Genomic DNA, 56,675 nt, shown 5'->3' on the forward strand with positions numbered 1-56,675 from the left:
GTTTCGGCATCCATCCTGATCTCGACGGCGATCAGCATCGTGACCGTGACGGCGGTGATCGCCTGGGTGACGGGCGGCTAGAGGAAGGACACGACATGCGGACCATCAGCGAAAATCGGTGCTTTGGCGGGGTGCAGGGGGTCTATGCCCATGGCTCCGAGGCGACGGGCTGCGAGATGACCTTTGGCCTGTTCCTGCCCGCCGAGGCAGAAGAAGGGCCGGTGCCGGTGCTGTGGTATCTGTCGGGCCTGACGTGCACGCATGAAAACGCCATGACCAAGGCGGGGGCGCAGAAATGGGCGGCCGAGGCAGGGATAGCGCTGGTGTTCCCAGATACCTCGCCGCGCGGCGAGGGGGTGGCGAATGACCCGGCCTATGATCTGGGGCAAGGCGCCGGGTTCTATGTGAACGCGACCGAGGCGCCCTGGGCCCCGCATTACCGCATGTGGGATTACGTCACCGAGGATTTGCCCCGTGTGCTGTTTTCCGCCTTTCCGCTGGCCGAGGACGCGCAGGCGATCACCGGCCATTCGATGGGCGGGCATGGCGCCTTGACCATTGCCATGAGCTTTCCGGGCCGCTTCCGGTCGGTTTCGGCCTTTGCGCCGATCGCCCATCCGACCGCGAGTGACTGGGGCCGCAAGCAGCTGGGCGCCTATCTGGGGCCAGACGAGGGGAAATGGGCGCCGCACGATTCGACGCTGCTGATGCGCAAGCGGGGCTTTGACGGGCCGGTTCTGGTGGATCAGGGCGCCTCGGACCAGTTTCTGGAGCTGCTCAAGCCCGAGGCGCTGGCCGAGGCCATGGCGGCACGGCGGCAGAATGCGACCTTCCGCATGCAAAAGGGCTATGACCACAGCTATTTCTTTGTCTCGACCTTCATGGAAAGCCATGTCGCGTTTCATGCCGATGCGCTGTTTGGCTGAGCCGCTGCGCGGGTGGATGGCGCCGGGGGCCTCCTGCCCCCGGACCCCCGGGGGTATTTGGCAAAAGGCAAAGGGGCAGCCGGGGGGCGCGGGATGACGATCTGGGTTGATGCCGATGCCTGCCCGGTCAAGGCCGAGGTGGAGCGGGTTGCCACGCGGCACCGGCGCCGCGTGGTGATGGTGTCGAACGGCGGGATCCGGCCAAGTGCCAATCCGCTGGTCGAGATGGTCTATGTCGCCGCGGGCCCTGACGAGGCGGACAAGCGGATCGCCGACAGTGTGGCCCCGGGCGATGTGGTGGTGACCAGCGACATGCCGCTGGCCGCGAAAGTGGTTGCCGCCGGGGCGCGGGCGATCCGGCCCGATGGCAGCCTGTTGACCGAGCGCAACATTGGCGAGGCGTTGGCGATGCGCGATCTGATGGCCGATCTGCGCGCGGCCGACCCGTTCCGGCAAGGCGGAGGCAAGGCATTTTCCGCCGCTGACCGATCGCGGTTTCTGGATGTGCTGGAACGTCTGGTGCGCGACTGAAAGCCGTGGCATCGTCGGCGCGCCGCAAAGGTGCGGCCGCAATGCGGGTGAAGGGCATGAGCGTCGTTCCTGTCGGGGCCGTGCCCCTTAGCGGCATCTTGCTGGCCTTGGGCGGCAGCGTGGTGTTTTCTGTCAACGATGTCGCGATCAAGTTCCTGTCGGGCGCCTATCCGCTGCATCAGGTGGTGCTGGTGCGCGCGGTGATCGGGTTGATTTTCCTGGTCCTGCTGATCGCGGCCACGGGTGGCAACTGGCGCCAGCTGCGCACCCGCCGGCCGCGCACGCATCTGCTGCGAGTGGTGATCGTGGTTACCTCGAATGCCAGCTATTTCCTGGGGCTGGCGGCGCTGCCGCTGGCCGATGCGGTGGCCATGGCCTTTGTCGCGCCGGTGTTCATTACCTTGCTGTCCATCGTCATGCTGAAGGAAAAGGTGGGGCCCCATCGCTGGGCGGCCGTGGCGGCCGGGCTGATCGGCACCTTCGTGATGATGCGGCCCGGGCAAGGCGCGATCCAGCCTGCGGCAATCCTGATCCTGATCTCTGCCGCCTGTTATGCGCTGAGCCAGCTTCTGGCGCGCGGCATGCGCGAGACGGAAAGCGCGATTGCCCTGAGCTTTTACATTCAGGTCGGGTTCCTGGTGACATCCAGCGCCATGGGGCTTTGGGCGGGGGACGGGCACATGGCCGGGTCGGGCGATGCCTCGCTGGCCTTTCTGCTGCGCGCCTGGGTCTGGCCGCCGATGCAGGACTGGCCCGCGTTCCTGGCAACCGGCCTTGCGGTTGCGGTCGGCAGCCTGATGATTGCCCAGGCCTATCGCACGCTGGAGGCAGCGGTCGTGGCGCCCTTTGAATATGCGGCGATTCCCATGGCGATCCTGTGGGGCGTCGTGGTCTTTGGCACCTTCCCCGATCCGCAAGGCCTGCTGGGCATGGTGCTGATCGTGGGGGCCGGTCTATACACCCTGTGGCGCGAGGCGGTCAGGGGACGGATGCGGTGAAACCCGATGTGATGGTGTTCGACATTGGCCGGGTGCTGATCGGCTGGGATCCCGAAGGGTTCTATGACCGCGTGATCGGCCCCAAGGCGCGGGCGCGCCTGTTCGCCGAGGTCGATCTGCACGGGATGAACCTGCGCATCGACGCGGGCGAGGGTTTTTTGGGGCCCGTGGCCGAGATGGCCGCCCGCTATCCGCACTGGGCCGATGCGATCATGCTTTGGCATGACCGCTGGCTGGATCTGGTGACAGGGCCGATCCCCCGGTCGGTCGCCATGATGCGGGCCTTGAAACGGGCCGGGGTGCCGGTGCTGGCGCTGACCAATTTCGGCAACGAGACGCTGAAGATCGCCAAGGCGCGGTTCGATTTCCTGAACGAATTCGACCGCATGTTCGTTTCGGCCGAATTGCGGCTGCTCAAACCCGATCCGGCGATCTATGCCGCGCTGGAGCTGGGCACCGGCTATGCGCCGCAAAGGCTGTTCTTTACCGACGATCGCCCCGAAAATTGCGATGCCGCTGCCGCGCGCGGCTGGCATACCCATGTCTTTGATGGCCCCGATGGGCTGGAAAAGGCGCTGTTGACGCATGGATTGCTGACCGAGGAGACCCTGCCATGACCCCGATTTTCGTGCCGCGCGAGGCCGAGGCCCATATGGACTGGATCGGTCTGACCGAGGCGTTCAAGGCCGCGCACCTGCTGCCAAAGGCCGAGATCGCCGACCTGTTCCTGTATCGCGGCAAGGATACGCTGCTGGACCGCGCGGCCTGGATCGACGGGATGGGATCAGCGGTCAAGGTCGCGACCGTGACGCCGGGCAATCCGGGGCGGGGTCTGCCGATGGTGAACGGGGTGGTGAACCTGTTCGACGACACCACGGGGCTTTTGGAGGCGCTGGTCGATTTCCACCTGGTGACCAAGTGGAAGACTGCCGGCGACAGCCTCCTGGCCGCCCGCCTGCTGGCCCGGCCCGATGCGCGCAACTTTCTGATCGTGGGGGCGGGCACGGTCGGCCGCTCGATGGTCGAGGCCTATTCCGCCGCCTTCCCGGATGCACGCTTCACGGTCTGGAACCGCTCGCCTGAAGGGGCCGCACGGATGGCGGCCGAAGTGCCCGGCCTTGCCGTGGCAGGCGATCTGGAAACGGCGGTCGGCGCGGCAGATGTGATCGTGACCTGCACCATGAGCAGCCAGCCGGTCATCAAGGGCGACTGGCTGCGCCCCGGCCAGCATCTGGACCTGATCGGCGCCTACCGCCCCGACATGCGCGAGGTGGACGATACCGCCATCGCGCGCGCCCGTGTCTATGTCGACAGCCGCGCGACCACGATCCACCACATCGGCGAGATCATGGCCCCGCTGGCCTCCGGGGCACTGACCGAAGCGGCGATCCAGGGCGATTACTACGACATCGGCTCGGGTGCCTGGGAACGCCGGTCCGAGGACGAGATCACCATTTCCAAGAACGGTGGCGGCGCGCATCTGGACCTGATGACCAGCCGCTTCGCACTGGATCGCTGGCGCGCGGCGCAGGGCTAGGGCGCCTCACGCGGAATTGCGCCGATGGTCGGGCGAACGCGCCCCGCACACGATTGTGTGGCTGCCATGCTGCGCTGCAGCCATGCTAGGCTGCTGGACGAACGGTTCGGGAGAGTGACATGACCACGCCCAAGGGGCTTGCCGCGCACAGGTTCGGATATGGCCCGAGGGCGGGCAGGCTGCCCGATCATGCCCCCGCCGCCCTGCTGGGCAAGCGCGACAGGATGCTCAAGGTCTGGCCCGGCCAAAGCACGGAACAGGTTCTGATGAAGATGGCCAAGGACCGGCAGGCCGACCGGGACGCGGCCAATCCCGAGATCAGGCGCAAGATCAAGCGGGTTTCCTTCATGGAAGGCAAGCGGCAGGCGCTGGTCAATGCGCGTCTGGAACTGGCGCGCGCCGTCGATTCGGATGACAGCTACCGTGAGCGGCTGGTCCGGTTCTGGGCGGACCATTTCACCGTGATCGCGCGGGGCGCCTCGCAGCTTCCGATGACGACCGCCTTTGCCGACGACGTCATCCGCCCGAATATCACCGGGCGCTTTGCAACGCTGCTGCGCGCGGCGATCACCCATCCGGCGATGCTGACCTATCTGAACCAGTCGTCGTCGGTCGGCCCTGACTCGGTCTTCGGGCAGCGCGTCGGCCGGGGGTTGAACGAAAATCTCGCCCGCGAACTGCTGGAATTGCACACGCTGGGGGTAGACGGCGGTTATACCCAGACCGACGTGCGGCAAGCGGCCCTGCTGCTGACCGGCCTGTCCGTGAATGTGGAAAAGGGCACGGTCTATCTGGACAAGCGCGCCGAGCCGGGCGCCGAGACCGTGCTGGGCAAGAGCTATGGCGGGGCCCGCAAGGCGCGGATCGAGGATATCTACCAGCTGCTCGACGATCTGGCCGTGCATCCGGCCACCGCCCGGCACATCAGCTGGAAACTTGCGGTCCATTTCGTCTCGGACACCCCCGACCGGGCGCTGATCGAGGATCTGGCGGCGATCTGGCTGAAGACCGGGGGCGATCTGCTGGCCGTCTCGACCGCGCTGAGCGAGCATCCCGCCGCCAATCGGCCGGCGCTGGAAAAGGCCCGCCAGCCCTTTGACTTCATCGTGGCCGCGCTGCGGGCGCTGGACGTGGGCGGCCAGCAGATCACCGGCTGGAACGATGCCACGCTGCGGCGCATCGCGCTTAACCCGATGGCGGCGATGGGGCAGACCTGGCAAGAGCCGAACGGCCCCGATGGCTGGGAAGAGGATTTCAGCCGCTGGATCACGCCGCAGGCGCTGGCGACCCGGATCGACTGGGGCATCCAGATGCCGCGCCGGCTGCGCAAGACCCTGCCCGATGCGCGCAACTTTGTGGATATGGCGCTGGCCGACATGGCCGATGACGATCTGCTGCGGCTGGTCGCCCGGTCGGAGACCGGAGCCGAGGGGGTCGGGCTGGTGCTGGCCTCGCCCCGGTTCAACCGCCGTTAAGGAGGCGACGATGACGCAACATCTGGATCGGCGCGGTTTTCTGCGGGGCGGGCTGGCGCTGGGGTGTTCGGCGGCGGCCTTTCCGCTGATGACCCATGCAACCTTTGCCTCGGCGCCTTTCGATCACCGGCTGGTGGTGGTGATCTTGCGCGGGGCGCTGGACGGGCTGGACGTGATCCGCCCGGCCGGCGATCGCGCCTTTCGCAGCCTGCGCCCGGACCTTGGCCAGGACGAAGGGCCGGCGCTGGACGATTACTGGCAACTGCATCCTGGCCTTGCCGGGCTGATGCCGCTGTGGAAGGCGGGCGAGCTTGGCTTCGTTCAGGCTGTCTCGACCCCATACCGCGACCAGCGCAGCCATTTCGACGGGCAGGACATGCTCGAGGCCGGGACGGCGATGGACAGCCCCCCTGAATTTCGCCGCGAAGGCTGGCTGAACCGCCTGCTTGCGGACATTCCGGGGGCGCGGGCGGAAACCGCCTTTGCCGTCGGACGCGAGGCGCTGCCGATCCTGAGCGGCAAGAGCCCCATGCAAAGCTGGGCGCCCGATACCGAAATGCGGGTCAGCCCGCAGGGGCGGCGGCTGCTGGCGCAACTTTACGAATCCGATCTGCCGTTCCATGCGGCCGCCGAAACGGCGCTGGAGCTGACCGACATGCTGACCGACGCGGACCCGCCGACCCCCGCCGAGGATGACGAGGCCATGATGGCGCCGCAGAAGGTGATGATGCCCGACGCCGGGCGCGCCAATGCCGAAGTGGCCGCCTTTGCCGAATTCGCGGCCGCGCGCCTGCGCGAGGATACCCGGATCGTCGCCTTGTCGCTGGCGGGCTGGGATACCCATGCCGGGCAGGAACAAGGCATCCGCCGGCCTCTGGCGCGGCTGGAACAGCTGATGCTGGGCTTGCAGGCAGGGCTGGGGCCGGTCTGGCAAAAGACTGCCTTCATCGCGATGACGGAATTTGGCCGCACGGTGCGGCAGAACGGCACCAAGGGCACCGACCATGGCACGGGCGGTGCGATGATCACCGCAGGCGGCGCGATCCGGGGCGGCAAGGTGCTGGGCCGCTGGCCCGGCCTTGCGGACAGCGACCTTTATGCCGGGCGCGACCTGATGCCCACCGGCGATGTGCGCGCGGTTGCCGCCTGGGTCATCCATGGGCTGATGGGAACGGACAAGGGCAGGCTGCAGACCAGCGTGTTTCCCGGGCTGGACATGGGCGCGAACCCCGGCATCGTCTGAGCCTGGTGTCACCGCCGGACCGGGGCCCTGCCCCGGACCCCGGGATATTTGGATCAAGGCGAAATGGGGGCGCGGCGCCATGAGGATCATGGCATGGGGCCTGGACCTGTGCTGTCCTGGGCTGATGCGGCCGCCGCCCCGCATGGCGTGAAAAAGGGGGCGCAGGCGCCCCCTTTGGTCTGTCAGAGGCTGGCGTCCAGCGCGGCGACGACAGCATCGCCCATCTGGCTGGTCGACACCGGGGTGCCGCCCGCTGGGCCCATCAGATCGGCCGTGCGCACGCCATCGGCCAGCACCTTTTCAACCGCCTTTTCAACGCGATCCGCCTCGGCGCCCATGTCGAAGCTGTAGCGCAGCGCCATGGCGAACGACAGGATGCAGGCGATCGGGTTCGCCTTGCCCTGCCCCGCGATATCGGGGGCCGAGCCGTGCACCGGCTCGTAGAGCGCCTTGGGACGGCCATTGGCCATCGGGGCGCCCAGCGAGGCCGAGGGCAGCATCCCCAGCGAGCCGGTCAGCATGGCCGCCAGATCCGACAGCAGATCGCCGAACAGGTTGTCGGTGACGATCACATCGAACTGCTTGGGCCAGCGGGTCAGCTGCATGGCGCCGGCATCGGCATACATGTGCGAGAGTTCAACGTCCGGGTATTCCTTGTCGTGGATTTCCTGCACGACCTGGCGCCACAGGATGCCCGATTCCATGACGTTGGCCTTCTCCATCGAGCAGACCTTGTTGCCGCGCTTGCGGGCCAGTTCAAAGGCCGAACGGGCAACGCGGGCGATTTCCGATTCCGTATAGCGCTGGGTGTTGATGCCCACACGCTCGTTGCCTTCGGTGAAGATGCCGCGCGGCTCGCCGAAATAGACGCCCGAGGTCAGTTCGCGCACGATCATGATGTCGAGACCCGCGACCACGTCCTTTTTCAGCGACGAGAAATCGGCCAGCGCGTCAAAGCACTGGGCCGGGCGCAGGTTGGAATACAGATCCATTTCCTTGCGCAGACGCAGAAGGCCGCGCTCGGGCTTCACGCTGAAATCGAGGTTGTCGTATTTCGGGCCGCCCACGGCGCCCAGCAGCACCGCATCGACCGCCTGCGCCTTGGCCATCGTGTCGTCATGCAGGGGCGTCCCATGCTTGTCATAGGCGCAGCCGCCGACCAGATCCTCGGACACGTCAAAGCGGATGCCCCGCTTGTCGCCCATCCAGGCGATGATCTTCTTCACCTCGGCCATCACTTCGGGGCCGATGCCGTCACCGGCGAGGATGAGGAGCGAAGGGTTTGCCACGGCATTTCTCCTGAAAGGGGGTCGCAGTGGGCGTAGCGAATGGGCGGGGAAGGGTCAAGGTGGCGCTGGGTCAAGCGCCAGGTCGAGCCACACCATCCGATGCGCGGCGGTGTCGGGATAAAGGCCGCTGGCCCGGACCTGAAGCCCTGCCGATGGCTGGATCAGGCTGAGCGCGGCAGGCCCGGTCTTGAGCACGGCCGAGGCGCCATGCACGGGCGGTTGCAGCGCAGGATGCGCGGCCAGCGCCCGCAGCGCCGCCGGATCACCCTGAGACGGGCCGATATTGGGCAGACCGATCAGCACGAAGGGCGGCGAGGGCGGCGGCATCGGCAACTGGCCGTTCAGAAGATGCAGCCAGAACGCCGCCTCATCGTGGTTGCGATCGGGGTTGCGCGCGCCGAACAGCGGTGGGGTGGCGGCCCAGGCCAGCAAGGTCAGGCCTGCGACCCGAACCTGCCAATGCGCCGAAGAGGACAGGCGATGCACAGCAAGCGCCGCCTTGGGCACATGCGCCAGCCGCGCATCCGGCAGATCGGCCCACAGAAACCCCGAGAAGTCCCGTTCCATCGTCAGCGGCAGGCGCGACAGGATCGCCATGGCACCATCGCCCGAAAAGCGGCCATAGCCCTGCGCATCATCAGGATTGCCCAGCCGGCCGTTGCCATCCAGATCGAGGCCCGAGGGCAGGCCGCGGTTCTGCGCGGGCGCAAGGCGATGGGGATAGTCGAGGCCCCCTGCGGCCAGACGATCAGCGAGGGCGCCCAGGGCAACACCGTCCAGATCGTGATCGAACCGGGTCAGCAGCACGATATCGGGGCGGATCTTCAGCAGGCCCTGAACGACGGCCTCAACCTCGGGATCCTTGGCCGAGAGGATGTCGCGCAGCAACAGCCCCGGCCCGTCACGCGACAGATCTGCATTCCAGGTTGCCAGGCGCAGATCACCGGCCGAGGCGGCCACGACCCAGAACAGGGCCGCAACCCACAGGATCAGGCGTGGGCCAAGGCTGCCTTGCCCTCGGCCTCGGCCTCGGCCTCGGCGGCGGCGGCGCGGCGCTGGTCGCGGATCATGTCCGCCACCCGGCCCATGGCGATGCCGCGCATGAACAGGCTTGCAGGAAGGAAGGACCATGTGGCCATCGTCCAGATCAGCACTTGCGGGTTGGCCAGCGTGATCGGGGCGATTCCGCTGGTGGCGGCCTTGACGACCGCCGGGACCAAGAATGGCAGCAAGAACCCTAATGCGACGTTAATGCGGGCGTCCCGCTCTAGCCGGTAGATCACATCGCCGCCCGCCGTGGGGTCAAAGGTCGGCAGGTTCACCCAGACGTTGAAGCTGGTCCCCCGCGCCGGCCAGTTGCCGGTGCGCAGATACAGCACAAAGATCGTCAGCATGGTCAGCGAGACCAGATAGCTCATCCCGGCCGCGGTGCGCACCAGGGCCACATGTTCAAGGCCCGCCTCTTGCGAGACGGTGAGCAGCACCAGCCGGACCGGGCTGAGCGGGAAGTCGATGGCATTGCCGATCATGCCGCCCAGGATTTCCAGCAGCTGGGTGAACTGGGTGGGTTCGGTCTGGCCGCGGGCAATCAGCGACAGAACCAGCACCGTCAGGAAAATCGACAGAAAGCGGATGCGGTTGAAGGGGGGCGCGTGGCGGAACTCGATCAGGCTGGGGTAGCTTGCGGCGTATTCGACCAGCGTCAGGGCCCCGAAGAACAGCGCGATCAGCGCCACCATCTGCTTGGTGTCGATGGCCACATCGGGCAGCAGCAATGACGGCGTCGCCACCATCAGCATGACAAGAACCGCGCGCACGATGGCGCCGGCCAGTCGGAAAACCGTGCTCAAACCGTCCTCATGGCGGCGGGCTTTTCGGCGGCCCGCTCTTCGTTTCGTTGCCCGTTCCCGCACTTTGTGGCGGATTGCCTCAATCTTGCCCAAGTTTTGCCCCATTTTCCCCAGCCTCGCAAGCACTTGACCATCAGAGCAGGTCAATGCGGCGAAAATCGGAAAATTTGTCGCCAAACTGCATCAACTTGAAAAACTGCGCGGGCCGCCCGGCAGGGGCGGCCCGCGACAAAGCAGATGCAGGCTGGATCAGACCCAGGGACGCGCCTTGCCCGCCTTGGCCTCGAAGGCGTCGATGGCCGAGACCTTTTCAAGGCTGAGGCCAATGTCATCCAGCCCGTTCAGCAGGCAGTGCTTCTTGAACGGGTCGATGTCGAAGTGGAACGCCTGCCCGTCCGACGCGGTGACGGTCTGGCTTTCCAGATCCACCGTCATGCGGGCGTTGGCGCCGCGCTTGGCGTCTTCCATCAGCACATCGACCGCCTCTTGCGGCAGGACGATCGGCAGGATGCCGTTCTTGAAGCAGTTGTTGTAGAAGATGTCGGCAAAGCTGGTCGAGATGACCGCGCGGATGCCGAAATCCAGAAGCGCCCAGGGCGCATGTTCGCGCGACGAGCCACAGCCGAAGTTGTCGCCCGCCACGATGATCTGCGCGTTGCGCCAGGCCGGCTGGTTCAGCACGAAATCCGGGATTTCCTTGCCGTCCTGCGTATAGCGCATCTCGTCGAACAGGTTCACGCCCAGCCCGGTCCTCTTGATCGTCTTGAGGAACTGCTTGGGGATGATCATGTCGGTGTCGATATTGACCAGCGGCATGGGGGCCGCGATGCCGGTCAGAGTGGTGAATTTGTCCATTGGGATAAGCCTAGTGGAGTTTCTTGAGGGTAAGACCCAGCGCAATCAGCGCCGCGCCCACGGAGATCAGCTCGACCGCAAGCAAGGTGCCCAGCAGAACCGGGCTGGAGGCCAGCGGGAAGAACAGCGCATAGAGGCCAAGGCCCAGCGACAACAGGCCGGTCAGCACCAAGAGCCAGAAGGCCCCGGTGCCCTGCATCCGCCAGCCCAGCACGATCCGCCCGACGCCCGAGATCAGGAACAGCGCCCCGGCCATCAGCGTCAGCGAGATCAGCCCGGCCAGCGGATTGGCCAGAATCCAGACGCCCAGCACCAGTTGCAGGGCCGCGAACAGCGCGATCCAGCCGCGCTGCGGCAGGCTGCTGTCGGAAAACGCGCCAAACAGGCCAAAGGCCCCGCTGACAAGGAAGCTGGCGCCGACAAAGACAGTCACCGCCAGCGAGGCAGGAAGCGGGAACACCAGCGCGATCATGCCGCCCAACAGGGCCAGCACACCCGCGACCAGACTGACCGTAGAACCTTTCATGCCCGCCACTCCTTGTTTGCAGGGATCGGCGCCAGCTTACACGGTTTCCGCCATCAGTTCGCGCACATCCGTCAGCCGCCCGGTCACGGCCGCCGCAGCCGCCATCACCGGCGACATCAGATGCGTGCGCCCGCCCCGGCCCATGCGGCCTTCGAAGTTGCGGTTGCTGGTCGCCGCGCACCGCTCGCCCGGTGCCAGCTGGTCAGGGTTCATGCCCAGACACATCGAGCAACCGGCCAGACGCCATTCAAAGCCCGCGTCCATGAAGATCTGCGCCAGACCTTCCTGTTCCGCCTGCGCCCGCACGAGGCCCGAACCCGGCACGACCATGCCGCGCACGCCCGACGCCAGCTTGCGGCCCTTGAGCACGGCGGCTGCGGCGCGCAGATCCTCGATCCGGCCGTTGGTGCAAGAGCCGATGAACACGGCGTCGATCTTGACGTCGGTCAGCTTCTGGCCCGGCGTCAGACCCATGTAGTCCAGACTGCGCTGCGCCGCGCCGACCTTGCCGCCGGTGAAGCTGTCGGCCGAGGGGACGGTCGCGGTGATCGGTAGCACATCCTCGGGGCTGGTGCCCCAGGTGACGACGGGGGCGATATCCTCGGCCCGGATCGTGATCACCTTGTCGTAATGCGCGCCTTCATCGCTGAACAGCGTCTTCCAATAGGCAACGGCGGCATCCCAGGCCTCGCCCTTGGGCGCATGGGGGCGGCCCTTGACATAGGCAAAGGTCTTTTCATCCGGCGCGATCAGCCCGGCGCGGGCGCCGCCCTCGATGGCCATGTTGCACACGGTCATGCGGCCTTCCATCGACAGATCGCGGATCGCCTCGCCGCAATATTCGATGACATAGCCGGTGCCGCCTGCGGTGCCGGTGGCGCCGATGACCGACAGGGTGATGTCCTTGGCCGTGACATAGGGCGGCAGCTTGCCCGTGATCTCGACCTTCATGTTCTTGGACTTCTTCTGGATCAGCGTCTGGGTGGCCAGCACATGCTCCACCTCGGAGGTGCCGATCCCATGCGCCAGCGAGCCAAAGGCGCCATGCGTCGCGGTATGCGAATCGCCGCAGACCACGGTCATGCCCGGCAGGGTCCAGCCCTGCTCCGGGCCGACGATATGCACGATGCCCTGACGCACATCCGACACCGGATAATAGTTGATCCCGAAATCGCGGGCGTTCTTGTCCAGCGCATCGACCTGAATGCGCGATTCCTCGTTGTCGATGTGCTTGTCGCGGCCTTCGGTGGTCGGCACGTTGTGGTCCGGCACAGCGATGGTCTTTTCCGGTGCCCGCACCTTGCGGCCCGCCATGCGCAGCCCCTCGAAGGCCTGCGGGCTGGTCACTTCATGGACCAGATGGCGGTCGATATACAGCAGGCAGGTGCCGTCTTCGGCGGTATCGACGACATGGTCGTCCCAGATCTTGTCATAGAGCGTACGCGGAGCGGTCATTGGCTCATCTCTCGGATATGGCTGTGAAATCGGCAAAAGGCGCCGGGGCGCCGGAAAGTTGACGGCTGTCAACTCTCAGAGTCGTGCGAGGACCGCCCGGTTTTCGCGGGCGAAACGCTGCGGCAGGCGCGCGTGATCCGTGATGTCGAAGTAGACAAACCCTTGCATGCCTTTCAGATACGCCGCCCGCGAATGAAATGCAATTGCCTCGGCAGGCCGCAGGGCGCAGCTTTCGCACCTGCCAGTGTTGCCTGCGCCCGTCCGATCCTGTATGCGCCAGCCTTCATCCGGCCGGAGCGCGCTTGTTGAGTCGTGCCCGCCCCGATGCTAGATTGATCCTATGCCCGGTGCCGGGGCCATGCGGCACGCTGCTGGGAGGGTGAACCCCTGTCTCATTCCGATCCTGCCACCGGCTTGCCGGTCGGCCCCCGGTCCGGGCGCGCCGCGCCTGCCGACTATTCCTCTGAAGACGTTCTGGATGCCGTTCTCGCCTCGGTCGATGACGACAAGGCCGAAGATATCGTGCAGATCGACCTGCGCGGGCGCTCTGACGTGGCCGATTACATGGTGATCTGCTCGGGCCGGTCCAGCCGCCAAGTCGCGGCGATCGCCGAAAAGCTGTCGGAACGGCTGAAGGAACGCTTCGGCATCATCGCCAAGATGGAAGGCAAGGAAACCGCGGACTGGGTGCTGATCGATTCGGGCGACGTGATCGTCCACGTCTTCCGCCCCGAAGTGCGCGAATTCTACCAGCTTGAAAAGATGTGGCTGCCGGCCGGGGCGGTTCGCGGCCCGCAAGGCTGATGCGCGTCCATATCTGCGCCGTGGGCCGGATGCGTCCGGGCCCCGAGCAGGATCTGGTGTCCGACTATCTCGACCGTTTTGCCCGCACCGGGCGCCCCCTGGCGCTTGGCCCGGCCCAGATCCACGAAGTCGAGGACAAGCGCAATGGCGGCATGGCCGCCGAAGCGCCGCTACTGGCGCGCGCCGTGCCGCAGGGCGCCCTGATGGTGGTGATGGACGAGCGCGGCAGCGAACATACCAGCCCCGAGTTCGCCGCCCTTCTGGCGCGCTGGCGTGACAACGGGCATCAGGATCTGGCCTTCGTGATCGGCGGCGCCGACGGGATCGACCGCAGCCTTCGCGCGCAGGCCGGCCATGCGATCAGCTTTGGCAAGATGGTTTGGCCGCATATGCTGGTGCGCGTGATGCTGGCCGAACAGCTATATCGGGCCAGCACGATCCTTGCCGGCGGTCCCTATCACCGCAGCTGAGCGGAAGCCGCCTCGGGGGGCATCGTGCCCCCGCTCGGCGGCGCGGCTGCGGAAAGCGGCACTGCCCCACGACGAACCAGCGTCAGGCCAGCGGCCCTGCAGGATGCCTCCGGCAGGGGTATTTATCAAAAGGCAAAGATGGCAGGCGGAGCACCTTGCTGACGGGTGGTCACAAGATCTGCGCGCGCCTCTTTGCCTTTTTCCAAATACCCACTACCGACGCCAGCCAAAGGCGGCGCGCTTAACCGTGATGCGCCGCGACCGTCTTGAGCACCGAGAAGCCGTAAAGCGCCTCAAAGCCCTTTTCGCGGCCATGGCCCGACTTGCCGACCCCGCCGAAGGGCAGTTCGACCCCACCTGCGGCGCCGTAGTTGTTCAAGAACACCTGCCCCGCGCGCAGCCGTTTTGCCATACGCATCTGGCGGCCGCCGTTTTCAGTCCAGACGCCGGCGACCAGACCGTATTGCGTGCCGTTGGCGATGGCCACCGCGTGGTCATCATCGTCGAACGAGATGACCACCTGCGCGGGCCCGAAGATTTCGTCCTGTGCCAGGCGGTGCGTGCCCGGCACGTCGGCCATCAGGGTCGGCGCCACATAGAACCCGCCCTTGGGGGCATCCGCCACGATCTGGCCGCGCGCGGCGATGGTCAGATCGCCTGACAGGGCCAGCATCCCCTCGATCAGTTCCTTTTGCCGGGCCGAGATCACCGGGCCCACGTCCAGATCCGCCAGCGCGGGTCCCACCTTGAGCGCAGCATAACGCGCGGCCATGCGTTCCACCACTTCGGCATATTTCGAGCGGTGGACCAGGATGCGCGAGGAGGCGGAGCAGGTCTGCCCTGCGTTCTGGATCCCGGCGTTCACGAGGAACGGCAGCGCCTTGTCGAGATCGGCATCTTCGAACACCAGTTGCGGCGACTTGCCGCCCAGCTCCAGCGTGACTGGCACCACGTTGCGCGCCGCCGCCGACTGGATCAGCTGGCCGACCCCGACCGAGCCGGTGAAGCTGATATGATGGATGCCCGGATGCGAGGACAGCGCCGCCCCCGCCTCTTCGCCCAGACCGGGGACGATGTTCAGGGCACCCTTCGGCATCCCGGCTTCTTCCGCGATGCGGCCAAAGGCCAGCGCGGTGAGGCACGCCTCTTCGGCCGGCTTCAGCACCGCCGCATTGCCCATGGCGAGTGCAGCCCCGACCGAGCGGCCAAGGATCTGCATCGGGTAGTTCCAGGGGATGATGTGGCCGGTCACGCCATGCGGCTCGCGCAGGGTATAGACGGTGTAGCCATCGAGGAAGGGGATGGTCTCGCCATGGAACTTGTCGCAGGCGCCGGCATAGAATTCCATGTAGCGCGCCATCGCGATGGCGTCGGCCTTGGCCTGTTTCAGCGGCTTGCCGACATCGCGGGCCTCGATCTGCGCCAGATCGTCGGCGCGGGCCAAGATCATCTGGCCGATCCTTGCCAGCAGGCGGCCACGTTCGAACGCAGGCATCCGGCCCCATTCGCCGTGCAAGGCGGCCTCGGCGGCGGCGACCGCCTCGTCGATGTCGGTGGCGAGGCCGCGCGGGATTTCGCCCCAGGTCTCGCCGGTCGAGGGGTCTTCAAGGCCCAGCGTATCGGCGGTGCGGCGCCATTGACCGTTGATCAGGATTTCGCGGCTGTCAAACCAGAGTGTCATTGTCTTGCATCCATTCGGACGGGATCACGGGCGTCGCCGCGATCAGTTGGCGGGTATACGGGTGCTGAGGCGCGCTGAAGACGGTTTCCGTCTGGCCCTGTTCGACAATCTGGCCTGACTGCATCACCATCACGCGGTCGGTGATTGCCCGCACGACATGCAGATCGTGGCTGATGAACAGATATGAGAGGCCATGGCTGGCCTGCAGATCGGCCAGCAGATCAAGGATCTGGGCGCGCACCCGCACATCCAGCGCCGAGACCGCCTCGTCCAGCACGATCAGCCGGGGGCGCACGATCAGCGCGCGGGCAATGGCGATGCGCTGGCGCTGGCCGCCGGAAAATTCGTGGATGTATTTCTGGGCGTCAGCCGGTTTCAGGCCCACTTCGCTCAGCGCCTGTGCCACGCGGTCGTGCTGTTCGGCCTGCGGGGTCGGCACCAGATGGAAGGGTTCGGCCACCAGCCGCCCCACCTTCCAGCGCGGGTTGAAGCTGCCATAGGGGTCTTGAAACACCACCTGCATCTTGGCGCGCAGGGCGGGGGTCATGCCACCTGCGCCAATCTCGGCGCCGTCCAGCCGGATGGTGCCGCCTTGGGTTTCCTCCAACCCAAGGATCGCGCGGGTCAGCGTGGATTTGCCACAGCCCGATTCCCCCACCAGTCCCAGCGATTCCCCTTGCCGCAAGGTGAAGGACACGCCCTTGACCGCCTCGAGCCGGGGCGCGGGGCCGGTCAGCGACTTGCGCGGCAAGGCATAGCTGCGGCGCACGTCCTGCACCTGCAGCAGCGGGGTTTCGGTCACCTCGGCCGTGCGCACCGGATGATGGGCCGATGCGGCGAACAGCCGGCGCGTATAGTCATGCGTGCGGGCGCGGAACAGCGCCTCGGTCGGGCCCTGTTCGACGATGCGGCCATGCTGCATCACCGCGACATGGTCGGCAATACCCGCGACCACGGCCAGGTCATGGGTGATCAGCATCAGCCCCATGCCTTCCTCGGCCACCAGCCCCTTGAGCAAGTCAAGGATCTGCGCCTGGGTCGTCACATCGAGGGCGGTCGTCGGCTCGTCGGCCACCAGCAGCTTGGGACGCAAGGCGATGGCCATGGCGATGCAGACCCGCTGGCGCTGACCGCCCGACAGTTCATGCGGAAAGCGCGCCAGGGGAAAGCGGTCCGCGGTCAGACCCACGCGGTCCAGCTTTTCGCGCGCGACCTTCAGCGCATCGGCGCGGGTCGCGGCACCGTGGATCACCAGCGCCTCGGCCACCTGATCGCCGATGGTCTGCACCGGGTTCAGCGCGGTCATCGGTTCTTGAAAGATCATCCCGATGTCGCGGCCCCGGATCCCGCACATCTGGGGTTCGGTCTGCGCCAGCAGGTCGGTGCCATCCAGCACGATCCGCCCCGAGGTTTTCGCCCCGTTCGGCAGCAGTTGCATGGCGGAAAACGCGGTCAGCGACTTGCCCGAGCCGCTTTCGCCGACCAGGCCGAACACCTCGCCCCGCGCCATGTCGAACGAGACGCCATGCAGGATTTCGGTCCCGTGGATCGCGAGTTTGAGGTTCTGAACGGAAAGCAGGGTCATCGAGCACGCCTCAGGCGGGGGTCCAGAAGATCGCGCAGGCCATCGCCCATCAGGTTCAGGCCCAGCACCGTCAGCACGATGGCAAGGCCGGGCAGAATGGCCATGTGCGGGGCCATGGCGATCATGGTCTGCGCCTCGGCCAGCATCCGGCCCCAGGACGGGATGGGCGGCTGCGCGCCAAGGCCGACATAGGACAGCCCGGCCTCGGCCAGAATGCCAAGGCTGAACTGGATGGTGCCCTGGACGATCAGCAGGTTGGCGATATTGGGCAGGATATGTTCAAAACTGATCCGCGCCCGCCCCTTGCCTGCGACTTCAGCCGCGCGGATGTAATCCAGCGTCCACAGGCTCAGCGCGCCGCCACGGGTGACGCGGGCAAAGACCGGGATGTTGAAGATGCCGATCGCAATGATCGCATTGGTGGCCGAGGGGCCAAAGACAGCCGTGATCAGGATGGCAATGACCAGCGAGGGGAAGGCGAACACCAGATCGTTGCCGCGCATCACCACCTCGTCCACCAGCGAGCCGCGCTTTGCGGCCGCCAACAGGCCAAGCGGCACCCCAAAACCCATGCCGATGCCCACCGCAAGGATCGCCACCGCAATCGAGGTGCGCGCCCCCACCATCAGCATCGACAGGATGTCGCGCCCGAAATGGTCGGTGCCTAGGGGAAAGCCCGGCGTGCCGATGGGCTTGAGCTTGGAGGCCACGGCCAACTGTTCCACCGGCACCGGCACCCAGACCAGCGACACCAGCGCGGCGATGGCAAAGACACCGGCGAGGACGGCGCCGACAACCAGCATAAGGCGGCCCTTCATGCGCGGCTCCGCAGGCGGGGGTCGACCAGCGCATAGGCCAGATCGACAAGGAAATTCACAAGGATCACGGCACCGACCAGCAGCATGACGACAGATTCAACCACGATCAGATCGCGCTGGGTGATGCCCTGAAAGATCAGCCGCCCCAGACCGGGCAGGAAGAACACGTTTTCAATGATGATCGCACCAGCCAGCAGAAAGCTGAATTGCAGGCCAAGGATGGTCAGCACCGGGATCAGCGCGTTGCGAAAGGCATGGCGCAGCACGGCCTGCGCGCGGTTCAGCCCCTTGGCGCGGGCGGTGCGGATATAGTCCTGGCTGAGCGTCTCCAGCACCGAGGACCGCATGACCCGCGCCAGGATCGACGCCTGCGGCAGCGCCAGCGCAAAGGCCGGCAGCGTCAGGGCGCGGAAGTTGACCCATATCCCCTTGTCCCAGCCGGGAAACCCGCCTGACGGGAACCAGCGCAGCTTGACCGCAAAGATCAGCACCAGGATCATGGCGAACCAGAAGTTCGGCACCGCAACGCCCAGCTGCGTGGTGGCCATCACCCCCAGATCGGTCGGCTTGCCCTGCCGCGCGGCGGCGATCAGCCCGACGGGAATCGCGATCACCGTCGACAGCACCAGCGCATACAGCGTCAGCGGCAACGATACCTGCACCCGCGCCGCCACCAGTTCGGCCACCGGCACGCGATAGGTATAGGACGTGCCGAAATCCCCCTGCAAAAGCCCGCCCAGCCACGAGACATAGCGCACCAGCACCGACCCGTTCAGCCCCAGCTGCTCGCGCAGCGCGGCGACGGTATCGGGCGAGGCGTTCATGCCCAGCATGTAGCTGGCCGGGTCACCGGGAATCACCTCGATGACCGCAAAGATGACCACGCTCGCCACCAGAAGGCTGAGCGCAAGGGATACAAGGCGTGATAAGGCGTAGCGCAGCATTCCGTCGTCCTTTGTCGTGGCGCACGCTAACGGCGAGGCGGGGCGGGGTCCAGAGCAGATCGGCGGAACGCCGCCGCCCCAGGGCCCTTGCCGGACCGAAGGGGCTTGCGCAAGGCCGGGGGTCGGCTATCCCTTGGCCCTGAAACCTTTTTGGCAGGAGCCACCCATGGCGCGCATCACAGGACGGATGATCGTGACGGCCGGCCTGGTGGCGCTGATGCTGGCCGGATGCAGCCCGGTGCAACGCCGCGATGGCTCGCAGAGCACGCTGGGCATGTCGAGTTCGGGATCGCACGCCCCCTCGCCGGAACTGCGCCAGCTGATCGACAAATACGCGCGCGAACATCAGGTGCCGGCCTCGCTGGTGCATCGGGTCGTGCAACGCGAAAGCCGCTACAACCCCGGCGCGCGCAACGGTCCCTATTACGGGCTGATGCAGATGCTGCCGCAGACCGCGCAGACCATGGGGTATCGCGGTGCGCCCTCGGGCCTGCTGGATGCCGAAACGAACCTGAAATACGGCGTCAAATACCTGCGCGGCGCCTGGCTGGTGGCCGATGGCAACCCGGACCGCGCGATCCAGTGGTATTCCAACGGCTATTACTATGAGGCCAAGCGCCGGGGCATGTTGCGCGAGACGGGCCTGCGCAACTGACGGCGGGCGGCGCCGAGCGATTTCCGTCACACCTTGCAGGCGAACGCCCCCTCAGGGCCGCATTCTGCTCACGCTCTTGCCGGGTTTTGCGTCATCATGGGTCTCGTTGAACGGGAAGGCATGATGACGGATACCGGATTGGACAGGGAACGGCCCCGGCCGACACTCGCGCGGGGCGTGCGCCGGGCACTTCTGCTGGTCGCGCTGTTCATTGTCGAACTGGTGCTGCTGGCGCTGGCCTATCAGTTCCTTGCCCGCATCGAATGCCAGGCCACCGATGCCGAAACGCTGTGCCGCGGGCTGCGCAGCCTGGTGGCGCGGGCCTTGTCGGTCTTTGCGGTCGGGGCCTTGCTGCTGTGGGCACGGCCCGGCCTTGCCTCGCGCTTTGCACGGATGGCGGCACGGCACCCCTCGCCAGGGCAATGGACGGCGCTGCACTTTGGCGGGGTCGCGCTGCTGCTGGTGCCGCTGTTCCTGGCCGCTGGCGAGGACATGGCCCCCCAGTTCGGCACGCTGGCCCCCTTCTGGGGCGCCGGTGCGCTGGCGGCGGCGCTTGGCGGCATCCTGTGGCTGGCCCCGCCAGAGGTCTGGCGCCGGGCCGCCGGGGCCGATGCGCGGCTGGCCATCGCGGCGCTGGCCTGCGCGCTGATCCTGCCCGATCTGACCGACCTGATCTTGCCGCTGTGGTGGCACTGGCCGCAACTGACCTCGGTGACCTTTCACGCCATCGCAGGGCTGCTGCGCACCATCGGTGCCCCGGTCTATGAGGACGCGGCGGGCTATATCATCGGGGTCGGGGATTTCTACGTCCACATCGCCCAGCAATGTTCGGGGATCGAAGGGCTGGCCCTGGTGACCGGCTTTACCCTGCTGTATGGTGCCCTGTTCCGCCAGCAGATCCGGGTGCCGCATTACTGGCTGGTGGTGCTGCCGCTGGGGCTGCTGCTCAGCTGGGCGCTGAACGTGCTGCGCATCGCGGTGCTGATCGTGATCGGCGATCTGGTCTCGCCGCAGCTGGCGGTGAACGGGTTCCATTCCTATGCGGGCTGGCTGTTCTTTACGCTGCTGGCCCTTGGGTTGATGTGGTTCGTCCACGCAACGCCCTGGCTGCACCGCAGCCCGGCTGACCGCCCCCCTGCCCCGCCCCTGCGGCAGGATTGGGACGCCGCACGCATCCTGCCCTTCGTCGCCTTCATGCTGGTCTCGACCATGGCGGCCGCGTTCTTCTTTCACCCCGAACTTGGCTATCCGCTGAAGGCCGTGGTGATGGCGGTGGTGCTGGCCGCCTTCTGGCCGGCCTACCGCACGCGCGAATGGCGCCCGTCGGCCGCTGCGATTGTGGCGGGGCTTGCGGTCGGGGTGTTCTGGGTGCTGGCCGCTCCCGCCGACAACATGGAGGCCTTTGTCCTGTCGCAGTTGCTGACCGGGCTGGGCAGCACCGCGCTGACGATCTGGATCATCTGCCGGGTGATCGGCACCGTTGCCCTGGTCCCACTGATCGAGGAGCTGCTGTTTCGCGGCTATATCCTAACCCGGCTGGACCGGGGCGGCATCGGCTGGCGGGTGGCGGCGCTGCTGGTGTCCAGCGCGCTTTTCGGGCTGCTGCACGGGCGCTGGTGGGATGCGGCGCTGGCAGGGCTGGTCTTCGGGCTGCTGGCGCTATGGCGCGGGCGGCTGTCCGATGCGGTCTGGGCCCATGTCGCGGCCAATGCAGTGGTGGCCGGCGTTGCGCTTGTTCATGGCGACTGGGCGCTGATCTGATCGGCCCATGAAAAAGGGCGCTGCGGGCAATACCCGCAGCGCCCCCAGGGTCATGCGCTGACGCTCAGGCGCGACGACGGTTGCGTTCCCACGCAAAGGCAAGCGCCGCTGCAATTGCGGCGACAGCCAGAAGCGCGGTCGAACCATCGATTTCGGGTACGCTGGCGGGCTGGGTCGGCGTGGTCGAACCACCCGAACCACCCCACGGCCACCACCACCACAGCGACTGGGCCATCGCAGGCGCAGACGACAGGGCCAGAGCCATCGCAGCAGCAAATGCAGACTTCAGAGAATTCATGCCGAAGCTCCTCAAATTCCGTTCTCTTGTCTTTGAAAAGCCACAATCGGACCCATGAAAACAAGAGAAAAATCCGATTGGCCACAATCTGGCCCTGATTGACAACCGGCAGGGGCATCAATCAGGAAATGTGCCGGGCATTGTTTCCAGATCGAACCTGAACGGCTGACCGCCATTTTGGCGCAGCGCCCGATTCTGCGGCAGGCCCCTTGCGGCGGGGCCTTGTGATTCGCCCGCCTTGCCGGATCAGAGCGCAACCGCGCGCAGCACCACGAACAGCAGCGCGGCCAGCAAGGCGGTGGCCGGAACCGTGACGACCCAGGCCGCAACCATGGTCAGCACATGCGAGCGGCGCACCAGCTTGCGGCGGGTGCGTTCCTCGGGGGCGACGGGTTTGCCCTTGAGCAAGCCCAGCTGGCGCGCCCGCCGTTCGGAATGCCATTCGCGGTAAAAGCCGACGCCAAAGATCGCGCCCACGGCGATATGGGTGGACGACACCGGCAGCCCCAGCCAGCTGGCCACGATGACCGTGATCGCCGCAGACAGCGCGACGCAAAAGGCCCGCACCGGGTTGAGCTTGGTGATCTCGGTGCCCACCAGCCGGATCAGCCGGGGGCCGAACAGCATCAGACCGAACGAAATGCCCGCCGCGCCGATCAGCATCACCCACAGCGGGATCGACACCTTGCCGGCAACCTGCCCATCCCCCAGCGCATGAACGATCGCGGCCAGCGGGCCGACGGCATTGGCCACATCGTTCGCGCCATGCGCAAAGGACAGCAGCGCGGCCGACACCACCAGCGGCAGGCCGAACAGCTTTTTCAGCGACTTCTTGCGGTTCTCCAGCCCGGCGGACTGGCGGCGCACCACCGGCACCGCGGCAGCCCAGACCGCCACGCCAACCGCAAGCCCGATCAGCACCGCCGTGCCCGGCCCGATCTTCATGATCTTGGACAGGCCCTTGAGCGCCAGATAGGCGGTGAACGCCCCCGCCATCAGCCCGACCAGCAACGGCACCCAGCGGCGCGCGGCGGCGATCTTGTCCTCGGCATAGATCATGCGGGGCTTGATGAAGGCCAGGAAGCCCGCCGCGATCACCCCGCCCATCACGGGCGAGATCACCCAGCTGGCCGCGATCTTGGCAAGGTTGGGCCAGTTCACCGCCATGAAGCCTGCCGCGACGATCCCCGCGCCCATCACGCCGCCAACGATCGAATGCGTGGTCGAAACCGGCGCGCCAAGCCAGGTCGCCAGGTTCAGCCACAGCGCCGAGGCCAGCAGCGCCGCCATCATCGCCCAGACAAAGACCTGCCCATTGCCCAGCGCATCGGGCGCGATGATCCCCCCCGAGATGGTCGAGACCACATCGCCCCCGGCGATCAGCGCGCCTGCCGTTTCGCAGATCGCCGCAATCAGCAGCGCCCCGCCCATGGTCAGCGCATTGGCGCCCACCGCCGGGCCCATGTTGTTGGCCACATCGTTCGCCCCGATGTTCAGCGCCATATAGGCCCCGAACACCGCCGCCGCGATCACCGCCAGCCGGTCGGGCGAGCCGCCGGTGAACACGGCCGCAGCGATGGCGACAACGGCCACAAAGGCCAGCGCCACGCCCGGCGCGACCAGCGGCCGCGCAACATACTGGGTCGCCAGTTCCAGCGTGCCGATCCGCCCGAGATCCTTGTCGAGCGTCTTCCAGCGGTTGATCGGCGCGTTGGTCGGCGCGTTGGTCGGCGGCGGGGTGTCCATGGCGGGCCCTGTCATGTAACCGTTACATCAGCGCCGGTGCCCTAGCCGGTTTGGCCCTTCGCGGCAATGAAAAAGGCCCAGGCGTCAGGAAAAGACGTTCCGGATCAGCTCGCCCAGTTCCTCGATATCGGCCCGGGCGGCGGCCTTGTCGGCGGGCAACATGCGGCGCTTGCGCTTGGCCGCCTCGGGGTAGTCATCGGCCAGCGTGACGTCATCCATGCGGAACACCACCAGCTCGCAAGGCACATCCAGCCCCGATTTCAGCCGCTTGTTCGCGGGAATGCGCGCGATTTCATCGGGCGCGACACGGCCGCGGGCGCCCGCCTCTTCCCAGGCCTCCTGCGCGGCGGCCTCGGCCAGCGAGCGGCCCGGCATCGGCCAGCCCTTGGGCAGGATCCAGCGCCCGGAATCAAGGCTTTTGACCAGCAGCACCTCGGGGCCGTCCGGTCCCTGGCGGGTGCACAGCATGGCCACCTGCAAGGCGGCACTGGGCCGCGCCAGCAGCCCGCGGATGGCGTCGATCAATGCCACCAGTCCGCCCCCCCGTCCATCACGGACCGGGCAAGCGTGACGGCGCGGTCGATATGGCGCCGGTGCACGGGATGATCGGGCGCAAGGCGCGGCGCGGCCCAGCCGACGCTGGCACAGCAGCGCGCAAGGGTGGCCACCGGGATCAGGCCATGATCCAGCGGGCGGCGGGCGACGTAACCTTCGGCCAGGGCGGCGGCCAGGTGCGGCAGGTGCGGTTCATACAGGGTCTGTGACATCATGGTCCCCAGATCGTAGGCACGAAATCCCCAGCCTGCATCGTCAAAGTCGATCAACTTCGGTTCATCCGGCGCCATCAGGACGTTTTCGCGCAAAACATCGGCATGAATGAGGCCGAAATCACCACCCTTCGCCTGATGGGCCTGCAAGACTGCCCGCACATGGGCACGGGCCTGCAACAGAACCCCGGCTTCCTCGGCCGTCAGGGCGGGGTGATCCCAGAACCGGCCCCAGAACGGCTGATCGCCGGTCAGCCCGTCGATGTCCCACCGCGGCCGGGTGAACCAGTCGGGCAGCGTCAGCGCATCGGTCGCATCGTGAAAACGCGCGACCAGATCGCCGACGGCCCGAAACCGCGCCACCTGTTCATCGCGGCTGCCTGTCAGGGGAACGCCCGCCTCGCCAAAGCCCGGCCCGTCGATCCAGGCGATGACCGAGGCCATTCGCCCGCTGGACAGCGCCTTGAGCATCTGACCATCCTGCGCGGGCAACGCGCGCGGGACGGGGGCGCCGGCATCGGCCATGGCGGCGCACCACCACAGCTCTGACCGGATCGCGGCCTCGGTCTGATAGCCGGTGCGGTGCAGCCGCAAGGCGGCGCGGCCAAAGGGGAACCACGCCTCATAGACCGCATTCTCGCGGTCGTTGATCAGGCGCAGGCGGCTGGCACCGCCCCAGTGGGCTGCGGCCTCGGCGGCCTCGGCGCTCATCGGCGCACCGGGGTTTCGGCCAGAACCTCGGCCAGCGTATCGACCAGCAGATCGGCGTTTTCGCGGCTGAACGGCATGGGCGGGCGCATCTTCAGCGTGTTGCGGAACTTGCCGATGTTGTTCAGCAGAACGCCGCGTGCGACCATCCCCTCGATCAGGTCGGCCACAAAGGTCGTTGCGGGTTCGCCATCGTCCAGCAGGAATTCCACCCCGAAGAACAGCCCGATCCCGCGCACCTGCGCAATGCGCGGATGGGTCAGCGCCGACAGCCGTTCGACGACATAGGCCCCGACGTCGCGCGCATTGGCTTGCAGCCCTTCGCCCTCGATCACGTCCAGCACCGCCATGGCCGCCGCGGCCGAAACCGGATTGCCGCCAAAGGTGTTGAAATAGCCGAACGCATCGCGGAAGGCCGCCATCACATCGGGGCGGGCAAAGACGGCGGCGACCGGATGGCCATTGCCCATGGGCTTGCCCATCGTCACCACGTCGGGGGCAAAGCCCAGCCGGTCATGGCCCCAGAAATGGCTGCCCGAACGGCCAAAGCCCGGCTGCACCTCGTCGGCGATCATCAGCCCGCCCGCGGCGCGCACCGCCGCCATGGTCGGGTCCAGGAACCCCGGCGCCAGATCGGGCAGGCCTTCGTTGGCGAACAGCGGGCACAGCAGCATGGCGGAAAAGCCGAAACCCTCGGCCTCCAGTTCGGCGATGGCCTGCCGCACATTGGCGGCAAAGGCCTCGGCCTGACCTTCCACCGTGCCGCCCACGGGGCGCAGACTGTCGGGCGCGGGCACCAGGCGGATGTTGCGCGCATAGCCCCCGATCGGCGGCTTGCGGGTCGACAGCTGCGAGACCAGCGCGGTATTGCCATGATAGGTGTTGTCGGTGGCGATGATCCCGGTCTTGCCGGTGACGGCCTGCGCCATGCGCAGCGCGATGTCATTCGCCTCGGACCCCGTGCAGGTCATGATCGCCTGCGTCGTGCCATGATTGAAGGTCGCGCCCAGCCGCTCGATATAGTCCAGCACCAGATCGTGCAGATAGCGGGTATGGGTGTTCAGGGTTGCGGCCTGATCGCAGATCGCCCGGACCACCTTGGGGTGGCAATGCCCGACATGCGGCACGTTGTTATAGCAATCCAGATACCGCTTTCCGCCGGCATCCCACAGCCACACGCCTTCGCCCCGCACCAGATGCACGGGCTGGCGGTAAAAGGTGGGCACATTCGGCCCCATCAGCCGCGCGCGCCGGTCCACAAGGGTTTCGCTCATTCGTCGCTGTCCTCTACCTTGCCGCGGCTTGTCTTGAGCGCGCCGCGCGCCTGTTTTGCTGCCACCCGCCGCCGCTGACTGGACAGCGTGGGGCGCGTGGCGATCCGCCGTTTCGGGGCCACCAGCGCCGCGCGGATCAGCTCGACCAGCCGCTCGCGCGCCATCTCGCGGTTGCGGGCCTGGCTGCGGGTTTCCTCGGCCCGGATCACGATGGCGCCATCCAGTGTCCAGCGCCGGCCCGCCAGCCGTTTCAGCCGCGCCTTGACCGGCGGGGCCAGATGGGGAGAGCGTTCCGCCTCGAACCGCAGCTCGACCGCGGTTTCCACCTTGTTGACGTTCTGCCCGCCCGGCCCCTGCGAGCGCGAGAAGGTCTCGGTCAGTTCCCAGTCGGCAATCTGGATTTGATCGTTCACGCGCAGCATGGCAAATACATAACACGTTCAGTTATTCTGTGAAGTCCGATCCGCAGCGGACCACTGGCCTTGCGCGCCAGCATGGCCCATATGCGGGGCAAATGCCCCCGCAGCAACATCAGGATGCGCACCATGCTGATTCCCGCCTGGATCGACGGCGCCAGTGTGGCGATGGACAAGCTGGAGGTCCACCGCCGCGGATTGCGCCATCCGGCCGTATCGGTCTTTGTGCTGGACAGCGCGGGGCGGTTGCTGATCCAGCGCCGGGCCCCGGGCAAGTATCACACGCCGGGGCTATGGGCGAACACCTGCTGCACCCATCCGCATGTGGGCGAGGCGGCTGCGGACTGCGCAGCCCGGCGCCTGCACGAGGAACTGGGGATCACCGGCCTGACGCTGCACCCGGCGGGATCGGTCGAATACCGCGCCGAGGTCGGCAACGGGCTGGTAGAGCATGAGCTCGCCGCGATCTTCACCGCCTGCGCCGCGCCCGATCTGGCAATCCGCCCCGACCCGGCCGAGGTGGCCGAGACCCGCTGGATCGCCCTGCCCGACCTGCGGGCGGACATCGCGGCCGATCCTGCCCGCTTCACCCCCTGGCTGCGGATCTATCTGGCGGATCATGCCAGGACGATCCTGGGCGGGCTTGCCGGCTGAGCCGGGGGCGCGAGGGGGCGCTGCCCCATGGCACCGTTGGGCCTGCGGTCAGGGCGTGCCTGCCCCCGGGATATTTTTGGACAGATGAAAGCCCGTCAGCCGAACAGGGGCCGCGCCGGATAGCACAGCCCGACCCAGGCGCAATCGTCGAAAATATCGGGTTTGCGCGAACAGACCCGCGCGGCCTGCACATTCGGCAGCGCCATCACGAAGGCATGAAGCTCTAGGATCAGATCCTCCTGCGTCTCGACCCGGGTGCCGGCATAGCTGCGGATGCGGTGGACGATGGCGTCATAATCCACATAATCACTCGCCCGGCCCGAGACATCGGCCGTCAGCACCTGCACCGTGATCACCACCCGTTGGGGCGCGGATTTTTCGTGATCGTGCAGGCCGATGACGATGCCGACCTCCTGCTCGTTCACCTCGATCAGGAATTCAGCCATTGGTCAGACCCTCCTTGACCAGAAACGCCACGTCGCGGTCCAGTCGCCAGTGGACCTGACCACCGTCCAGCACCACCACCTCGCCGTTCAGCGCCTGCGCCTGCCAGAGCATGATCAGCGCATCGCAGATGTCATCGGGCTGCACGCGGCGGTGAAGGGGGTTGATGCGGGCGGATTTACGAAAGTTTTCCTCGGTCTGCTTGCCCGAGATCAGCGTGATCGACGGCGCGATCCCGCACACGCGCGGGCGCCCGGCAAAGCGCATGGCGCACAGCGTGGTGGCCGTATGCAGCGCGGTCTTGGACAGCGTATAGGTGAAGAAATCCGGGTTCAGTGCAAAGCACTTGTTGTCGAGCATGTTCACCACAAGCGCCCCTGCCGGCAGATCGCGCTGGGTTGCCATGCGTTCCGTCAGCCAGACCGGCGCCTTGAGGTTCACCGCCATATGGTCGTCAAGCACGGCCTCCTCGGCCCCGACGATATCGTCATTGCGAAAGGTCGAGGCGTTGTTGACCAGCAGCGATACCGGCCCAAGGCGCCGGGCCGTCTCGTCCCAGATCCGCTCGCAGTCGGCGCGGCGGGCCAGATCGCCCGTCACCACCTCGCAGATCCCGCCGGATGCGCGCACCCCCTCGGCCAGCGCCTCTGCCTCGGCCACCGAGGCATGGCAATGCAGCGCCACGCGGAACCCCTCGGACGCCAGGCGGCGCACCATGGCCGCGCCCAGGCGTCGCGCCGCCCCGGTGACAAGCGCCGCGGGGGCGGCGGGTGGTTGGCTCATGTCGGTCTCCCCTGACATTCAGGCTGATCTAGACCTGATACGGCGCAAGGCAAACCTTGGTTCTTTCATCTGTCCGAAAATATCCTCGGGGGGTGAGGATCGGCCCTGCCGATCCGAGGGGGGCAGACGGCCCCCCTGCCCCGCCGATGTCAGGCCGTCAGGCTGGCAAACCCCGCATCCAGCGCCGCCAGGATCACATCGGCATCCGCCGCGCTCAGCACCAACGGGGGCGAGAGGATGATGTTCGGCCCCGACACTCGCACCATGGCGCCTGCGCGGTAGGCGACCTCTTGCACCTGACCCGGCACCGGCTTGGCCGCAGGGGCCTTGGTCGCCCGGTCAGACACCAGTTCCAGCGCCAGCATCAGCCCATGACCGCCGCGCACATCGCCAATCACCTCGTATTTCGCCTGAAGGGCCTTGAGACCGGCGAACAGTTGCGTCCCGCGCGCGGCGGCGTTCTGGGTCACGTTCAGCCGCCGTGTCTCGGCCAGGCAGGCGATCGCCGCCGCCGCGCCGACCGGATGGCCGGAATAGGTATAGCCATGCCCGATCGCCGCGCGGCCGGTTTCATCCTTTTCGAATACCTCGGCGACATGTTCGGCGATCATCACCGCACCAAAGGGGAAATAGCCATTGGTGATCGCCTTGGCGGTGCACATGAAGTCGGGCTTCACCCCCCACAAACGGCTGCCCGACCAGGCCCCGGTGCGGCCGAAGGCGGTGATCACCTCGTCCGCGATCAGCAGGATGCCGTTCTTGCGGCAGATCGCCTCGACCCCCGGCATAAAGCTGGGATGCGGCGGGATCACGCCGCCCGCGCCCAGGATCGGCTCCATGATGAAGGCGGCAATGGTGCCGGCGCCTTGAAAAGCGATCTCGTCCTCCAGCGCGGCAAGGCACAGCTGCGCGAGGCGCGCCGGATCGGCCTCATTGAACGGATTGCGATAGGTGTAGGGCGCCGGAATATGGTGGCAGCCGGGCAGCAGCGGTTCATAGGCGGTGCGAAAATTCGCATTCCCGTTCACCGAGGCGCCGCCGAAATGGGTGCCGTGATAGCCCTTCTTCAGCGACAGGAACTTGACCCGTCCGGCCTCGCCCCGGATCTTGTGATACTGGCGCGCCAGGCGCAGCGCGGTTTCCACGCTGTCCCCGCCGCCCGAGGTATAGAAGGCCCGCGTCAGCCCGTCAGGGGCAAAGAAATCGCGCAGATCCTCGGCCAGTTCGATCACGCAATCATTCGAGGTGCCGCGAAAGATCGAGTAATAGGGCAGCCGGTCCAGCTGGGCCGAAATGGCATCCTTGACCGGCTGGCAGGAATAGCCAAGGTTCACGTTCCACAGCCCGCCGACAGCATCCACCACCTCGTGCCCGTCGATGTCGCGGATGCGTGTGCCCTCGGCCCCGGTCACGATGATGGGCGGGGTGTTCAGGCTGTCGGCCGGCGCGGTCATCGGGTGCCACAGGCTGCGGGCGTTGTGGGCCTTGAGGAAGTTGGCGTCTTTCATGGCAGTCCTTTCTTCAGGCGGCTTGGCGCCAGAGGGCGGCAAAATCGTCGGGCGGCACGCCGCCCCAATGCGTGGTGATGGCCAGCGCGGCGCGGCCAAGCTCGGCCCGGATCAGCGCGCGGGCGGTCTCGGTCATGCGAAGGCCCGGCGCGGCCACGGCCAGCGCCCCCGCACAGGCCCCATCGGCACCGAACAGCGGCACGGCCAGCGAATGCACATCGACCTGATAGCCGCCAAGGCTTTCGGCAAAGCCGCGCCTGCGGGCCAGTTCGATCCGGGCGGCAAGGCGCGCGGGGTCGGTTTCGGTCATCGGCGTCAGGCGCGGCAGGTTCCCCGACAGCAGCAACGCCCCCTGCGACTGTGGCAGCGCGGCCAGCACGGCAAGCCCCGAGGCGGTGGCATGGAATGGCAGATCGTCGGCATCCGACATGATCACCCGCATCGGGTGGCGCGCGGAATAGGCATGGTCCAGCGGCCTCAGCCGTTGCCCTGCCAGCACCGAGACATGGCTGGTCTCGCCCGTCGCCTCGGCCAGCCGCTCCAGCTCGGGCCGGGCGGCGGATCGCATCGGCACCGTGGCCTCGCGCAGCATCGCAAGGCGCAGCACGGCCGGACCCAGCCGGTATTCGCGGGCCGGGCCGACCTGTTCCAGCAAGCCGGCCGCCACCAGATCACCCAGCAGGCGATGGCAGGTCGCCTTGTTCAGCCCGGACAGCCGCGCGATTTCGGACAGGCCGATATAGGGTCGCGCGCGGTCGAACAGACCCAGAAGATCAAGCGCCTTGGCAACGGTCGTCATGGAACAGCCTGTTTTTCCGGCAATTGCCGCGAGGCCCAATACGCCCCTGGCCATTTGAGTTGACAGATTGTCGCAGAGCCTGTCAAATTATTTTGAACCATTGGTTCGAATAACGAACCAGACGACAGGCGATCCACGTCTGCAGCCATGATAGCAGGAGGGACGGAAAAAATGCAACCTTTGCGTGTATCGGATCGGTGCCATGGCTGAGGCCGCACCCAACCAGCTGAAACGCAATTCGCTTGGCGTCGGGGCGATCACGTTCCTTGTCGTCTCGGCAGCGGCCCCACTGACCGGATCGGGCGGCGGCGTGCCGCCCTCGATGCTGTTCGGCAATGGCGCGGGCATCGCGGCCAGCTTTGCCATTGTCACGCTGATCCTGCTGGCCTTTTCGGTCGGCTATGTGGCGATGGCCCGGCATGTGAAGAACGCGGGCGCCTTTTATGCCTTTACCGCGCAGGGTCTTGGCGGGCGCCTGGGCGGCGCGGCGGCGCTGGTCGCGATCCTGGCCTATAACGGCATGCAGATCGGGCTGATCGGGCTGTTCGGCGCGGTGGCCTCGGGCACGGCGGCCAGTTTCGGGCTGGATCTGCCCTGGTGGGTCTGGGCCTATGCCGCCATCGCGCTGGTCGCGGTCATGGGCTATCGGCAGGTCGATCTGTCGGCCAAGGTGCTGATGGTGCTGGTGCTGGCGGAATTCGCCATCGTGCTGCTGCTGGACGCGGCCATCCTGACCAGCGGCGGGGCCGAAGGGCTGAACCTTGCGCCCTTCAGCTGGGAAAACCTGACCTCGGGCACGCCGTCCATCGGGATCCTGTTCTGCTTTGCCGCCTTCATCGGGTTCGAGGCGACGACCATCTATTCCGAAGAGGCACGCAACCCCGCCCGCACCGTGCCGCAAGCGACCTACATGTCGGTGCTGGCCATCGGCATCTTCTACATCCTGACCTCGTGGCTGATGATCATGGGGGTCGGCGTCGACAATCTGATCCCGACGCTGGAAGCGAACGGCCCCGACAACTTCCTGTTCGAACTCTCGGGCCAGTATCTGGGCGATCTGCCGACGCTGATCATGGGCATCCTGTTCGTCACCTCGATCTTTGCTGCCGTTCTGGCCTTTCATAACGCCGTGGCGCGCTACAAGTTCGTCGCGGGGCGCGAGGGGATCCTGCCCGACCGCATGGGCACCACCCATGCCCGCCACATGTCGCCGCACATGGGGTCCATCGTTCAGACCATCCTTGCGCTGGTCGTCGTCACCATCTTTGTCGCGCTGGAGCGCGATCCGGTGCTGGAGCTGTTCGTCTGGCTGACGCAGGTGGGCACGCTGGGCATTCTGGGGCTGATGGCGCTGTCTTCCTTTGCCATCGCCGCCTTCTTCGCCAAGGATGCCATGGGGGAAAGCGTGATCTCGACCAAGATCCTGCCCATCCTGTCGGGCATCGTGATGGCCGGGCTGTTCGTCAAGATCTTCATGGACTTCGGCGCGCTGACCGGCGCCTCGGGTGTGCTGGCGGTGGCGCTGCCGGGGCTGATCATCGTGGCGGCCATCGTGGGCTATGCGCTGGCGATCCGGCTGGCCCGCCGCGATCCGGCGCGCTTTGCCGATCTGGGCAAGGCCAAGCTGTAACCCACCCCACCGGGGCGCCCCCCGCGCCCCGGCCCTGCCCCGAGGATGCCATGGTCACCCAGACCGAGATCGACCGCCTGTCCGCAGCCCCCGTGACCGCCCGCCCGCTTCTGATCGAGGGGGCCTGGGTCGACGGCACGGGCGATCCCCTGCCGGTGCTCTCGCCTATCGACGGGCAGCCGCTGACCACCCTTGCCAGCGCGACGGCGGCCGATGTCGGCCGCGCCGTCACCTCGGCCCGCGCCGCGTTCGAGGATGGGCGCTGGTCGCGCCAGCCCCCCGCCGCGCGCAAGGCGGTGCTGCACCGGCTGGCCGACCTGATCCAGCAACATGCGCTGGAACTGGCGGTGCTGGGCGTGCGCGACAATGGCACCGAGATTTCCATGGCGCTCAAGGCCGAACCGGGCAGCGCCGCCGGCACCTTCCGCTATTACGCCGAGGCGCTGGACAAGGTGTATGGCGAAATCGCCCCCACCGCGCCGGACGTTCTGGGCCTGATCCACCGTGACCCCGTGGGTGTCGTCGGCGCCATCGTGCCGTGGAACTTTCCCCTGATGATCGGCGCGTGGAAACTGGCCCCCGCGCTGGCCATGGGCAATTCCGTGGTGCTGAAACCTGCGGAAACCGCCTCGCTGACCCTGTTGCGGCTGGCCGAACTTGCGCTCGAGGCGGGCCTGCCGCCCGGCGTTCTGAACGTTGTCACCGGCCCCGGCCACATCACCGGCGCAGCATTGGCGCTGTCGATGGATGTCGATGTGCTGGTCTTTACCGGCTCGGGCGCCACCGGGCGGCGTCTGCTGGAATATTCCGCCCGCTCGAACCTCAAGCGCTGCTATCTGGAACTGGGGGGCAAGTCGCCCAACATCGTCTTTGCCGATACCCCTGACCTTGGCGCCGCCGCGCAATCGGCGGCCACCGCGATCTTTCGCAATGCCGGGCAGGTCTGCGTGGCCGGCTCGCGCCTGTTGGTCGAACGCAGCATCCATGACGACTTCGTCGCCGCCCTGTCGCAGGCATCCGCAAGGATGCAGCCGGGCAATCCGCTACAGCTGACCACCCAGATCGGCGCCATCAATTCCGAGCCGCAACTGGACCGCAACCTTGGCTTTCTGCGCGATGCCGTTGCCGAAGGTGGCCAGATCGTCCTTGGGGGCGATCGCACGCTGACCGAAACCGGCGGCTGGTACATGAAGCCGACCATCGTCACCGACGTCGCCCCCCACCACCGCCTCTACCGCGAAGAGGTGTTCGGCCCCGTGCTTGCGGTCACGCCCTTTGACACCGAAGACGAGGCGGCGCGCCTCGCCAATGCCTCCGATTACGGGCTCGCGGCCGGGGTCTGGACAGCCAATCTGTCCCGCGCCCACCGGATGATCCGCGCCCTGCGCACCGGGGTCGTTCACGTCAACACCTATGGCGGCACCGATGGCACGGTGCCCCTGGGCGGCGTCCGGCAATCGGGCAACGGGCATGACAAATCGCTGCACGCGCTCGACAAATACACCGATCTCAAGACGGCCTGGATCCAGCTCTGACCCCGGCCCTTTCATCTGTCCGAAAATATCCTCGGGGGGTGAAGGCGCGCCTGCGCGCCGAGGGGGGCAGAAGGCCCCCCTGCCCCGCCTCAGACCACGAACACGCGCGAGGGGTGCAGCTCGCCCCCCATATAGCGCCCGACCGCCACCGCCCGGCCATCCTGGCTGGCCCAGCATTCGGTGCCGAACGGCAGGTTGCCGATCACCTGCCCCGGATTGCCATTGCGCAGCCGCACAGCGCCCAGCTCGCTCGCCTGCACCTCGGGCAGGTCGTGCAGCCCCACCTCCAGCGGCAGCAGCCGCGCCTCCAGCTCGGGCGTGCGGGCAAGGCGGTCGATCTCGTCGAGCGAGATCCCCTGATCGGCGCGGAACGGCCCTGACCATTCGCGCCGCAGCCAGGCGACATGGCCAAAGCAGCCCAGCGCCAGCCCCAGATCGCGCGCGATGGACCGCACATAACCGCCCTTGCCGCAAACCATTTCCAGATCGACATGATCGGCATCCGGACGGCCCAGCATCTCCAGCCGCTCGACCCACAGCGGGCGGGCCACCAGATCCATCGCCTCGCCATCGCGGGCAATGTCATAGGCGCGCTCGCCATCGACCTTCACGGCGGAAAACTGCGGCGGCACCTGCATGATGTCGCCGCGGAACGCGCCCAGCGCCGCCTCGATCTGCGCATCGGTGGGGCGGCTCTCGCTGGTGGCGATCACCGCGCCTTCGGCATCGTCGGTCGTCGTGGATGCCCCCAGCCGCACGCGAAAACGATAGCATTTCACCGCATCGGTGATGAACGGCACGGTCTTGGTCGCCTCGCCCAGCGCGATCGCCAGAACGCCGGTCGCGGCCGGGTCCAGCGTGCCGGCGTGACCGGCCTTTTGCGCGTTCAGCGCCCAGCGCACCTTTCCCACGACCGAGGTCGAGGTGACGCCCGCCGGCTTGTCCACCACCAGCCAGCCGGAAACCGGTTTGCCCTTGCGCCCGCGTGCCATGTCGCCCCCTTCAGCCTAAAAGCCCCGCCCGATAGCCGCGCCGCACCGCGCCGTCAACCGCCCCGCTTGACCGGCGCAGGCACAGGGCCTATACGGCGCAGGTTCGGGGCCGGAATCGGCTTGCGGACCCTTTTTCTGTTGACCGATGCCCCATGATCTTCGGCGGGGTCAGGCCGGCAGGCAAGGCATCAACAGCGCGACCGTTCTCCGGCGGGCAGCCATGGCTGGACCCGATCGAAGACCAGGAGCTCTTGGCGCGGCAATCACATCGCGGACCACCGCGAGCAGGAAAGGATACTGGCGCATGAACCTCATCGCGCAGATCGAGGCGGAGCAAATTGCCGCCCTGGACAAGAAGATCCCCGACTTCAAGGCTGGCGACACCGTGCGCGTCGGCTTCAAGGTGACCGAGGGCACCCGCTCGCGGATCCAGAACTACGAAGGCGTGTGCATCAGCCGTAAAGGTGGCGCGACCATCTCGGCCTCGTTCACCGTCCGCAAGATTTCGTTCGGCGAAGGCGTCGAGCGCGTCTTCCCGCTCTACTCGACCAACATCGACTCGATCGAGGTCGTTCGCCGTGGCCGCGTGCGCCGCGCGAAACTCTACTACCTGCGCTCGCGTCGCGGCAAATCGGCCCGCATCGCCGAGATCTCGAACACCAAATCCAAAGGCGAGTGAGGACCGGAGCCATGAAAGACGGAATCCACCCCGACTATCACATGATCACGGTCAAGATGACCGACGGGTCCACCTACCAGATCCGCAGCACCTGGGGCAAAGAGGGCGACGTGCTCGCGCTCGACATCGACCCGCTGGCGCATCCGGCCTGGACCGGCGGCAACGCCAAGCTGATGGACACCGGCGGCCGCGTGTCGAAGTTCAAGAACAAATACGCCGGCCTCGGCTTCTGAGCCCAGCGACAGGTCTGTCAAAGGCGCGCCCGCACGGCGCGCCTTTTTCATTGCGTGGCCGTCTCCCCGGTATCGCGCCGCCGGATGTCGGCGATCAGCGCATCGGCCGAGGGAGGCGCCTCGCCCAGCCGGATCAGCGCCTCGTGCCCCATGGCCAGCGCGCTTTCCAGGGTTTCATGCAGCGGCCAGGCGACCCCGGCCTCCAGCAATTCGCGCGCGTGATCGCGGTCGAAGGCACGGGCCAGCACCGGCACATTCGGGCAGTTCTCGCGGGCATGTTCGGCAATGCGCGTCACGGAATCGCGATCACCTGCCGCAGCGATGATCAGCCGCGCCCTTTCCGCCCCTGCGGCCTTGAGGATTTCCGGCCGCCCGCCATCGCCATACCAGATCTTGAATCCCCGCTCGCCGGCCTCGCGGATGGCTTGCGGATCGTTGTCGATGATCGTCAGGCTGTATCCACGCTCCAGAAGCGGCTGGCTGATGATCTGCCCCATGCGGCCATAGCCGACGATCAGCACGCTGCCTGCCACCGCCTCGGGGGCCGGCAAGCCTTCGGGGGCCGCGACCTGGCGCGCGGCGAAACGGTCATGCAGCAAGATCATCACGGGGGTCAGGATCATCGAGATGATGACGATCGCGGTCAGGATCGCGTTCCATTCGGCCCGCAAGATGCCGAACTGCACCGCCGTGCCATAGAGGACAAAGGCGAATTCGCCGCCCTGGGCCATGATCACCGCGCGCTCCAGCGCCTCGGCCCGGCTGGCCCGGAACAGGCGCGCCACCGCGAACAGCACCACCATCTTCAACCCCAGAAAGGCCGGCACCGCCACCAGGATCAGGCCCAGATTGCGCGCGATAACCCCAAGATCCAGCGCCATGCCGACGCCCAGGAAGAACAGCCCCAGCAACAGCCCCCGGAACGGTTCGACATCTGCCTCGAGCTGAAAGCGGAAGCGCGATTCCGACAGCAGAACCCCGGCCAGAAAGGCGCCCATCGCCATCGACAGCCCGCCCGCCTGCATCAGCATCGCCGCGCCCAGCACGACCAGCAGCGCGGCCGCCGTCATCACCTCGCGCGCGCCGAACCGGGCCAGCAGGCGAAACATCGGGTCCAGCAGATAGCGCCCCGCCAGCACCAGCACCGCAATGGCCGCAAGGCCGATCCCGATACCACGCAGCCGGTCGGCCCAGGTCGCCTCGTCGCCGCCGGGGGCCATGAAGGCCACGATGGCCAGCAGCGGCACGATGGCCAGATCCTCGAGCAGCAGGATGGAAAACATCCGCCGCCCCCGCGGCAGGGCGGCCTGGCCGCGCTCGGCCAGCAACTGCATGCAGATGGCGGTGGAACTCATGACAAAGCCGCTGGCGGCCACGAAACTGGCGGCCACCGGATAGCCAAGCGCGATGCCCACACAGATCAGCGCGGCGATGCCGACCAGCATGTAGACCAGCCCCAGCCCGAAGATCTCGCCCCGCATGGACCACAGCCGGTCCGGGCGCATCTCCAGCCCGATCACGAACAGGAACAGCACGACCCCCAGCTCGGCCAGCCGGATGACGGATTACGCATCCTGGAACAGCCCCAGCCCATGCGGCCCTATGGCAAGCCCCGCCGCCAGATAGCCAAGGACCGACCCAAGCCCGGCCCGGCGGAACAGCGGCACCGCCACCACGGCCGCCGCAAGCATGACGACGACCACCGTCAGATCGATCCCGTGCGGCGCAGCCAGAGCCGTTTGCGCTGCCGTTTCTGCCATGCCATGCCCCCTTGCCCCGCGCGCCCAGCATGACGCCATGGACGGCCAAGGCAAGGGGGCCGCAAGGGGATCGCAACATTTGCCTTTACCCGTGGCGGCATGATCCGTAGCATCGGGCCTTGTCAGTGATGTTGCGGGCCTTGCGTCCGGGGAGCGGAGGCCCCTGTCAGCACCTGACAAGGGAGCATGATGACCCGGCTGGAACGTCGCCACGAAGAAGCCGTCACCGCTGCGCTTGGCGCGGGCGGCGCGGCGCGCTCATCGGTCGTGGCGTCCTGGATGCGATCGGCCCGCCACCATGGGCTGGCACCCTCTCTGCGCCCCCGGGACGAGCGGATGACCCAGGCCGAACTTGCCCAGGTCCGCGCGCGCATGGAACCCGTGCTGGTTTCGGCCCAGCCGACGCTGGATCGGCTGTTCGGCGTGATGGGCAGTTTCGGCGCCTGTGTCGTGCTGGCCAGCGATACCGGCGTTCCGGTGGAACGGCGCGGCAAGGCGTCCGAAGATGGCGATTTCGCCCGCGCCGGTCTGTGGACGGGCACCCTGTGGTCGGAATCGGCGGTGGGCACCAACGGTATCGGCACCTGCATCGCCGAGGGCCGACCAATGGTGATTCACCGTGACCAGCACTTTCTGTCGGCCAATATCGGGCTGTCCTGCGCCTCGGCGCCGATCCACGATGCGGATGGCGCGTTGGTCGCCGTGCTGGACGTGTCCACCGCGCGCGAGGATTTCGCCGAGGCCTTTGCTGGTCTTGTCAGCCATTCCGTCACCGAAGCCGCCCGCAAGATCGAGGCCGATCTGTTTCACGCCCGCTTTCCCAAGGCGCGGATGGTGCTGGTGCCGGGGCTGGACCGCGGCCTTGGCGCGCTGCTGGCGGTGAATGCGGACGAGCTGGTGATCGGCGCCACCCGCGCGGCCCGTCAGCACCTTGGCCTGACCGGCGATCTGTCCCGCGCGCCGGTGCCGCTGGCCGACCTGCTGGGGCTGGAGGCGCACGAGCGCCCCGAGGATGGCGAACGCGCCGTCATCGCCCGCGCGATCGCGCGGTCTGGCGGGAATCTTTCGGCCGCCGCGCGCAGGTTGGGCATCAGCCGCGCCACGCTGCACCGCAAGATCGGCAGGACCGAGTAACATTCTTTCGTGCCGTTGTCTCAGATTTGCGACACCTGTCGCACGCGGGCTTTCGCCCCCCGGCTGACGCGCGCCCCGCCTGCGCCCACACTTCTCTCATGGCCGCACGGGAGACGGCCGGAGGAGACCAGATGACCAAGCACGAGGAATTCGGCCTGAAGGCCGCGCCGTTCAAGAGCCGCTATGACAACTTCATCGGCGGTCAATGGGTGGCCCCGAAATCGGGCCGCTACATGGAAAACATCTCGCCCGTCACCGGCACGGTGGTCTGCGAGGTTGCCCGCTCGAACGCAGCCGATATCGAGGCCGCGCTGGACGCCGCCCATGCCGCCCGCCGCAAATGGGCCGCAACCAGCGTGACCGAACGGTCCAACATCCTGCTGAAGATCGCGGACCGGATCGAACAGAACCTTGAAGCCATCGCGATTGCCGAAACCTGGGACAACGGCAAGCCGCTGCGCGAGACGATGGCGGCCGACATCCCGCTGACCGTCGACCATTTCCGCTATTTCGCCGGGGCGATCCGCGCGCAGGAAGGCAGCATCGGCCAGATCGACGACGATACCGTCGCCTATCACTTTCACGAGCCGCTGGGCGTCGTCGGCCAGATCATCCCGTGGAACTTCCCCATCCTGATGGCCGCCTGGAAACTGGCCCCCGCGCTGGCCGCCGGCAATTGCGTGGTGCTGAAACCGGCGGAACAGACCCCCGCCTCGATCCTTTACCTGCTGTCCTTCATCGAGGATCTGCTGCCGCCCGGCGTTCTGAACGTGGTCAACGGGCTGGGCGAGGAAGCGGGCGCCGCGCTGGCCAAATCCCCGCGGATCGCCAAGATCGCCTTTACCGGATCGACCCCGGTCGGCAAGCTGATCATGCATTCGGCCGCCGACAACCTGACCAACATCACGCTGGAGCTGGGCGGCAAATCCCCCAACATCTTCTTTGAAGACGTGATGAATGAGGATGACGATTTCTTCGACAAGGCGCTGGAAGGTTTCACCCTGTTCGCGCTGAACCAGGGCGAGGTCTGCACCTGCCCCAGCCGCGCGCTGATCCAGGAATCGATCTATGACCGCTTCATGGAACGCGCGCTGAAGCGGGTCGAGGCGATCATTGCGGGCGATCCGCGCGCCGGCAACACCATGATCGGCGCTCAGGCCAGCCAGGAACAATACGACAAGATCCTGCGCTACATGGACATCGGCATGAACGAAGGCGCCAAGGTGCTGACGGGGGGCGGTGCGAACCAGTTCAACGGCGACATCTCCTCGGGCTATTACATCAAGCCGACGGTGTTCGAGGGCCACAACAAGATGCGGATCTTCCAGGAAGAGATCTTTGGCCCCGTCGTCTCGGTGACCACGTTCAAGACCCCGGACGAGGCCATCGAGATCGCCAATGACACCGTCTTCGGCCTTGGCGCCGGGGTGTGGTCGCGAGATGCCAACACCGCCTATCGCGCCGGCCGCGCGATCGAGGCCGGGCGGGTCTGGACCAACTGCTATCACCTCTATCCGGCCGGCGCGGCCTTTGGCGGCTACAAGCAGTCGGGCATCGGGCGCGAGACGCACAAGATGATGCTGGACCACTATCAGGAAACCAAGAACCTGCTGGTCAGCTACAACCCGAAGAAGCTGGGCTTCTTCTGATCCTCCAAGGGTCCGGGCCTGTTGCGCCCGGACCCTTGGCCACCCCGGTGCGCCGCCCCTCTCTGACCGCGCCGGGGCGGCCCCTTTTGCCCGATTCCCCGGCTTTTTCGCCGCGCTTCCCGCTCTGGGCGGCTATGTCGCAGGTTCCCGCTTCCCTCTCGGCGCGCGCCCGCCTATGACACCAGAAGTGAATTCCGGGGGATTGCATGGCGCATATCATCGTCGTGGGGAATGAAAAGGGCGGCTCCGGCAAGTCCACCACCTGCATGCATGTGGCAACCGCGCTGGCGCGGTCGGGCTTTCGCGTCGGCGCGCTGGATCTGGACCTGCGCCAGCGCACCTTCGGGCGCTATGTGGAAAACCGCATCGCCTTTGCTCAGAAATCCGGCCTTGCGCTGCCCACCCCCGACATGCGCGATCTGCCCGAGGTCGAGGCAGGCCAGCTGCAACCGGGCGAGAATGCCTATGACCACCGCCTGTCGGCCGCCGTCTCGGCGCTGGACGCGGGCAGCGACTTCATCGTCATCGACTGCCCTGGCAGCCACACCCGGCTGAGCCAGCTGGCCCATTCGCTGGCCGATACGCTGATCACCCCGATGAACGACAGCTTCATCGACTTTGACCTGCTGGCCCGGATCGACCCCGAGACGAACAAGATCCTTGGCCCGTCGATCTATTCCGAAATGGTCTGGCAGGCCCGCCAGCTGCGCGCGCAGGCAGGGCTGAAGCCCATCGACTGGATCGTGCTGCGCAACCGTCTGGGCGCCCAGCAGATGCACAACAAGAAAAAGGTCGGCAAGGCGCTGGAAGACCTGTCGCGCCGCATCGGCTTTCGCGTCATTCCCGGCTTTTCCGAACGCGTCATCTTTCGCGAGCTGTTCCCGCGCGGGCTGACGCTGCTGGACCTGAAGGATGTCGGGGTCGACAACCTCAACATCTCGAACGTCGCCGCCCGGCAGGAATTGCGCGACCTGATGCGCGCGGTGAACCTGCCGGGGGTCGACGTCGCGTTCTGAACCGCGGGGGCGCATGGCCCCCACGGCACGCCTGACCTAGATCAGGATCAGATCGGCCCCGGTATAGCCCGAGTTCAGGATCTGGAAATCCGCCACATCGAACGTGCCAGTCAGATCGACGCGGAAGTCATAGCCTGCCGTTCCGTCCAGCCCCAGGAAGATGGACGTCACGCCCCCCGAACTCTGGATCTGGGCCTGACCCGCGACGATCCCGGTCCCGTCGCCGGATGTCAGGCTGTTGACCCCGACCCCGCTCAGGCGCAGGAAATCGCCAACCTCGGCATCGGCGATCAGGTCCACGCCGGCGTCCGACATGCTGAACCAGAACTGGTCAGCCCCCGCCCCGCCAAAGAGCACATCGTCACCGGCACCCCCGTTCAGGATGTCGGCCCCGGCGGCGCCGCGCAGCGTGTCGTTGCCGCCATGGCCGAACATGTTGTCGGACCGGGCCGATCCGGTCAGGTCGAACTGTTCGACGGCGTAATAGTCCAGGCTGAACGCCCCGTCCGCGCTGCGCAGCGAATACCAGCCGTTCGAGACATAGACCGACCTGACCCCCATCTCTGCCATCGCAGCACTGCCGATCAGCGTATCGGTCCCGGCACCGCCATCGACCGAATGGTGCAGCCCCTGACCCAGATTGACCAGATCGTTGCCTGCCCCTGTCGACAGCACATGGTTGCCGGTCGAGGCCGACAGGTCGATCACGTCATCGCCTTCCCCGGTGCTCAGCTGCACGTTCTCGATGCTGGTCAGGTTGCTGCCGTTGTTCGACAGCACCCCTGCCCCACTGGCGTCCAGCGTCAGATGGTGCACCAGCGTGGAGGCGGACAGGTTCATCACCCAGGTATCGTCGCCGTAGCCGCCCGAGATGCGGTCAGCCCCGCCCGTGCCGCCATTGAGCACGTCATTGCCGCCTCCCCCGATCAGCGTGTCCGCCAGCGCGCCGCCATCCAGCAGATCACCCGCCAGGCCGCCCTTCACGTTGAACCGCTCGATCGCGTAGTGATCGGTTGCCATCGTGCCATCGGTATCGCCATAGCGATACCAGCCGTTCGACGTGTACCAGTTGGACACCCGCGAGGTTGCCGAGGAATAGTCCAGCACCAGAATATCGGTGCCGGCCCCGCCATTGACCACGTCAAAGCCCAGACCCAGGGCAATCTTGTCCCTGCCGTCGCCCGCATTCACCGTATCGTCCAGCGCATAGCCTGCGGTGCTGATGTCATCGTTGCCGATCCCCAGAGACAGGTTCACAGCCTCGATCCGGCGCACCGAAAAGCCGGCAGCCACCATCTGCGCGGTGGACTGGCTGGCAGCGGCATTGAGCACCATATCGCCGGACAAGGCGGTCAGGTCCGCCTCCCACCGGTCATTGCCGGCGCCTCCGTCGATCATGGCCGTTCCCGCACCACTGTTCAGCACATCGTCCCCGATGCCGCCGCGCAGGGTATCGCGCAGGGCACCCCCGGTCAGCACATCGTCATTGTTGCCACCGTTGACGCTGAACTGCTCTACCGCATAGTGATCGACATAGTGCACATCGTTGCCGACCGCATAGCGATACCAGCCGTTCGAGGTATAGCGGTTCGTCACCGCCTCGGTCTGCGCGGAATAGTCGAGGATCAGCAGATCGGTCCCGTCGCCTGCATTGAAGGTGTCATGCCCGGTCCCAAGATTGACCGTGTCATCTCCGGCAGCGCCCGTCACCCAGTCATCCAGCGCGAACCCCTGCGTGCTGATGCTGTCGTCCCCCGCGCCCAGCGTCAGCCCGACCCGCTCGATATTGCGCAGATCGAAAGACCGTGCCGTCATCTGCGAATTCGCCTGACTGTCGGCCGCGTCAAAGATCGCCGCAACGCTCAGCGCGCCAAGGTTCGCCTCCCACAGATCGTTGCCTTCGCCACCGTCGATGGTGGCCCGGCCCTCGCCGCTGTTCAGCGTATCGTCGCCCAGACCGCCGCGCAGCGTGTCCTTGTCGCTGCCGCCGCCCAGCCAGTCGTTGCCAGCCCCGCCGGTCAGGTCGAACCGCTCGATCCCATAGTAATCGACGCGGTCCCCGGCCTTGTCGGAATAGCGATACCAGCCGTTCGCGGTATAGCGATGGATGATATTGTCGCTGATCGCCCCCCAGTTCATCACCAGCGTATCGGTTCCGGCGCCCCCGTCGACCGTATCCTTGCCGCGACCGGTCGAGATGACATCATTGCCGTCGTTGCCGTAGATGCTGTCGTTATAGGCCTCGGCATGGGCGGTCAGCCTGTCGTTGCCCTTGCCGGACAGGGCGTGGATCGCTTCGATCCCCAGAATGCTGGCAACGCTTGCGGTGTCGGTGTTCAGATCGATGGTGAGGCCCGTGGTCAGCGCGCCGAAATTCGCTTGCCAGGTATCAATGCCGTCGCCGCCCTGAATCGTGTCATTGCCGCCAGCACCGTTCAGCCAGTCGTTTCCGCCATTTCCGATCAGCTTGTCATTGCCATCGGCACCCCAAAGCGAATCGCCCGCGCTGCCGCCGGTCAGCCAGAACTGCTCGACCCCGTAGAAATCGACCGAGCGCGAGCCGTCGGCATCGGCCAGCTTGTGCCAGCCGTTGGCGGTATAGACCTGGGTGATCCGGCTGGTCGCCGCCGAGAAATCGGCGTCCAGGCGGTCGAAACCGGCGCCGCCATTATAGCTGGAGACGCCCGACTTGACGCGGAACACGTCATCTCCGGCCCCTGCGTCAAAGCTGTGGTTCCCGGTCACGCTGCGCACGTTCAGCAGGTCGGCCCCCGACCCCGATGCCAGCGTCACCTCCTCGATCCGCCGCACCTGCGCGCCGGTGGCGGCAACCGTCACCCAGTCGGTCGGCAACAGCGAGATCTTCACATCGACGTTCAGCCCGCTGTAGTCGGCGATCCAGCGATCCTTGCCGATCCCGCCGTCAATGCTGTCAGCCCCCAGCCCGCTGGTGATTCGGTCATTCCCCGCCCCGCCCGACAGGCTGTCATTCAGCCCGGCGCCGTTCAGAACGTCATCGCCCGCACCGAACCACAGCTCGTAGCGTTCAAAGCCGTAATGGTCGATCCGGTTGAAGAAATCATCGGTATAGGTATACCAACCATTTGCCACATAACGATAATCAATGTTGGACGAAAGCGTCCTGTAGTCCACTCGCAAGGTATCGGTTCCACCTTCGCCGTTCACCGAATATTGGCCGGTCGGTGTCACGGTGACCAGATCATCGCCCGATCCGGTAGGCAGACCAGTGAGTGCCATTGTCTTCCTCCATGGACAAATTCCAGAAGAAAGATGTATCCGCGCCAGCCCGGAAACCTTGATCTGCCGCAAACGACAGCTTGCGCGCAAAACAAAACCCCCGGCCGATGGCCGGGGGTCTTTTCTGTCGGGCTGCGCCTATCAGGCCAGGGTGCGTTCCACCGTCTCACGCTCGAAGATCTCGATGACATCGCCGGGGCGGATGTCTTCGTAGCGTTCAAAGGCCATGCCGCATTCCTGACCGGACTGCACTTCCTTGACCTCGTCCTTGAAGCGCTTGAGCGTCTTGAGCGTGCCTTCGTGGATGACCACGTTGTCGCGCAGCAGGCGCACGCCGGCCGAGCGCCGGGCCACGCCTTCGGTGACAAGACAGCCCGCCACGTTGCCGGCGCCAGTGATACGGAAGACTTCCTTGATCTGCGCATAGCCGATGAAGTGCTCGCGCACTTCGTCCTTGAGCAGGCCCGAGGCGGCCTTCTTGATATCGTCGATCAGGTCATAGATGATCGAATAATACCGGATCTCGACGCCCTTTTGCTGGGCCGAATTGCGGGCCGTCGCATTGGCACGGACGTTGAAGCCGATGATCGGCGCGCGGCTGGCCTCGGCCAGGCCCACGTCCGAATCGGTGATCGCGCCGACGCCATAGTGCAGCACGCGCACGCGGACCTCGTCGTTGCCGACCTTTTCCAGCGCCTGAACGATCGCCTCGGCAGAGCCCTGCACGTCGGCTTTCACCAGAACCGGCAGCTCGGCCACGTCCTGATCGGCCTTGGCCTTGGCCATCAGCTGTTCCAGCGTGGTCGCGGCCCCGGCGGCGGCGCGTTTGTCCTTGGCGGCCTGTTCGCGGTAATCCGCGATCTCGCGCGCCTGCGCTTCGGTATCGACCACGTTCAGAACGTCACCGGCTTCGGGCGTGCCATTGAGACCCAGCACCTCGACCGGAACCGAAGGCCCGGCTTCGCTGATGGTGTCGCCCTTGTCGCTGATCAGCGCGCGGACCTTGCCCCACTTCTCGCCGACGACGAAGATGTCGCCGCGCTTGAGCGTGCCGTTCTGCACGAGAACGGTGGCAACCGGGCCACGGCCCACGTCCAGCTTGGCCTCGATCACGGCGCCCATGGCGGCACGGTTCGGGTTGGCCTTCAGCTCCAGGATCTCAGCCTGCAGCGAGATCGCCTCGAGCAGGTTGTCGAGCCCCTTGCCAGTCAGCGCCGAAACCTCGACGTCCTGCACGTCACCCGACATTTCCTCGACGACGACTTCATGCTGAAGCAGTTCGGTCCGCACCCGCTGCGGGTTGGCCGACGGCTTGTCGCATTTGTTGATCGCGACGATCATCGGAACCTTGGCGGCCTTGGCGTGGTTGATCGCCTCGATGGTCTGCGGCATGACCGAATCGTCGGCCGCCACCACCAGAACCACGATATCCGTCACCTGCGCGCCACGGGCCCGCATCGAGGTAAAGGCCGCGTGGCCAGGCGTATCGAGGAAGGTCACCAGCGAGCCGTTCGGCGTCGTCACCTGATAGGCGCCGATATGCTGGGTGATCCCGCCAGCCTCGCCCGAGACGACATTCGCCTTGCGGATCGCATCCAGCAGCGAGGTCTTGCCGTGGTCGACGTGGCCCATGATGGTCACGACCGGCGGGCGGCCGACCAGATCCTCGGCCTTGTCCTCGACAGTGTCGATGACCTGCTCGACGTCGGCATCCGAGACGCGCACGGCGCGGTGGCCGAATTCCTCGATCACCAGTTCGGCCGTGTCGGCGTCGATGGCCTGGTTCATGCTGACCATCATGCCCATCTTCATCAGGCTCTTGACGACATCGGCGGCACGTTCGGCCATCCGGTTCGCCAGTTCCTGCACCACGATGGTTTCGGGCAACTGCACGTCACGCGATTGCTTTTCAGCCTTCTGGCCAAAGCCCATCGCCTTCTGGCGGGCCTTTTCCTGCTTGCGCTTCATGGCCGCAAGGCTGCGCTGACGGCCGCCTTCGCCACCGTCCAGCGCGGCGGTCAGGGTCAGCTTGCCAGCCCGGCGGCTTTCGTCGGCGCCTTTGGCACGGGCGGCGCGCTCGCGGTCTTCCCGCTCGCGTTCACGGTCGGTCTTGCGCGGGCTGGGGCCGGGACGCGAGCTGCCACGATCCTCGGGGGGCGGGCCAGGCTGCACGGCCGGCGCCGAAGACGCCGCAGCCGCAGCCACCTTGGCAGGCGCATTGGCCGCGCGACGGGCGATTTCCGCCTCGCGCTTGGCCTTGGCCTCTTCCTCGGCTTTCAGGCGCTCTTCTTCCTCGGCCTTGCGGCGCGCGGCTTCGGCCAGCTCGCGCTCTTCACGCTCGCGGGCTTCCAGTTCATCGCGCTTGCGCTGACGCTCTTCCTCGCGGGCCTTTTCATCGGCGGCGCGCTGCGCAGCCTCATCGGCTTCGCGGGCCTTGGCGGCGCGAAGGGCGGCCAGACGCCGCTCCATTTCAGCGTCCGAGATCCCGGCCGGGCGGCGCGACGGGTCGCCAAGCGGCTGCGAGCCACCAGAAGCCCCGGCTGCACCCGGCTTCTGCGGCACCACCACGCGCTTGCGCTTGACCTCCACGGCGACATTCTTCGTGCGGCCGTGGCTGAAGCTTTGCTTCACCTGGCCCGGGCCACGCGCCCCGCCACCCAGACCAAGGGGTTTCTTGCCGTCAGTATCGCTCATGCCGTTTTCGTATCCTTCCCGGCAGTCCTGCCGCCGAACTGCTTGCCCGATGCCTGCGCCACCTTGCGCAGGCCAGCAAGCCTTGCCGCTTCCTCTACAACACGTCTTTCGAGTCCGCCAGCCGCAAGCGCGCCGTGTATCGCACGTTCGCGGCCGAAAGCCAAACCCAATTCCTGCGCACTCAGGCAGCCGATCAGGCTGTCCGGGCCGCGCGGCGGGCGCAATCGCCCGCGTTCGCGTTCCGATCCGTCAAAGGCCTGGATCAGAACCTCGGCCTGGTCCTTTTCAAGCCAGTCCTTGACCTTTTCCAGACCGGCGACCGCCTGCCCTGCCTTGCGCGCCATGGCGATCAGATCGACCACCCGGCGCGCCAGCCCGGCATCGACCAGCGCCACCAGATCCGGCGCGATGGTCAGCTGCGTGCGAGCGGCGCGCGAGAACAGGTTCTTTGCCACCGCCTTGTCCAGCGCCGCCTTGTCGGCGGCGACATAGAACCCGCGACCGGGCAGCTTGCCCAGCAGGTCAGGCACAACCTGACCGTCGGGTCCGGCGACAAAGCGGATCAGCCCGCCTTTCGGCTGGCTTTCCCCGGTCGCAATGCACTTGCGTTCCGGATCCGTACCGTCCTTGTCCCTGCCACCTCGCGTCACGGGTTACACCGAGGCCCTGTTCAGGCCTCGTCCTCCTCGGTTTCCTCGGCCTCTTCGGCTTCGGCTTCCAGTTCGGTCGGGTCGACCCAGCCCAGCATGACACGGGCGGTCATGATCAGGGTCTGCGCCTCTTCCAGCGACATGTCGAAGGATTCAAGGATCCCCTCGTCCTTCTTGCGCTGGCCGTTCTCGGTGGTCCATCCGCCAGCCAGCTCCCAATCGGCGCAGGTGGCGAAATCTTCCAGGGTCTTGATACCCTCTTTGCCAAGGGCCTCCAGCATCTGGGGAGTGAGGCCGTCAAATTCAATGAGGCTTTCCTCGACACCCATCTTGCGGGCGGCTTCCAGCGCCTTGCGGGCCTGCTCTTCCAGATAGTCGCGGGCGCGGGCCTGCAGTTCCTCGGCGGTCGATTCGTCGAAGCCGTCGATCGACAGCAGCTCGTCCTGCTCGACGTAGGCGACTTCCTCGAGGTTGGTGAACCCTTCGGCCACCAGCAGCTGCGCCATCATCTCGTCGACGTCCAGCGTGTCCATGAACAGTTTGGTGCGTTCGGCGAACTCGGCCTGACGACGGGCCGATTCGTCGGCCTCGGTCAGGATGTCGATATCCAGGTTGGTCAGCTGGCTGGCCAGACGCACGTTCTGACCGCGCCGGCCGATGGCCAGCGACAGCTGTTCATCCGGAACCACGACCTCGATCTTGCTGGCATCCTCGTCAAAGACGACCTTGGACACCTCGGCCGGTTGCAGCGCGTTCACAAGGAACGTGGCCACATCCTGGTTCCACGGGATGATGTCGATCTTTTCGCCCTGCAGCTCGTTCACCACGGCCTGCACACGGCTGCCGCGCATACCGACGCAGGCGCCGACCGGGTCGATCGAATTGTCATAGCTGATGACGGCGATCTTGGCGCGCGATCCCGGATCGCGGGCGCAGGCCTTGATCTCGATGATGCCATCGTAGATTTCCGGCACTTCCATCTTGAACAGTGCCATCATGAATTCCGGCGCGGTGCGCGACAGGAAGACCTGCGGGCCGCGCGCCTCGCGGCGCACATCTTTCACATAGGCGCGGATGCGGTCGCCGATGCGATAGGATTCGCGGCCGATCTTGTCGTTGCGGCGCAGGATGCCTTCGCCCCGGCCGATGTCGACAATGATGTTGCCGTATTCTTCGCGCTTGACGGTGCCATTGATGATGGTGCCGACGCGGTCCTTGAATTCTTCGTACTGGCGGTCACGCTCGGCCTCGCGGACCTTTTGCAAGATCACCTGCTTGGCCGATTGCGCGGCGATGCGGCCCAGATCGACCGGCGGCACCTCGTCGACGATCTCGTCGCCGATCTGCGGGTCGCGCAGGTAGCTTTTCGCCTGCTTGACAGTCAGCTGCGCATGGTGGTTTTCCACCGCGTCATCTTCAACCACGGTGCGCACACGGGCAAAGGTGGCCCGGCCCGTCTTGCGGTCAATCGAGACGCGGATGTCCATTTCGGCGCCATAGCGCGACTTGGCAGCACGGGCGAGGCTGTCTTCCATCGCCTGGATCACCAGGTCCGGGTCGATCATCTTCTCGCGCGCCACCGCCTCGGCGGTTTGCAGAAGTTCGAGCTGGTTGGCAGAGGTAATGGCCATTGCGGGCTCCTGTCAGTGCCTGGTGGGCGCGGTGTCGTCTTCGTCCGCGTCGTCGGTGTCTTCTTCGGTCTCGATCCCGTCGAGCCCGTCTTCGTCGATGTCGGCGCCGTCAAAGGCCCCCGATTCCTTGCGCTGGCGCAGCATTTCCGCGATCAGCTCGTCGGTCAGCAGCAGCTTGGCATCGGACAGCCAGTCGAACTTGAGCCCGATGGTCACATCCTCGCCGCCTTCTTCCAGCGTGATCAGCACCTCGTCGCCTTCGGTGCCGGCCAGGATCCCCTTGAAGCGGCGCCGGCCGTCGATCAGCTCGGTCGTCTCGATGCGGGCCTCATAGCCTTCCCACATGTCGAAGTCCTTGAGCCGGGTCAGCGGACGGTCGATGCCGGGGCTCGACACCTCGAGCGTATAATTGTCCTCGATGGGATCCTCGACATCCAGCACGGCAGAGACGGCGGTGGAAATCCTGGCGCAGTCATCGACGTTGATCCCGCCATCCGGCCGGTCGGCCATGATTTGCAGGATCCGCGTCTTGCCGCCCATCAGGCGGATGCGCACCAGTTCATAGCCCAGACCCTCGATGGTGGGCTGGATGATGGACGCAAGGCGCCGGTCGATGGCGGTCTTGGCGATAAGGTCAGAAGTGAGGTCGGACATGGGGAACCCCAGAAACGAAAAACGGGCCGTAAGCGGCCCGTGCGATCTTCCGGTGGGCCGCCGGTTTGGACCCGGTAGCGCCGCTGTTGAGGAGCATATAGCGGGGACCTGGCAAAATAGCAAGTGGGCGCTGGCGGCAAGCGTCGCAGCGGGGGTTTCACACCCCCGCACCCCCGTGGGATATTTATGGACAGATGAAGGGGGCGCCGTTTTTTTCAGGCAGTCAGCCCGCTTGCAGGGCGGCGCCATCGTGCCCGGAGATCGGGGCCGAGATGATGGCGCCTTCCGGCTGGTCGGCGGTAAAGCGCACTTCGGTGAACTGTTCGGTCCGGCCCATGCGGGGGGATTCGGTGAGGATGCGGTGGGTCTGGCCGATCTGGGCGCTCAGGTGGCGGGTCAGCGCCGTCTCGCCCACTGCCCGCAGGGCGGCCGCGCGCTCGCGGATCAGGGGGCCGGCAAGTTGCGGCATCCGGGCCGCCGGGGTGCCCTTGCGGGGGCTGAAGGGGAAGACATGCAGGAAGGTCAGGCCGCAATCCTGGACCAGCGCGAGCGAATTGTCGAAATGTGTCTCGGTCTCGGTCGGGAAGCCGGCAATGATGTCGGCACCAAAGACGATGTCGGGGCGCAGGGACCGGGCCTCATTGCAAAAGCGGATGGCATCGTCGCGGTTGTGGCGGCGCTTCATCCGCTTGAGGATCAGGTTGTCGCCATGCTGCAGGCTCAGGTGCAGATGCGGCATCAGGCGCGGCTCGGTGGCGATGGCGCGCATGAGGTTTTCATCCGCCTCGATACTGTCGATGGAACTGATGCGCAGGCGTGGCAGACCAGGGACCAGCCGCAGGATGCGCATCACCAGATCGCCCAGACGCGGCTCGCCCGGCAGATCGGCGCCCCAACTGGTCAGATCGACGCCGGTCAGCACGACTTCCAGAAAACCCTTGTCCACCAGACGCTTGATCTGGTCCACGACCACCCCCGCAGGGACCGAGCGCGAATTGCCCCGCCCGAACGGGATGATGCAGAAGGTGCAGCGGTGATCGCAGCCGTTCTGCACCTGGACATAGGCACGGTGGCGCCCGAAGCCGTCGATCAGGTGACCGGCAGTTTCGCGCACCGACATGATGTCATCGACCTGCACCCGTTCGGTCGTGCCGATCAGGTCGGGCACCATGGCGTTCCAGGTGGCGAGCAGCATCTTTTCGGTGTTGCCGATCACGCGCGTGACCTCGGGCATGGCGGCGAAGGTTTCGGGTTCGGTCTGGGCGGCACAGCCGGTGACGATGATCGGCGCGTCCGGGTTTTCGCGCCGGATGCGGCGGATTTCCTGGCGGGCCTTGCGCACGGCCTCGGCGGTCACGGCGCAGGTGTTGACCACATGGGCGCCGTGAACGCCCGCCTGTTCGGCCAGTTCCTTCATTGCCTCGGATTCATAGGCGTTCAGGCGGCAGCCAAGGGTGTGGAACACCGGCGCGCTCATGCCAGCTCGCCCCGGAACACCAGCGCGGTGGGGCCGGTCATCCAGACGCCATCGTCGCGCCAGTCGATTTCCAGCGTGCCGCCATCGACATCGACCGTCACCCGCCGCCCGGTCAGGCCGCGCAGATGCGCCGCAACGGCCGTCGCGCAGGTGCCGGATCCGCAGGCCAGCGTGATGCCCGTGCCGCGTTCCCACACCCGCATCCGCAGCCGATCAGGGCCGCTGACCGAGGCGAATTCCACATTGGTCGCCTGCGGAAACAGCGGATGATGTTCGATCGCGGCACCTTCGCGCGCCACATCGACCGAATCGGCATCCGGCACGAAGAACACGCAATGCGGGTTGCCCATGCCGACAGCGACCGGATCGCCGGGGATGGGGGGGTGCAGCGGGTCGGTGCCGGGGGCCAGCGGGATCTGTGCCGCCTCGAGCAGCGGGGGGCCCATGTTGACAGCTGTCAACGTGCCGTCCACGTCAACCGCCTGCAGCACTCCGCGATCCGTGCGGATGGTCACGGCGGATTTGCCGGTTTCATCCAGCAGCAGCCGCCCGACACAGCGGGTGGCATTGCCGCACGCGCCCGCAATGCTGCCATCGGCGTTCCAGAACACCAGCCGGGCATCGGCGCCATCATCGGGCAGAATCTCGGCCAGCTGATCGAATCCAACGCCCCGATGCCGGTCGCCCAGCCGCTGCGCAAGCGCAGCCGTCACCCGGCGCCCACCGGCGCGGCGATCAATCACCACAAAATCGTTACCCAGGCCGTGCATCTTGAGAAAGCCGACCGGGCCCAAGGTTTCTTGCGTATCCATGGCGGCGATATACGCCCGCCCCAAACTTTTCGCCAGTGCCCGTGCATTTTTCCGTTTCGGCCTCTTGACCCCCCCCGCCGCCCCCGTTAGGAGAGCCCGCAGAGAGTGGGCCCGTAGCTCAGTTGGTAGAGCAACTGACTTTTAATCAGTGGGTCACAGGTTCGAATCCTGTCGGGCTCACCACTTGAACAAAAGGCCCGGGCATTGCGCCCGGGCCTTTGTGTTTTCCACCCCGCGCCCATCGCCCTTCCGGCCAAAAAACCGCGTAACGTCAGGTCACTGGCCTGAGGCGCCGCAATCTGGGCAAAAGTTCTGGACAGGTGTTCAAATTCTGACGTTACTTCGCCCGCGGGAGTGGAGGCCCGGGCGGGAGGACATCGGAACATGGACGAGATCACGTTTGACTATGTGATCGTCGGCGGGGGTTCGGCAGGGTCGGTCCTGGCGGCCCGGCTCAGCGAAGATGGCGTCACCCGCGTCTGCCTGCTGGAGGCGGGCGGCTAGGGCGATCACATCCTGATCCGCGCCCCGGCAGGGGTCGTGGGCATGTTGCCCGGATATGGCAAAATCTCGAACTGGGCCTATCAGACGATCCCGCAGGCAGGGTTGAACGGGCGGCGGGGCTATCAGCCGCGCGGCAAGGCGCTTGGCGGATCAAGCGCGATCAATGCCATGCTGTATGTGCGCGGCCACAGGGCGGATTACGACGACTGGGTCCGCGAGGGCTGCACGGGCTGGGGCTGGGATGACTGCCTGCCCTATTTCCGAAAGGCCGAGAACAACGAGAACGGCGCCGACGCCTTTCACGGGGACAGCGGGCCGCTGCAGGTGTCCAACCAGAAATCGCCGCGCCCGATCAGCCGGGCCTTTGTGCAGGCGGCCAGCGAATGCCAGCACCGCGAGGTGGCCGATTTCAATACCGGCGACAATGAAGGGGTCGGCCTGTTTCAGGTGACCCAGTTCCATGACCCTGCCAGGAACGGCGAGCGGTGTTCGGCGGCGGCGGCCTATCTGTTGCCGGTGCGGGCCGGCCGGCCGAACCTGACCATCATCACCCGCGCCCATGCCACCCGCATCCTGACCGAGGGGCGGCGCGCCACCGGCGTTGCCTATCGCAAGGGCGGCGCCGATCACAAGGTCCGTGCCGCGCGCGAGGTGATCCTGTCGGGCGGTGCCTTCAACAGCCCGCAGTTGCTGATGCTGTCGGGGATCGGCCCGGCCGAGCAGATCCGGCGCCAAGGCATTGCGGTGGTCCACGACCTGCCCGGCGTTGGCCAGAACCTTCAGGATCATCTGGATTTCATCCTGTCCTATACATCCAGGGACACTGACACTTTCGGCATCGGCCTTGCAGGCGGGCTGAACCTGGTGCGGCACATCCTGCGCTGGCGCAAGGATGGCACCGGCATGATCGCCACGCCCTTTGCCGAAGGCTGCGCCTTTCTGAAGACCGATCTCTCGCTGGACCGGCCCGACATCCAGCTGCATTTCGTGATCTCGGTCGTCGATGATCATGCCCGGCGGCTGCACATGGGCCATGGCTTCAGCTGCCACGTCTGCAAGCTGCGCCCCGAAAGCCGGGGCGAGGTGGTCTTGCAAAGCCCCGATCCGATGGCCGCGCCGGGGATCGACCCGCGCTATCTGTCGGCGCCCGGCGATCTGGACACGACGATCCGGGGCGCGCGGATGACCCAGGCGATTCTCGAATCGCCCGCGATGGCCCGCTATCGCCACAAGCCGATGTATGGCGTGACCACCGACATGAGCGATGCCGACTGGGAACGCCATATCCGCGCCCGCGCCGATACGATCTATCACCCCGTCGGCACCTGCCGGATGGGCAAGGACAGGATGGCCGTGGTCGACCCGGCGCTGAAGGTGCATGGCATGGACGGTCTGCGGGTCGTCGATGCCTCGGTCATGCCGCGGCTGGTCAGCGGCAATACGAATGCCCCCACCATCATGATCGCCGAGCGCGCCGCCGACATGATCCGGGGAAGAAATCCTGCGGCCACCGCCGCAGCGCACGTCTGAAGAGAGGAAGCACGATGTTTGGCACCATGATGTCCATGCCGCTGACGATCACTTCGCTGATCGTTCACGCGGGAAAATACCACGGAGGCACCGAAGTGGTCTCGGTCGAGACCGACGGCACCGTCAGCCATTCGACCTGGGCCGACGTGGCGCGCAACGCCCGCCGGCTGGCCTCGGCGCTGGAAATGCGCGGTGTGGACCCTGGCGCGCGCTGCGGCACCCTTGCGTGGAACAACCGCCGGCATCTGGAAATCTATTTCGGCGTCGCCGGCAGCGGGCGCGTGACCCATACGCTGAACCCGCGCCTGACGCCCGAGCAGATGATCTACATCATCAGCCATGCCGAGGATCAGGTGCTGTTCTTCGACCGCACCTTCCTGCCCGCCATCGCCAAGCTGCGTCCGATGCTGAAAACCGTGCGTGACGTTGTGCTTATGGGCCCGCGCGATGCCGAAGCCGAGGCCGCCATCCAAGGGCTGCTGTTCTATGACGAGCTGCTGGAGATCGGCAGCGCCGACGAGCCCTGGCCCGATCTGGACGAAAACAGCCCCGCTGCGCTGTGCTATACCTCGGGCACCACGGGCAACCCCAAGGGGGTGCAATATACCCACCGCTCGACCGTGCTGCATTCCATCGCGGGCAATCAGCCGGATGGGCTTGCGATTTCCGCCCGCGACACGGTGATGCCGGTGGTGCCGATGTTCCACGTCAACGCCTGGGGCGTGCCCTATATTGCGGCGGCGACGGGGGCCAAGCTGGTGCTGCCGGGGCAGAACCTGGACGGCGAAAGCCTGGCCCGGCTGATCGACGCCGAACAGGTCACGCTGTCGCTGGGCGTGCCGACGATCTGGATGGGGCTGCTGGCCGGCCTTGCCAAGACCGGGTCCAAGGCCGCCTCGATGAAGCGCACGGTGGTGGGCGGCTCGGCGCTGCCGCCCTCGATGATCGTCGAGTTCCGCGACAAATACGGGGTCGAGCTGATCCACGCCTGGGGCATGACCGAAACCTCGCCGCTGGGCACGGTGAACAACCTCTTGCAAAAGCACACCGGCCTGCCCGCCGACCAGCGCGCCAAGCTGCGCGAATCGCAAGGCCGCCCGCCATGGGGGGTCGAGCTGCGCATCGTCGACGAAACCGGGCGCGAGCTGCCCTGTGACGGCACCACCCAGGGCGAGCTGCAAATCCGCGGCCACTGGATCCTGGAAAGCTATTACGGCCAGTCGAAATCGGCGCTGACGGTAGACGGCTGGTTCGACACGGGCGATGTGGCGACCATCGACCCCGATGGCTACATGGTGATCCGCGACAGGTCCAAGGACATCATCAAGTCCGGGGGCGAATGGATCTCGACCGTCGAGCTGGAAAACATCGCCATCGGCCATCCCAAGATCGCCAATGCCGCCGCGATTGCCGCGCGCCATCCGAAATGGGACGAACGCCCGGTGGTAATTGCCGTGCCCGCCCAGGGCGAGACCCCGACCGAGGCCGAGATCCTTGCCTCGTATGAGGGCAAGGTTGCCAAATGGCAGGTGCCGGACCGGGTGATCTTTGTCGATGCGCTGCCGCTGGGGGCGACGGGCAAGGTGGTCAAGGTCAAGCTGCGCGAGACCTATGGCGATGTGCTGATGGGGCAGGACGCCTGATGCTGCACCGGCCCCCTGTCCAGGCGCCCGATACCGGGATCGTCACCTTGCCGGGGGGCCGGGCATGACGCGGATCGACAAGATCTCGCAGTTGCACCGCAAGGCCGAGGAAAAATCGGCCAAACGCCTGCGCAAGAAGGAAGAGCTGGCCACGGCCGCCATCGGCGTGCTCAAGCAGCTGGGTTATGCGCGCACCAGCCTGCGCGACATTGCCAAAGCCTCGGGCCTGTCGGTCGGCACGCTGCACTATTACTTCGAGGACAAGGTCGATCTGATCGGCTTTTGCGTCCAGCGCTACAAGTCGGCCTTTCTGGACGAGATGGGCGCCATTTTGAACGGCCCGGCCGAAGGCGAGGTTCTGGCCCGCAACCTTGTGCGCGGGCTGGCGCATTCC

52 protein-coding genes, 1 tRNA gene and 1 pseudogene (2 of these 54 cut by a window edge) are annotated in these 56,675 nt (G+C 66.4%); 24 read left to right on the top strand and 30 right to left on the bottom strand.

Features of this window, described 5'->3' with window-relative positions:
* From G481_RS0105270 to G481_RS0105305, 8 genes are all read left to right on the top strand, one after another.
* On the top strand, nucleotides 1-81 hold the end of the coding sequence (locus G481_RS0105270) for an AEC family transporter (protein ID WP_028029091.1). Its footprint begins 849 nt before the window's first position; 81 of the gene's 930 nt are visible here — the last part of the coding sequence; its start codon lies beyond the left edge, outside the window; its stop codon occupies nucleotides 79-81.
* A gap of 14 nt (nucleotides 82-95) precedes the next feature.
* Nucleotides 96-926 (top strand): S-formylglutathione hydrolase, encoded by an 831-nt coding sequence (fghA, locus tag G481_RS0105275; protein WP_028029092.1) that lies wholly within the window; start codon nucleotides 96-98, stop codon nucleotides 924-926.
* A gap of 93 nt (nucleotides 927-1,019) precedes the next feature.
* Nucleotides 1,020-1,457: a YaiI/YqxD family protein gene (locus G481_RS0105280; RefSeq protein WP_028029093.1), complete on the top strand. Its 438-nt coding sequence runs from the start codon at nucleotides 1,020-1,022 to the stop codon at nucleotides 1,455-1,457.
* 56 nt (nucleotides 1,458-1,513) lie between these two features.
* Nucleotides 1,514-2,455 carry a DMT family transporter gene (locus G481_RS0105285; protein WP_028029094.1) on the top strand — a complete coding sequence of 314 codons (942 nt, stop codon included), beginning with the start codon at nucleotides 1,514-1,516 and terminating at the stop codon, nucleotides 2,453-2,455.
* Nucleotides 2,452-3,072, top strand: coding sequence for an HAD-IA family hydrolase (locus G481_RS0105290; protein WP_028029095.1), 621 nt, complete (start codon nucleotides 2,452-2,454; stop codon nucleotides 3,070-3,072). The genes G481_RS0105285 and G481_RS0105290 overlap by 4 nt, the downstream gene beginning before the upstream one ends.
* Entirely contained in the window at nucleotides 3,069-3,992 is a 924-nt protein-coding gene (locus G481_RS0105295) for an ornithine cyclodeaminase family protein (RefSeq protein ID WP_028029096.1), read from the top strand. The genes G481_RS0105290 and G481_RS0105295 overlap by 4 nt, the downstream gene beginning before the upstream one ends.
* 119 nt (nucleotides 3,993-4,111) lie before the next feature.
* Nucleotides 4,112-5,467 carry a DUF1800 domain-containing protein gene (locus tag G481_RS22915; RefSeq protein WP_051294317.1) on the top strand — a complete coding sequence of 452 codons (1,356 nt, stop codon included), beginning with the start codon at nucleotides 4,112-4,114 and terminating at the stop codon, nucleotides 5,465-5,467.
* 10 nt (nucleotides 5,468-5,477) lie between these two features.
* On the top strand, nucleotides 5,478-6,710 hold the full coding sequence (locus G481_RS0105305; RefSeq protein WP_051294318.1) for a DUF1501 domain-containing protein: 1,233 nt from the start codon (nucleotides 5,478-5,480) through the stop codon (nucleotides 6,708-6,710).
* 182 nt (nucleotides 6,711-6,892) lie between these two features.
* On the opposite strand, the gene leuB is transcribed toward G481_RS0105305, so the two are convergent.
* The 6 genes from leuB to leuC form a co-directional block, all read right to left on the bottom strand.
* Complete coding sequence (gene leuB / locus G481_RS0105310) at nucleotides 6,893-7,999, bottom strand: 3-isopropylmalate dehydrogenase (protein ID WP_028029098.1); 1,107 nt, start codon at nucleotides 7,997-7,999, stop codon at nucleotides 6,893-6,895.
* A gap of 54 nt (nucleotides 8,000-8,053) precedes the next feature.
* A complete protein-coding gene (locus G481_RS0105315; RefSeq protein ID WP_051294319.1) occupies nucleotides 8,054-8,959 on the bottom strand; it encodes an endonuclease/exonuclease/phosphatase family protein in 906 nt (301 codons plus the stop codon).
* A gap of 29 nt (nucleotides 8,960-8,988) precedes the next feature.
* Nucleotides 8,989-9,849, bottom strand: a complete 861-nt coding sequence (locus G481_RS0105320; RefSeq protein WP_035025221.1) for a hypothetical protein — start codon at nucleotides 9,847-9,849, stop codon at nucleotides 8,989-8,991.
* A gap of 249 nt (nucleotides 9,850-10,098) precedes the next feature.
* Nucleotides 10,099-10,704: a 3-isopropylmalate dehydratase small subunit gene (gene leuD, locus G481_RS0105330; RefSeq protein WP_028029101.1), complete on the bottom strand. Its 606-nt coding sequence runs from the start codon at nucleotides 10,702-10,704 to the stop codon at nucleotides 10,099-10,101.
* 10 nt (nucleotides 10,705-10,714) lie between these two features.
* Nucleotides 10,715-11,230 (bottom strand): HdeD family acid-resistance protein, encoded by a 516-nt coding sequence (locus tag G481_RS0105335; RefSeq protein WP_028029102.1) that lies wholly within the window; start codon nucleotides 11,228-11,230, stop codon nucleotides 10,715-10,717.
* A gap of 36 nt (nucleotides 11,231-11,266) precedes the next feature.
* Nucleotides 11,267-12,685, bottom strand: coding sequence for a 3-isopropylmalate dehydratase large subunit (leuC, locus tag G481_RS0105340; protein WP_028029103.1), 1,419 nt, complete (start codon nucleotides 12,683-12,685; stop codon nucleotides 11,267-11,269).
* 474 nt (nucleotides 12,686-13,159) lie between these two features.
* On the opposite strand from leuC, the gene rsfS reads away from it, so the two are divergent.
* Nucleotides 13,160-13,489, top strand: a complete 330-nt coding sequence (gene rsfS / locus G481_RS0105345; protein ID WP_028029104.1) for a ribosome silencing factor — start codon at nucleotides 13,160-13,162, stop codon at nucleotides 13,487-13,489.
* Nucleotides 13,489-13,959: a 23S rRNA (pseudouridine(1915)-N(3))-methyltransferase RlmH gene (gene rlmH, locus G481_RS0105350; RefSeq protein WP_028029105.1), complete on the top strand. Its 471-nt coding sequence runs from the start codon at nucleotides 13,489-13,491 to the stop codon at nucleotides 13,957-13,959. Before rsfS ends, rlmH begins: the two co-directional genes overlap by 1 nt.
* A gap of 241 nt (nucleotides 13,960-14,200) precedes the next feature.
* Here the strand turns inward: rlmH and G481_RS0105355 are convergent, their stop codons facing one another.
* Genes G481_RS0105355 through G481_RS0105370 form a run of 4 tightly spaced genes read right to left on the bottom strand, consistent with a single transcriptional unit; the run spans nucleotide 14,201 to nucleotide 18,987 of the window.
* Nucleotides 14,201-15,640 (bottom strand): aldehyde dehydrogenase family protein, encoded by a 1,440-nt coding sequence (locus G481_RS0105355; RefSeq protein ID WP_028029106.1) that lies wholly within the window; start codon nucleotides 15,638-15,640, stop codon nucleotides 14,201-14,203.
* Nucleotides 15,624-17,225 (bottom strand): ABC transporter ATP-binding protein, encoded by a 1,602-nt coding sequence (locus G481_RS0105360; RefSeq protein WP_035025225.1) that lies wholly within the window; start codon nucleotides 17,223-17,225, stop codon nucleotides 15,624-15,626. Before G481_RS0105360 ends, G481_RS0105355 begins: the two co-directional genes overlap by 17 nt.
* Nucleotides 17,222-18,043, bottom strand: a complete 822-nt coding sequence (locus tag G481_RS0105365; RefSeq protein ID WP_028029108.1) for an ABC transporter permease — start codon at nucleotides 18,041-18,043, stop codon at nucleotides 17,222-17,224. The genes G481_RS0105360 and G481_RS0105365 overlap by 4 nt, the downstream gene beginning before the upstream one ends.
* The gene (locus tag G481_RS0105370) at nucleotides 18,040-18,987 is read right to left on the bottom strand and encodes an ABC transporter permease (RefSeq protein WP_028029109.1); all 948 of its coding nucleotides are present in this window, start codon (nucleotides 18,985-18,987) and stop codon (nucleotides 18,040-18,042) included. Before G481_RS0105370 ends, G481_RS0105365 begins: the two co-directional genes overlap by 4 nt.
* Nucleotides 18,988-19,153: 166 nt before the next feature.
* On the opposite strand from G481_RS0105370, the gene G481_RS0105375 reads away from it, so the two are divergent.
* Together G481_RS0105375 and xrtE are read left to right on the top strand one after the other, a co-directional pair.
* The gene (locus tag G481_RS0105375; protein WP_028029110.1) at nucleotides 19,154-19,642 is read left to right on the top strand and encodes a lytic transglycosylase domain-containing protein; all 489 of its coding nucleotides are present in this window, start codon (nucleotides 19,154-19,156) and stop codon (nucleotides 19,640-19,642) included.
* A 123-nt stretch (nucleotides 19,643-19,765) separates the two neighbouring features.
* Nucleotides 19,766-21,403 carry an exosortase E/protease, VPEID-CTERM system gene (xrtE, locus tag G481_RS0105380; RefSeq protein ID WP_161630505.1) on the top strand — a complete coding sequence of 546 codons (1,638 nt, stop codon included), beginning with the start codon at nucleotides 19,766-19,768 and terminating at the stop codon, nucleotides 21,401-21,403.
* Between the two features lie 64 nt (nucleotides 21,404-21,467).
* Here xrtE and G481_RS25375 read toward each other — a convergent pair whose 3' ends face one another.
* From G481_RS25375 to arfB, 6 genes are all read right to left on the bottom strand, one after another.
* Complete coding sequence (locus tag G481_RS25375; protein WP_084450651.1) at nucleotides 21,468-21,701, bottom strand: VPEID-CTERM sorting domain-containing protein; 234 nt, start codon at nucleotides 21,699-21,701, stop codon at nucleotides 21,468-21,470.
* A gap of 246 nt (nucleotides 21,702-21,947) precedes the next feature.
* Nucleotides 21,948-23,462, bottom strand: a complete 1,515-nt coding sequence (locus tag G481_RS0105385) for an inorganic phosphate transporter (protein WP_084450653.1) — start codon at nucleotides 23,460-23,462, stop codon at nucleotides 21,948-21,950.
* Between the two features lie 69 nt (nucleotides 23,463-23,531).
* Nucleotides 23,532-23,978: an NUDIX hydrolase gene (locus tag G481_RS0105390; RefSeq protein ID WP_245594925.1), complete on the bottom strand. Its 447-nt coding sequence runs from the start codon at nucleotides 23,976-23,978 to the stop codon at nucleotides 23,532-23,534.
* Nucleotides 23,969-24,925, bottom strand: coding sequence for a phosphotransferase enzyme family protein (locus G481_RS22920; protein WP_035025229.1), 957 nt, complete (start codon nucleotides 24,923-24,925; stop codon nucleotides 23,969-23,971). The genes G481_RS0105390 and G481_RS22920 overlap by 10 nt, the downstream gene beginning before the upstream one ends.
* A complete protein-coding gene (locus tag G481_RS0105400; protein ID WP_028029114.1) occupies nucleotides 24,922-26,196 on the bottom strand; it encodes an aspartate aminotransferase family protein in 1,275 nt (424 codons plus the stop codon). Before G481_RS0105400 ends, G481_RS22920 begins: the two co-directional genes overlap by 4 nt.
* Nucleotides 26,193-26,618: an alternative ribosome rescue aminoacyl-tRNA hydrolase ArfB gene (gene arfB, locus G481_RS0105405; protein WP_028029115.1), complete on the bottom strand. Its 426-nt coding sequence runs from the start codon at nucleotides 26,616-26,618 to the stop codon at nucleotides 26,193-26,195. The genes G481_RS0105400 and arfB overlap by 4 nt, the downstream gene beginning before the upstream one ends.
* Before the next feature lie 114 nt (nucleotides 26,619-26,732).
* Between arfB and idi the strand changes: the two genes are divergently transcribed.
* On the top strand, nucleotides 26,733-27,266 hold the full coding sequence (gene idi / locus G481_RS0105410; RefSeq protein WP_035025300.1) for an isopentenyl-diphosphate Delta-isomerase: 534 nt from the start codon (nucleotides 26,733-26,735) through the stop codon (nucleotides 27,264-27,266).
* A gap of 95 nt (nucleotides 27,267-27,361) precedes the next feature.
* Here idi and G481_RS0105415 read toward each other — a convergent pair whose 3' ends face one another.
* The 4 genes from G481_RS0105415 to G481_RS0105430 form a co-directional block, all read right to left on the bottom strand.
* On the bottom strand, nucleotides 27,362-27,712 hold the full coding sequence (locus tag G481_RS0105415; RefSeq protein WP_028029117.1) for a dihydroneopterin aldolase: 351 nt from the start codon (nucleotides 27,710-27,712) through the stop codon (nucleotides 27,362-27,364).
* A complete protein-coding gene (locus tag G481_RS0105420; protein WP_028029118.1) occupies nucleotides 27,705-28,493 on the bottom strand; it encodes an SDR family NAD(P)-dependent oxidoreductase in 789 nt (262 codons plus the stop codon). Before G481_RS0105420 ends, G481_RS0105415 begins: the two co-directional genes overlap by 8 nt.
* A gap of 149 nt (nucleotides 28,494-28,642) precedes the next feature.
* Nucleotides 28,643-30,001, bottom strand: coding sequence for an aminotransferase class III-fold pyridoxal phosphate-dependent enzyme (locus tag G481_RS0105425; RefSeq protein WP_028029119.1), 1,359 nt, complete (start codon nucleotides 29,999-30,001; stop codon nucleotides 28,643-28,645).
* A 13-nt stretch (nucleotides 30,002-30,014) separates the two neighbouring features.
* Complete coding sequence (locus G481_RS0105430) at nucleotides 30,015-30,800, bottom strand: IclR family transcriptional regulator (protein ID WP_028029120.1); 786 nt, start codon at nucleotides 30,798-30,800, stop codon at nucleotides 30,015-30,017.
* A 202-nt stretch (nucleotides 30,801-31,002) separates the two neighbouring features.
* Here G481_RS0105430 and G481_RS0105435 point away from each other — a divergent pair, with 202 nt between their 5' ends.
* Together G481_RS0105435 and G481_RS0105440 are read left to right on the top strand one after the other, a co-directional pair.
* Nucleotides 31,003-32,430 (top strand): APC family permease, encoded by a 1,428-nt coding sequence (locus G481_RS0105435; RefSeq protein WP_028029121.1) that lies wholly within the window; start codon nucleotides 31,003-31,005, stop codon nucleotides 32,428-32,430.
* A gap of 50 nt (nucleotides 32,431-32,480) precedes the next feature.
* Entirely contained in the window at nucleotides 32,481-33,965 is a 1,485-nt protein-coding gene (locus G481_RS0105440) for an aldehyde dehydrogenase (protein WP_051294322.1), read from the top strand.
* A gap of 89 nt (nucleotides 33,966-34,054) precedes the next feature.
* On the opposite strand, the gene truB is transcribed toward G481_RS0105440, so the two are convergent.
* Nucleotides 34,055-34,957, bottom strand: coding sequence for a tRNA pseudouridine(55) synthase TruB (gene truB / locus G481_RS0105445; protein WP_028029123.1), 903 nt, complete (start codon nucleotides 34,955-34,957; stop codon nucleotides 34,055-34,057).
* 304 nt (nucleotides 34,958-35,261) lie between these two features.
* Here truB and rplS point away from each other — a divergent pair, with 304 nt between their 5' ends.
* A complete protein-coding gene (gene rplS / locus G481_RS0105450; protein WP_028029124.1) occupies nucleotides 35,262-35,636 on the top strand; it encodes a 50S ribosomal protein L19 in 375 nt (124 codons plus the stop codon).
* A gap of 11 nt (nucleotides 35,637-35,647) precedes the next feature.
* A complete protein-coding gene (gene rpmE / locus G481_RS0105455) occupies nucleotides 35,648-35,869 on the top strand; it encodes a 50S ribosomal protein L31 (RefSeq protein WP_028029125.1) in 222 nt (73 codons plus the stop codon).
* A 47-nt stretch (nucleotides 35,870-35,916) separates the two neighbouring features.
* On the opposite strand, the gene G481_RS22925 is transcribed toward rpmE, so the two are convergent.
* Both G481_RS22925 and G481_RS26625 read right to left on the bottom strand, forming a co-directional pair.
* Nucleotides 35,917-37,428 carry a cation:proton antiporter domain-containing protein gene (locus tag G481_RS22925; RefSeq protein WP_342666564.1) on the bottom strand — a complete coding sequence of 504 codons (1,512 nt, stop codon included), beginning with the start codon at nucleotides 37,426-37,428 and terminating at the stop codon, nucleotides 35,917-35,919.
* Between the two features lie 6 nt (nucleotides 37,429-37,434).
* Entirely contained in the window at nucleotides 37,435-37,629 is a 195-nt protein-coding gene (locus G481_RS26625) for a cation:proton antiporter (protein ID WP_245594927.1), read from the bottom strand.
* 189 nt (nucleotides 37,630-37,818) lie between these two features.
* Between G481_RS26625 and G481_RS0105465 the strand changes: the two genes are divergently transcribed.
* The 3 genes from G481_RS0105465 to G481_RS0105475 all read left to right on the top strand — a co-directional run bounded on the left by G481_RS0105465 (nucleotide 37,819) and on the right by G481_RS0105475 (nucleotide 41,428).
* Nucleotides 37,819-38,763 carry a GAF domain-containing protein gene (locus G481_RS0105465; RefSeq protein ID WP_245594928.1) on the top strand — a complete coding sequence of 315 codons (945 nt, stop codon included), beginning with the start codon at nucleotides 37,819-37,821 and terminating at the stop codon, nucleotides 38,761-38,763.
* A 131-nt stretch (nucleotides 38,764-38,894) separates the two neighbouring features.
* Complete coding sequence (gene adh, locus G481_RS0105470; protein ID WP_028029127.1) at nucleotides 38,895-40,412, top strand: aldehyde dehydrogenase; 1,518 nt, start codon at nucleotides 38,895-38,897, stop codon at nucleotides 40,410-40,412.
* A 206-nt stretch (nucleotides 40,413-40,618) separates the two neighbouring features.
* Nucleotides 40,619-41,428: a division plane positioning ATPase MipZ gene (locus tag G481_RS0105475; protein ID WP_028029128.1), complete on the top strand. Its 810-nt coding sequence runs from the start codon at nucleotides 40,619-40,621 to the stop codon at nucleotides 41,426-41,428.
* Between the two features lie 36 nt (nucleotides 41,429-41,464).
* Here the strand turns inward: G481_RS0105475 and G481_RS0105480 are convergent, their stop codons facing one another.
* The 7 genes from G481_RS0105480 to dapF form a co-directional block, all read right to left on the bottom strand.
* On the bottom strand, nucleotides 41,465-44,686 hold the full coding sequence (locus G481_RS0105480) for a beta strand repeat-containing protein (RefSeq protein ID WP_028029129.1): 3,222 nt from the start codon (nucleotides 44,684-44,686) through the stop codon (nucleotides 41,465-41,467).
* Nucleotides 44,687-44,827: 141 nt separating this feature from the next.
* Nucleotides 44,828-47,380, bottom strand: a complete 2,553-nt coding sequence (gene infB, locus G481_RS0105485; RefSeq protein ID WP_028029130.1) for a translation initiation factor IF-2 — start codon at nucleotides 47,378-47,380, stop codon at nucleotides 44,828-44,830.
* Nucleotides 47,377-48,030: an RNA-binding protein gene (locus G481_RS0105490; RefSeq protein ID WP_028029131.1), complete on the bottom strand. Its 654-nt coding sequence runs from the start codon at nucleotides 48,028-48,030 to the stop codon at nucleotides 47,377-47,379. Before G481_RS0105490 ends, infB begins: the two co-directional genes overlap by 4 nt.
* 20 nt (nucleotides 48,031-48,050) lie before the next feature.
* The gene (nusA, locus tag G481_RS0105495; protein WP_028029132.1) at nucleotides 48,051-49,661 is read right to left on the bottom strand and encodes a transcription termination factor NusA; all 1,611 of its coding nucleotides are present in this window, start codon (nucleotides 49,659-49,661) and stop codon (nucleotides 48,051-48,053) included.
* A gap of 12 nt (nucleotides 49,662-49,673) precedes the next feature.
* Nucleotides 49,674-50,315 (bottom strand): ribosome maturation factor RimP, encoded by a 642-nt coding sequence (gene rimP, locus G481_RS0105500; protein ID WP_035025233.1) that lies wholly within the window; start codon nucleotides 50,313-50,315, stop codon nucleotides 49,674-49,676.
* 223 nt (nucleotides 50,316-50,538) lie between these two features.
* The gene (gene mtaB, locus G481_RS0105505) at nucleotides 50,539-51,792 is read right to left on the bottom strand and encodes a tRNA (N(6)-L-threonylcarbamoyladenosine(37)-C(2))-methylthiotransferase MtaB (protein ID WP_028029134.1); all 1,254 of its coding nucleotides are present in this window, start codon (nucleotides 51,790-51,792) and stop codon (nucleotides 50,539-50,541) included.
* A complete protein-coding gene (gene dapF / locus G481_RS0105510) occupies nucleotides 51,789-52,604 on the bottom strand; it encodes a diaminopimelate epimerase (protein ID WP_028029135.1) in 816 nt (271 codons plus the stop codon). Before dapF ends, mtaB begins: the two co-directional genes overlap by 4 nt.
* Before the next feature lie 107 nt (nucleotides 52,605-52,711).
* Between dapF and G481_RS0105515 the strand changes: the two genes are divergently transcribed.
* The 4 genes and pseudogenes from G481_RS0105515 to G481_RS22935 form a co-directional block, all read left to right on the top strand.
* A tRNA-Lys gene (locus G481_RS0105515) sits at nucleotides 52,712-52,787 on the top strand.
* 210 nt (nucleotides 52,788-52,997) lie between these two features.
* Nucleotides 52,998-54,638, top strand: a pseudogene (locus G481_RS22930) (GMC family oxidoreductase).
* Between the two features lie 14 nt (nucleotides 54,639-54,652).
* Nucleotides 54,653-56,281 carry a long-chain fatty acid--CoA ligase gene (locus G481_RS0105525; RefSeq protein WP_028029136.1) on the top strand — a complete coding sequence of 543 codons (1,629 nt, stop codon included), beginning with the start codon at nucleotides 54,653-54,655 and terminating at the stop codon, nucleotides 56,279-56,281.
* A 64-nt stretch (nucleotides 56,282-56,345) separates the two neighbouring features.
* Nucleotides 56,346-56,675, top strand: the 5' portion of a protein-coding gene (locus G481_RS22935; RefSeq protein ID WP_051294324.1) for a TetR/AcrR family transcriptional regulator. 327 nt of this gene lie beyond the right edge of the window; 330 of the gene's 657 nt are visible here — the first part of the coding sequence; its start codon is at nucleotides 56,346-56,348; its stop codon lies beyond the right edge, outside the window.

The sequence above is a fragment of the Gemmobacter nectariphilus DSM 15620 genome, assembly GCF_000429765.1.
In the GTDB taxonomy this organism is placed as follows: domain Bacteria; phylum Pseudomonadota; class Alphaproteobacteria; order Rhodobacterales; family Rhodobacteraceae; genus Wagnerdoeblera; species Wagnerdoeblera nectariphila.

Bases quoted from the DNA above. Each gene is read 5' to 3' on its own strand.
- G481_RS0105370 (WP_028029109.1), bottom strand. From the start codon at position 18,987: ATGCTGCGCTACGCCTTATCACGCCTTGTATCCCTTGCGCTCAGCCTT.
- G481_RS0105295 (WP_028029096.1), top strand. From the start codon at position 3,069: ATGACCCCGATTTTCGTGCCGCGCGAGGCCGAGGCCCATATGGACTGG.
- G481_RS0105440 (WP_051294322.1), top strand. From the start codon at position 32,481: ATGGTCACCCAGACCGAGATCGACCGCCTGTCCGCAGCCCCCGTGACC.
- G481_RS25375 (WP_084450651.1), bottom strand. From the start codon at position 21,701: ATGAATTCTCTGAAGTCTGCATTTGCTGCTGCGATGGCTCTGGCCCTG.
- G481_RS0105525 (WP_028029136.1), top strand. From the start codon at position 54,653: ATGTTTGGCACCATGATGTCCATGCCGCTGACGATCACTTCGCTGATC.
- G481_RS0105335 (WP_028029102.1), bottom strand. From the start codon at position 11,230: ATGAAAGGTTCTACGGTCAGTCTGGTCGCGGGTGTGCTGGCCCTGTTG.
- rpmE (WP_028029125.1), top strand. From the start codon at position 35,648: ATGAAAGACGGAATCCACCCCGACTATCACATGATCACGGTCAAGATG.
- rlmH (WP_028029105.1), top strand. From the start codon at position 13,489: ATGCGCGTCCATATCTGCGCCGTGGGCCGGATGCGTCCGGGCCCCGAG.
- adh (WP_028029127.1), top strand. From the start codon at position 38,895: ATGACCAAGCACGAGGAATTCGGCCTGAAGGCCGCGCCGTTCAAGAGC.
- mtaB (WP_028029134.1), bottom strand. From the start codon at position 51,792: ATGAGCGCGCCGGTGTTCCACACCCTTGGCTGCCGCCTGAACGCCTAT.
- G481_RS0105355 (WP_028029106.1), bottom strand. From the start codon at position 15,640: ATGACACTCTGGTTTGACAGCCGCGAAATCCTGATCAACGGTCAATGG.
- leuD (WP_028029101.1), bottom strand. From the start codon at position 10,704: ATGGACAAATTCACCACTCTGACCGGCATCGCGGCCCCCATGCCGCTG.
- G481_RS22920 (WP_035025229.1), bottom strand. From the start codon at position 24,925: ATGAGCGCCGAGGCCGCCGAGGCCGCAGCCCACTGGGGCGGTGCCAGC.
- G481_RS0105375 (WP_028029110.1), top strand. From the start codon at position 19,154: ATGGCGCGCATCACAGGACGGATGATCGTGACGGCCGGCCTGGTGGCG.
- fghA (WP_028029092.1), top strand. From the start codon at position 96: ATGCGGACCATCAGCGAAAATCGGTGCTTTGGCGGGGTGCAGGGGGTC.
- G481_RS0105280 (WP_028029093.1), top strand. From the start codon at position 1,020: ATGACGATCTGGGTTGATGCCGATGCCTGCCCGGTCAAGGCCGAGGTG.
- G481_RS0105400 (WP_028029114.1), bottom strand. From the start codon at position 26,196: ATGAGCGAAACCCTTGTGGACCGGCGCGCGCGGCTGATGGGGCCGAAT.
- G481_RS22915 (WP_051294317.1), top strand. From the start codon at position 4,112: ATGACCACGCCCAAGGGGCTTGCCGCGCACAGGTTCGGATATGGCCCG.
- rimP (WP_035025233.1), bottom strand. From the start codon at position 50,315: ATGTCCGACCTCACTTCTGACCTTATCGCCAAGACCGCCATCGACCGG.
- G481_RS0105385 (WP_084450653.1), bottom strand. From the start codon at position 23,462: ATGACAGGGCCCGCCATGGACACCCCGCCGCCGACCAACGCGCCGACC.
- G481_RS0105415 (WP_028029117.1), bottom strand. From the start codon at position 27,712: ATGGCTGAATTCCTGATCGAGGTGAACGAGCAGGAGGTCGGCATCGTC.
- G481_RS0105305 (WP_051294318.1), top strand. From the start codon at position 5,478: ATGACGCAACATCTGGATCGGCGCGGTTTTCTGCGGGGCGGGCTGGCG.
- G481_RS0105480 (WP_028029129.1), bottom strand. From the start codon at position 44,686: ATGGCACTCACTGGTCTGCCTACCGGATCGGGCGATGATCTGGTCACC.
- truB (WP_028029123.1), bottom strand. From the start codon at position 34,957: ATGGCACGCGGGCGCAAGGGCAAACCGGTTTCCGGCTGGCTGGTGGTG.
- G481_RS0105285 (WP_028029094.1), top strand. From the start codon at position 1,514: ATGAGCGTCGTTCCTGTCGGGGCCGTGCCCCTTAGCGGCATCTTGCTG.
- G481_RS0105365 (WP_028029108.1), bottom strand. From the start codon at position 18,043: ATGAAGGGCCGCCTTATGCTGGTTGTCGGCGCCGTCCTCGCCGGTGTC.
- G481_RS0105420 (WP_028029118.1), bottom strand. From the start codon at position 28,493: ATGAGCCAACCACCCGCCGCCCCCGCGGCGCTTGTCACCGGGGCGGCG.
- G481_RS26625 (WP_245594927.1), bottom strand. From the start codon at position 37,629: ATGGCAGAAACGGCAGCGCAAACGGCTCTGGCTGCGCCGCACGGGATC.
- infB (WP_028029130.1), bottom strand. From the start codon at position 47,380: ATGAGCGATACTGACGGCAAGAAACCCCTTGGTCTGGGTGGCGGGGCG.
- G481_RS0105435 (WP_028029121.1), top strand. From the start codon at position 31,003: ATGGCTGAGGCCGCACCCAACCAGCTGAAACGCAATTCGCTTGGCGTC.
- xrtE (WP_161630505.1), top strand. From the start codon at position 19,766: ATGACGGATACCGGATTGGACAGGGAACGGCCCCGGCCGACACTCGCG.
- G481_RS0105475 (WP_028029128.1), top strand. From the start codon at position 40,619: ATGGCGCATATCATCGTCGTGGGGAATGAAAAGGGCGGCTCCGGCAAG.
- G481_RS0105465 (WP_245594928.1), top strand. From the start codon at position 37,819: ATGACCCGGCTGGAACGTCGCCACGAAGAAGCCGTCACCGCTGCGCTT.
- arfB (WP_028029115.1), bottom strand. From the start codon at position 26,618: ATGCTGCGCGTGAACGATCAAATCCAGATTGCCGACTGGGAACTGACC.
- dapF (WP_028029135.1), bottom strand. From the start codon at position 52,604: ATGGATACGCAAGAAACCTTGGGCCCGGTCGGCTTTCTCAAGATGCAC.
- nusA (WP_028029132.1), bottom strand. From the start codon at position 49,661: ATGGCCATTACCTCTGCCAACCAGCTCGAACTTCTGCAAACCGCCGAG.
- rplS (WP_028029124.1), top strand. From the start codon at position 35,262: ATGAACCTCATCGCGCAGATCGAGGCGGAGCAAATTGCCGCCCTGGAC.
- leuC (WP_028029103.1), bottom strand. From the start codon at position 12,685: ATGACCGCTCCGCGTACGCTCTATGACAAGATCTGGGACGACCATGTC.
- idi (WP_035025300.1), top strand. From the start codon at position 26,733: ATGCGCACCATGCTGATTCCCGCCTGGATCGACGGCGCCAGTGTGGCG.
- G481_RS0105430 (WP_028029120.1), bottom strand. From the start codon at position 30,800: ATGACGACCGTTGCCAAGGCGCTTGATCTTCTGGGTCTGTTCGACCGC.
- G481_RS0105360 (WP_035025225.1), bottom strand. From the start codon at position 17,225: ATGACCCTGCTTTCCGTTCAGAACCTCAAACTCGCGATCCACGGGACC.
- G481_RS0105425 (WP_028029119.1), bottom strand. From the start codon at position 30,001: ATGAAAGACGCCAACTTCCTCAAGGCCCACAACGCCCGCAGCCTGTGG.